At 46.0% G+C, this 57,671-nt stretch carries 52 protein-coding genes and 1 other RNA gene (2 of these 53 running past the window's edge); 40 read left to right on the forward strand and 13 right to left on the reverse strand.

The genetic code is table 11. The features are described from left to right. The 9 genes from Q1B04_RS07610 to Q1B04_RS07650 all read left to right on the forward strand — a co-directional run. Positions 1–1,062 carry the 3' end of a translocation/assembly module TamB domain-containing protein gene (locus Q1B04_RS07610; RefSeq protein WP_299757588.1) on the forward strand. 3,417 nt of this gene lie to the left of the window's left edge, so 1,062 of the gene's 4,479 nt are visible here — the last part of the coding sequence; its start codon lies beyond the left edge, outside the window; the stop codon is at positions 1,060–1,062. 87 nt (positions 1,063–1,149) lie between these two features. Then, positions 1,150–2,046 (forward strand): permease-like cell division protein FtsX, encoded by an 897-nt coding sequence (locus Q1B04_RS07615; protein WP_299757590.1) that lies wholly within the window; start codon positions 1,150–1,152, stop codon positions 2,044–2,046. A 4-nt stretch (positions 2,047–2,050) separates the two neighbouring features. Continuing rightward, a complete protein-coding gene (locus tag Q1B04_RS07620; RefSeq protein ID WP_299757593.1) occupies positions 2,051–2,269 on the forward strand; it encodes a DUF3098 domain-containing protein in 219 nt (72 codons plus the stop codon). Next, on the forward strand, positions 2,270–3,103 hold the full coding sequence (locus Q1B04_RS07625) for an undecaprenyl-diphosphate phosphatase (RefSeq protein ID WP_299757596.1): 834 nt from the start codon (positions 2,270–2,272) through the stop codon (positions 3,101–3,103). It abuts the gene before it with no gap. 2 nt (positions 3,104–3,105) lie between these two features. Continuing rightward, positions 3,106–3,804, forward strand: a complete 699-nt coding sequence (gene truB / locus Q1B04_RS07630; RefSeq protein ID WP_299757598.1) for a tRNA pseudouridine(55) synthase TruB — start codon at positions 3,106–3,108, stop codon at positions 3,802–3,804. Then, a complete protein-coding gene (locus Q1B04_RS07635) occupies positions 3,788–4,720 on the forward strand; it encodes a bifunctional riboflavin kinase/FAD synthetase (RefSeq protein ID WP_299757601.1) in 933 nt (310 codons plus the stop codon). The genes truB and Q1B04_RS07635 overlap by 17 nt, the downstream gene beginning before the upstream one ends. A 269-nt stretch (positions 4,721–4,989) precedes the next feature. Beyond that, positions 4,990–5,688, forward strand: coding sequence for a CoA transferase subunit A (locus Q1B04_RS07640; protein ID WP_299757603.1), 699 nt, complete (start codon positions 4,990–4,992; stop codon positions 5,686–5,688). An 11-nt stretch (positions 5,689–5,699) separates the two neighbouring features. Further along, entirely contained in the window at positions 5,700–6,356 is a 657-nt protein-coding gene (locus tag Q1B04_RS07645; RefSeq protein WP_299757605.1) for a 3-oxoacid CoA-transferase subunit B, read from the forward strand. Positions 6,357–6,517: 161 nt separating this feature from the next. Continuing rightward, positions 6,518–8,068, forward strand: coding sequence for a bifunctional GNAT family N-acetyltransferase/carbon-nitrogen hydrolase family protein (locus Q1B04_RS07650; RefSeq protein WP_299757608.1), 1,551 nt, complete (start codon positions 6,518–6,520; stop codon positions 8,066–8,068). A 78-nt stretch (positions 8,069–8,146) separates the two neighbouring features. Here the strand turns inward: Q1B04_RS07650 and Q1B04_RS07655 are convergent, their stop codons facing one another. Then, positions 8,147–9,046, reverse strand: coding sequence for a chain length determinant protein (locus Q1B04_RS07655; protein ID WP_299757610.1), 900 nt, complete (start codon positions 9,044–9,046; stop codon positions 8,147–8,149). Positions 9,047–9,156: 110 nt separating this feature from the next. Further along, positions 9,157–10,374, reverse strand: coding sequence for a glycosyltransferase (locus Q1B04_RS07660; protein ID WP_299757613.1), 1,218 nt, complete (start codon positions 10,372–10,374; stop codon positions 9,157–9,159). Positions 10,375–10,493: 119 nt separating this feature from the next. Between Q1B04_RS07660 and Q1B04_RS07665 the strand changes: the two genes are divergently transcribed. The 12 genes from Q1B04_RS07665 (at position 10,494) to Q1B04_RS07720 (ending at position 25,467) form a co-directional block, all read left to right on the forward strand. Further along, positions 10,494–11,969 (forward strand): oligosaccharide flippase family protein, encoded by a 1,476-nt coding sequence (locus tag Q1B04_RS07665; protein ID WP_299757615.1) that lies wholly within the window; start codon positions 10,494–10,496, stop codon positions 11,967–11,969. Positions 11,970–12,076: 107 nt separating this feature from the next. Then, on the forward strand, positions 12,077–13,150 hold the full coding sequence (locus tag Q1B04_RS07670; RefSeq protein ID WP_299757753.1) for a glycosyltransferase family 1 protein: 1,074 nt from the start codon (positions 12,077–12,079) through the stop codon (positions 13,148–13,150). A 34-nt stretch (positions 13,151–13,184) separates the two neighbouring features. After that, positions 13,185–14,030 (forward strand): glycosyltransferase family 2 protein, encoded by an 846-nt coding sequence (locus tag Q1B04_RS07675; RefSeq protein ID WP_299757617.1) that lies wholly within the window; start codon positions 13,185–13,187, stop codon positions 14,028–14,030. Positions 14,031–14,112: 82 nt separating this feature from the next. Continuing rightward, complete coding sequence (locus Q1B04_RS07680; RefSeq protein ID WP_299757619.1) at positions 14,113–15,303, forward strand: O-antigen ligase family protein; 1,191 nt, start codon at positions 14,113–14,115, stop codon at positions 15,301–15,303. Then, a complete protein-coding gene (locus Q1B04_RS07685; protein WP_299757622.1) occupies positions 15,293–16,093 on the forward strand; it encodes a glycosyltransferase in 801 nt (266 codons plus the stop codon). Before Q1B04_RS07680 ends, Q1B04_RS07685 begins: the two co-directional genes overlap by 11 nt. Beyond that, the gene (locus Q1B04_RS07690; RefSeq protein WP_299757624.1) at positions 16,090–17,394 is read left to right on the forward strand and encodes an O-antigen ligase family protein; all 1,305 of its coding nucleotides are present in this window, start codon (positions 16,090–16,092) and stop codon (positions 17,392–17,394) included. Before Q1B04_RS07685 ends, Q1B04_RS07690 begins: the two co-directional genes overlap by 4 nt. A 47-nt stretch (positions 17,395–17,441) precedes the next feature. Beyond that, entirely contained in the window at positions 17,442–18,815 is a 1,374-nt protein-coding gene (locus Q1B04_RS07695; protein WP_299757626.1) for an undecaprenyl-phosphate glucose phosphotransferase, read from the forward strand. A 90-nt stretch (positions 18,816–18,905) separates the two neighbouring features. Continuing rightward, positions 18,906–20,303, forward strand: coding sequence for a histidine--tRNA ligase (gene hisS / locus Q1B04_RS07700; protein WP_299757628.1), 1,398 nt, complete (start codon positions 18,906–18,908; stop codon positions 20,301–20,303). 4 nt (positions 20,304–20,307) lie between these two features. Beyond that, positions 20,308–21,798, forward strand: coding sequence for a histidine ammonia-lyase (gene hutH, locus Q1B04_RS07705; RefSeq protein ID WP_299757631.1), 1,491 nt, complete (start codon positions 20,308–20,310; stop codon positions 21,796–21,798). A gap of 125 nt (positions 21,799–21,923) precedes the next feature. Next, positions 21,924–23,849, forward strand: coding sequence for a gliding motility-associated C-terminal domain-containing protein (locus Q1B04_RS07710; RefSeq protein WP_299757634.1), 1,926 nt, complete (start codon positions 21,924–21,926; stop codon positions 23,847–23,849). A gap of 270 nt (positions 23,850–24,119) precedes the next feature. Continuing rightward, positions 24,120–24,455, forward strand: a complete 336-nt coding sequence (locus tag Q1B04_RS07715) for a YbaB/EbfC family nucleoid-associated protein (protein WP_299757636.1) — start codon at positions 24,120–24,122, stop codon at positions 24,453–24,455. Continuing rightward, positions 24,445–25,467 carry a glycosyltransferase family 2 protein gene (locus Q1B04_RS07720; protein ID WP_299757639.1) on the forward strand — a complete coding sequence of 341 codons (1,023 nt, stop codon included), beginning with the start codon at positions 24,445–24,447 and terminating at the stop codon, positions 25,465–25,467. Before Q1B04_RS07715 ends, Q1B04_RS07720 begins: the two co-directional genes overlap by 11 nt. Here the strand turns inward: Q1B04_RS07720 and Q1B04_RS07725 are convergent. Further along, complete coding sequence (locus tag Q1B04_RS07725) at positions 25,462–25,680, reverse strand: PspC domain-containing protein (RefSeq protein ID WP_299757642.1); 219 nt, start codon at positions 25,678–25,680, stop codon at positions 25,462–25,464. The two genes, Q1B04_RS07720 and Q1B04_RS07725, sit on opposite strands and share 6 nt — an antisense overlap. A gap of 139 nt (positions 25,681–25,819) precedes the next feature. Between Q1B04_RS07725 and Q1B04_RS07730 the strand changes: the two genes are divergently transcribed. The 6 genes from Q1B04_RS07730 (at position 25,820) to ligA (ending at position 34,042) form a co-directional block, all read left to right on the forward strand. Further along, complete coding sequence (locus tag Q1B04_RS07730; protein ID WP_299757644.1) at positions 25,820–27,601, forward strand: tetratricopeptide repeat protein; 1,782 nt, start codon at positions 25,820–25,822, stop codon at positions 27,599–27,601. 86 nt (positions 27,602–27,687) lie between these two features. Beyond that, positions 27,688–28,671 (forward strand): pyruvate dehydrogenase complex E1 component subunit beta, encoded by a 984-nt coding sequence (locus tag Q1B04_RS07735; protein ID WP_299757647.1) that lies wholly within the window; start codon positions 27,688–27,690, stop codon positions 28,669–28,671. A 674-nt stretch (positions 28,672–29,345) separates the two neighbouring features. Beyond that, on the forward strand, positions 29,346–30,185 hold the full coding sequence (locus Q1B04_RS07740) for a DUF2279 domain-containing protein (RefSeq protein ID WP_299757649.1): 840 nt from the start codon (positions 29,346–29,348) through the stop codon (positions 30,183–30,185). Between the two features lie 99 nt (positions 30,186–30,284). Then, complete coding sequence (locus Q1B04_RS07745; protein ID WP_299757653.1) at positions 30,285–31,238, forward strand: DUF2027 domain-containing protein; 954 nt, start codon at positions 30,285–30,287, stop codon at positions 31,236–31,238. A gap of 147 nt (positions 31,239–31,385) precedes the next feature. Further along, positions 31,386–31,768, forward strand: an RNA gene (gene rnpB, locus Q1B04_RS07750) — RNase P RNA component class A. 264 nt (positions 31,769–32,032) lie between these two features. Then, positions 32,033–34,042, forward strand: a complete 2,010-nt coding sequence (gene ligA, locus Q1B04_RS07755; protein WP_299757656.1) for an NAD-dependent DNA ligase LigA — start codon at positions 32,033–32,035, stop codon at positions 34,040–34,042. 166 nt (positions 34,043–34,208) lie between these two features. On the opposite strand, the gene Q1B04_RS07760 is transcribed toward ligA, so the two are convergent. Both Q1B04_RS07760 and Q1B04_RS07765 read right to left on the reverse strand, forming a co-directional pair. Next, positions 34,209–34,988, reverse strand: a complete 780-nt coding sequence (locus Q1B04_RS07760; RefSeq protein WP_299757659.1) for an ABC transporter permease — start codon at positions 34,986–34,988, stop codon at positions 34,209–34,211. Beyond that, positions 34,985–35,929, reverse strand: coding sequence for an ABC transporter ATP-binding protein (locus Q1B04_RS07765; protein WP_299757661.1), 945 nt, complete (start codon positions 35,927–35,929; stop codon positions 34,985–34,987). Before Q1B04_RS07765 ends, Q1B04_RS07760 begins: the two co-directional genes overlap by 4 nt. Before the next feature lie 315 nt (positions 35,930–36,244). Between Q1B04_RS07765 and Q1B04_RS07770 the strand changes: the two genes are divergently transcribed. From Q1B04_RS07770 to dapA, 3 genes are all read left to right on the forward strand, one after another. Further along, a complete protein-coding gene (locus Q1B04_RS07770; protein ID WP_299757664.1) occupies positions 36,245–37,417 on the forward strand; it encodes a sensor histidine kinase in 1,173 nt (390 codons plus the stop codon). Between the two features lie 3 nt (positions 37,418–37,420). Next, positions 37,421–38,152 carry a response regulator transcription factor gene (locus Q1B04_RS07775; protein ID WP_299757667.1) on the forward strand — a complete coding sequence of 244 codons (732 nt, stop codon included), beginning with the start codon at positions 37,421–37,423 and terminating at the stop codon, positions 38,150–38,152. 206 nt (positions 38,153–38,358) lie between these two features. Next, positions 38,359–39,228 (forward strand): 4-hydroxy-tetrahydrodipicolinate synthase, encoded by an 870-nt coding sequence (gene dapA / locus Q1B04_RS07780; RefSeq protein WP_299757755.1) that lies wholly within the window; start codon positions 38,359–38,361, stop codon positions 39,226–39,228. A 149-nt stretch (positions 39,229–39,377) separates the two neighbouring features. Here the strand turns inward: dapA and Q1B04_RS07785 are convergent, their stop codons facing one another. Continuing rightward, positions 39,378–40,193, reverse strand: a complete 816-nt coding sequence (locus tag Q1B04_RS07785; protein ID WP_299757670.1) for a hypothetical protein — start codon at positions 40,191–40,193, stop codon at positions 39,378–39,380. A 251-nt stretch (positions 40,194–40,444) separates the two neighbouring features. Between Q1B04_RS07785 and Q1B04_RS07790 the strand changes: the two genes are divergently transcribed. Then, positions 40,445–40,636, forward strand: a complete 192-nt coding sequence (locus Q1B04_RS07790; RefSeq protein ID WP_299757673.1) for a cold-shock protein — start codon at positions 40,445–40,447, stop codon at positions 40,634–40,636. A gap of 74 nt (positions 40,637–40,710) precedes the next feature. Here Q1B04_RS07790 and Q1B04_RS07795 read toward each other — a convergent pair whose 3' ends face one another. After that, positions 40,711–41,475, reverse strand: coding sequence for a creatininase family protein (locus tag Q1B04_RS07795; protein ID WP_299757676.1), 765 nt, complete (start codon positions 41,473–41,475; stop codon positions 40,711–40,713). A gap of 292 nt (positions 41,476–41,767) precedes the next feature. Here Q1B04_RS07795 and Q1B04_RS07800 point away from each other — a divergent pair, with 292 nt between their 5' ends. Further along, on the forward strand, positions 41,768–42,244 hold the full coding sequence (locus Q1B04_RS07800) for a DinB family protein (RefSeq protein WP_299757678.1): 477 nt from the start codon (positions 41,768–41,770) through the stop codon (positions 42,242–42,244). 193 nt (positions 42,245–42,437) lie between these two features. Continuing rightward, entirely contained in the window at positions 42,438–42,668 is a 231-nt protein-coding gene (locus Q1B04_RS07805) for a hypothetical protein (RefSeq protein WP_299757680.1), read from the forward strand. 95 nt (positions 42,669–42,763) lie between these two features. Here Q1B04_RS07805 and Q1B04_RS07810 read toward each other — a convergent pair whose 3' ends face one another. Beyond that, positions 42,764–43,174, reverse strand: a complete 411-nt coding sequence (locus Q1B04_RS07810; RefSeq protein WP_299757682.1) for a hypothetical protein — start codon at positions 43,172–43,174, stop codon at positions 42,764–42,766. 336 nt (positions 43,175–43,510) lie between these two features. Here Q1B04_RS07810 and Q1B04_RS07815 point away from each other — a divergent pair, with 336 nt between their 5' ends. After that, positions 43,511–43,882, forward strand: a complete 372-nt coding sequence (locus Q1B04_RS07815) for a hypothetical protein (RefSeq protein ID WP_299757685.1) — start codon at positions 43,511–43,513, stop codon at positions 43,880–43,882. A 58-nt stretch (positions 43,883–43,940) separates the two neighbouring features. On the opposite strand, the gene Q1B04_RS07820 is transcribed toward Q1B04_RS07815, so the two are convergent. Next, a complete protein-coding gene (locus Q1B04_RS07820) occupies positions 43,941–44,432 on the reverse strand; it encodes a hypothetical protein (protein WP_299757687.1) in 492 nt (163 codons plus the stop codon). Between the two features lie 11 nt (positions 44,433–44,443). Continuing rightward, on the reverse strand, positions 44,444–48,412 hold the full coding sequence (locus tag Q1B04_RS07825) for a TaqI-like C-terminal specificity domain-containing protein (RefSeq protein WP_299757690.1): 3,969 nt from the start codon (positions 48,410–48,412) through the stop codon (positions 44,444–44,446). Between the two features lie 364 nt (positions 48,413–48,776). On the opposite strand from Q1B04_RS07825, the gene Q1B04_RS07830 reads away from it, so the two are divergent. After that, positions 48,777–49,148: an endonuclease domain-containing protein gene (locus Q1B04_RS07830; RefSeq protein ID WP_299757693.1), complete on the forward strand. Its 372-nt coding sequence runs from the start codon at positions 48,777–48,779 to the stop codon at positions 49,146–49,148. Between the two features lie 163 nt (positions 49,149–49,311). On the opposite strand, the gene Q1B04_RS07835 is transcribed toward Q1B04_RS07830, so the two are convergent. Then, a complete protein-coding gene (locus Q1B04_RS07835; RefSeq protein WP_299757694.1) occupies positions 49,312–49,608 on the reverse strand; it encodes a hypothetical protein in 297 nt (98 codons plus the stop codon). Positions 49,609–49,866: 258 nt separating this feature from the next. Here Q1B04_RS07835 and Q1B04_RS07840 point away from each other — a divergent pair, with 258 nt between their 5' ends. Further along, a complete protein-coding gene (locus Q1B04_RS07840) occupies positions 49,867–50,367 on the forward strand; it encodes a metallophosphoesterase family protein (protein WP_299757697.1) in 501 nt (166 codons plus the stop codon). Between the two features lie 115 nt (positions 50,368–50,482). Here Q1B04_RS07840 and Q1B04_RS07845 read toward each other — a convergent pair whose 3' ends face one another. Continuing rightward, complete coding sequence (locus Q1B04_RS07845; protein ID WP_266053742.1) at positions 50,483–50,674, reverse strand: hypothetical protein; 192 nt, start codon at positions 50,672–50,674, stop codon at positions 50,483–50,485. Between the two features lie 78 nt (positions 50,675–50,752). Here Q1B04_RS07845 and Q1B04_RS07850 point away from each other — a divergent pair, with 78 nt between their 5' ends. After that, a complete protein-coding gene (locus Q1B04_RS07850) occupies positions 50,753–51,799 on the forward strand; it encodes a GntG family PLP-dependent aldolase (RefSeq protein ID WP_299757704.1) in 1,047 nt (348 codons plus the stop codon). 635 nt (positions 51,800–52,434) lie between these two features. Continuing rightward, on the forward strand, positions 52,435–53,058 hold the full coding sequence (locus tag Q1B04_RS07855) for a DNA-3-methyladenine glycosylase 2 family protein (RefSeq protein WP_299757706.1): 624 nt from the start codon (positions 52,435–52,437) through the stop codon (positions 53,056–53,058). A gap of 106 nt (positions 53,059–53,164) precedes the next feature. Here the strand turns inward: Q1B04_RS07855 and Q1B04_RS07860 are convergent, their stop codons facing one another. After that, positions 53,165–54,253, reverse strand: a complete 1,089-nt coding sequence (locus Q1B04_RS07860; protein ID WP_299757708.1) for a DNA topoisomerase IB — start codon at positions 54,251–54,253, stop codon at positions 53,165–53,167. 199 nt (positions 54,254–54,452) lie between these two features. Between Q1B04_RS07860 and Q1B04_RS07865 the strand changes: the two genes are divergently transcribed. Together Q1B04_RS07865 and Q1B04_RS07870 are read left to right on the forward strand one after the other, a co-directional pair. Next, on the forward strand, positions 54,453–54,989 hold the full coding sequence (locus Q1B04_RS07865; protein WP_299757710.1) for a hypothetical protein: 537 nt from the start codon (positions 54,453–54,455) through the stop codon (positions 54,987–54,989). A 79-nt stretch (positions 54,990–55,068) separates the two neighbouring features. After that, positions 55,069–57,671: the 5' portion of a pitrilysin family protein gene (locus tag Q1B04_RS07870; protein ID WP_299757713.1), read on the forward strand. It continues 247 nt past the right edge of the window; only the first 2,603 of its 2,850 coding nucleotides appear in the window; its start codon is at positions 55,069–55,071; the stop codon falls past the right edge of the window.

Raw genomic sequence — 57,671 nt, forward strand, 5'->3', positions numbered from 1 at the left:
GACCTCTCGGGCATCAACCTGGATTTTAACCTGGATGTAACAGACGATGCTTATTTCGAAATAATTATTGACCGTACAACGGGCGATGTCATTAGAGGCTCTGGCAACGGTGATATACAGATGACGATTGATACCCGCGGCGACTTCAACATGTACGGTACCTTTGAAATTACGGAAGGTGCTTACAACCTGAACCTTCTGGAAGGCCTGGTAACCCGGGAGTTTAAAGTGGTACCGGGCGGCACCATCACCTGGAACGGAGATCCTACCGCCGGTGTCATGGATATCAGAGCCAACTATACACAGATGGCCTCTTTCACCAATTTTCCTGGCTTTTCAGATTTAACGGGCCGGTATCCTGTTATAGCTGTAATTGACCTTCGCGGCCCTCTCCTTACACCGCAGATACAGCTTGGCCTGAGCTTTGAGCAGCTGCCGCAGGAGGTGCAGACGTCTCTATACTCTGTTATTAACTCTATCAAAAGCGATGAAAGTGAGCTGAACCGCCAGGTCTTCAGCCTGCTGGTATTGCAGCGGCTTTCCCCACAGGGCACCCTTGCCTTCGATAGCAGCGTAGGAGCCGGAGCCGTAGGTGGTAGCTTGGGAAGCCTGCTTTCAAGCCAGCTGAATACCTTCTTCAACAGCATCGACAGTAACCTTGAAGTTGATATTGGCTTGGGCATTATCGGGGAGGATGCGCTTGCTTCGCTGCAGGTGCGCTTGAGCTATACGTTTTTTCAGGGACGCCTGCGTGTTACCAATGAGACTGGCTTTGGCGGCGCCACTGACGATGTGCGCGGCAATGCCTATGTCGGCGATTGGCTGCTCGATTACTACATTTCGCAGACAGGTGAGCTGCGGGCGCGACTGGAGTATAACTCTACCCCAAACATTTATACCGGCCGCATTACCCAAAGCCAAAGTATAAGTTTGCTGCACACCAAGCGTTTTGATAACCTTCGGGAGCTTTTTGGGAGCGAGAAGCGCGCGCGACGGCAGCAGCGCCTTGAAATGGAACGGGACCGCATTATACTTGACTCTGACCCGCGGCTGGAGTTATAAAGTATGGCATGCCTTTTTTCGGGGCTTTGTACCTCACGCCTGCGCTTTTGTGAAATATATTTCTAATTTTGTGAGCAAGGCAAAGCTATGGCGACGAAAGTAAAACACATCAAGAAGAAAAAATTAGGAAATTACCCTCACCTGATGGTAGTGTTTAGCATTACGCTGGCGCTGTTTGTTATTGGCGTATTTGGGCTACTGCTGATCCATGCCGAAAAGCTTTCGGAAAAGGTAAAAGAAAGTATAGAAATGCAAGTTTACCTGGACCGTAACCTAACGGAGGTACAGCTGGTGCGCCTGCAGAAAACCTTTGCGTCCAAAGAATACATCGCTTTCCAGCACGATACAGCCCAGGTACGTTATGTGTCTAAAGAGGAAGGTGCCAAAGCTTTTCTGGATGAGACCGGCGAAGACTTCATGACCTTTCTAGGTGACAACCCGCTACGTGATGCCTATGTGCTCCGTATAGATGCCGACCACTCCAGCTCAGCTATGCTTAAGAGTATAAAACTAGACCTGGAGGACGTAGATGGCGTGTATGAGGTGCAGTATGTGGAGAGCCTGATAGAATCCATCAACGAGAACATCCAGAAAATCAGCATCATCTTATTAGGCTTTGCAGCCATACTTGTGCTGGTTGTCATTATCCTGATCAACAACACCATAAAGCTTGCCTTATACTCGCAGCGCTTCCTGATCAGAAGTATGCAGCTGGTTGGCGCTACCTCATTTTTTATACAGCGCCCATTCCTGAACAGAGCCGCCTGGCAGGGTATTGTGAGCGGCTTACTGGCCTCTACCCTGCTTTTTGGCTTAATGCAATATGCTTATACAGAGATTACGGAGCTACAGCTTTTGCGCAACGATGAGCAGACATACATACTGATGGGCGCCCTGGTGGTGCTCGGTTTGATAATCGGCTTTATGAGCTCTTACCGCTCCGTACGCAAGTACCTGAGCATGTCTTTAGACGAACTATACTAATACTATGGAGGAAAATAAAAACAACCTCGCCTTTGGCAAAAAGAACTATGTTCTGATGCTGGCTGGCATCGCCGTGCTGGCTCTTGGCTTCTTTATCATGACGCTGGACACCGAACCTTACGGTTTAGGTTTCTTAGGCATCACACTAGGTCCGCTGGTTGTGCTGGCAGGCTTCGCTATCGAATTTTTTGCCATAATGGCTAAGGACAAAACGCAGCAATAAATGAGTATTTGGCAGGCTATTATCTTAGCCATTGTTGAAGGATTGACAGAATTCCTACCGGTATCCTCAACCGGGCACATGATTATCGCCTCTAGCCTGATGGGCATTAACGAGTTGCCGATAACAAAGATATTCACGGTTAACATACAGTTCGGAGCCATACTTTCTGTTGTGGTGCTGTACTGGCGCCGATTCGTGCAGGGCTTTGACTTTTACCTAAAGCTGTTCGTTGCCTTTATACCTGCAGCTATACTTGGCTTTGCCTTCAATGATATCATCGACAGCATGCTGGAAAGTGTGCTGATCACCGCTTTAATGCTGGTGTTGGGAGGTGTTGTGCTTCTTTTCGTTGATAAGTGGTTCCGCAATTCAACTAACACCGAGATCAGCTACAAAAACGCATTCCTGATAGGTTTTGCGCAGTGCCTGGCCATGATTCCGGGTGTTTCCAGGTCTGCCGCCTCTATTATCGGCGGTCTGGCGCAAGGCATCGACAGAAAAGCGGCGGCAGAGTTCTCATTCTTCCTGGCTGTGCCTACCATGCTGGCTGCTGCTACTTACAAGCTCCTGACTGATTTGCTTGGCCTTGAGATTTCTGATCTTTTGGAGTTTGACCTCGTTAAAATATCCAACAGCTTTGAAGTAATACAGCCCGGCGATTTGCAGCTGCTACTGGTAGGAAATGTAGTGGCCTTCTTTGTGGCTATGGCAGCAATCAGCTTCTTTATCAGCTTCCTGACAAAGTATGGCTTTAAGGTGTTCGGCTATTACAGAATTGCCGTGGGTGTGGCGTTACTGGCGCTGCTTGCTATGGGTGTTGATTTAAAAGTATAACTATGCAATACGATTTTGCCGCCGGCGAAATACTACTTATAAATAAACCACTAGACTGGACCTCCTTCGACGTGGTGAAGAAAGTGCGCAATACTATCCGCGTAAAGAAAGTCGGCCATGCCGGCACTTTGGATCCCTTGGCCACTGGCCTGCTTATACTTTGCACCGGCAAATTCACCAAACGCATCGATGAGATTCAGGGGCAGGAGAAGGAATATACCGGTGTTATCCGTCTGGGTGAAACCACGCCTTCTTATGACCGTGAAACAGAGGTAACAGAGACCCGTGACATCGGCCACCTGACTGAGGAAAACATAAAGGCAGCTGCCCGGACTTTTGTAGGAACGATAGAGCAGATACCTCCTATTTACTCTGCCGTACAAATAGATGGTAAGCGGGCATATGATCTTGCTCGTAAAGGCAAAGAAGTGGAGCTCAAGTCGCGCACTGTAACCATTCAAGCTTTTGATATTATTAGCATAAATGGACCAGAAGTAGAGTTTAGAGTAGTATGCAGCAAAGGCACCTACATTCGCAGTCTGGCACACGACCTTGGTCAGCAGCTTGGTGTGGGAGCGCATTTATCTAAACTGGAGCGCACCCGCATCGGCGTGTATAAGTTAGAAGACGCGCTCACCATTGACGATATTATTGCCATCAGAAAAAAACAGCTGGAGGAAACGGATGGAAGTAATTCGTGATATAGCTGATTTCCCGCAATTGAGCCACCCAGTGGTAACCAGCGGCACCTTTGATGGCGTGCATGTTGGTCATCAGAAAATACTTCGCCGCGTAATTGAACTCGCACGGCAAAGCAATGGCCAGAGCGTGGTCATCACTTTTTGGCCGCACCCGCGCCTCGTGCTCTTCCCGGAAGATAATGACCTGAAGCTGCTTTCTACTATAGAAGAGCGCATCGAGCAACTCCGCAGCTTTGGCATTGATTACCTGCTGATCATCCCATTTACCAAAGAGTTTTCGCGTACCTCCTCCCGCAGCTTTATTACAGATATTCTTGTGCGGGCTATCAGCACAAAAGTGCTGGTGATCGGTTACGACCATCGTTTCGGGAAAAACAGAGAAGGAAGTTTTGAGCATCTGAAAACCCGTTCAGCGCAATACGGATTTGAGGTAGAGGAAATTCCCCGCCAGGATGTGGATGATGTAGGAGTAAGCTCCACAAAAATCCGCAGAGCCTTGGAAAGTGGTGATCTTGAAACAGCGAACAGCTACTTAGGGCGGCTTTATACCTTAACCTCTGTGGTAGTGGAAGGCGATAAAATTGGCCGCACCATCGGGTATCCTACAGCTAATTTAGCCTTGCCTCCTGCACATAAGCTTATACCTGGTAACGGGGTTTACGCCGTGTGGGCAAGTATAAATGAGGATCGTTACCCGGCTATGATGAACATCGGTTTGCGCCCCACAGTAGAGGGTAAGCAGCTAACCTTGGAGGTTCATCTGCTGGATTTTGATGGAGATCTGTACGGCAAAACAGTAACGGTGCAGTTTGTGGAGCAGCTTCGTAAAGAGCGTAAGTTTGAAACGCTGGATGCTTTAAAACTGCAACTGGAAAAAGATAAGCAAGCATCACAGGAGATCCTGAATCAGCATTAATTCTGATTTCATAATTTAAATAGCAGCAAGCCAGCCCGATCATGATCAGGCTGGCTTGCTGCTTTACAGGCTGCGTTGAAAGTATAAAAATTTTCGAACATTGTTAGAAACCTGGCGCTTTAGATTTCGCCTAACCTTTACGCTATTTCACCCGAAAAAGGGATAGCCATACTTTTATATGCCTATTTTTATATCTAAATTACCTACAAACCCATAACATCTGTTAAGCTACCATGGCTTAATCAAACAACACTACCATATTAACTACTATGATAAATAAAACTGTTAAAAACGCCCAGGAGGCACTTGAGGGAGTGCAGGACGGTATGACCTTTATGCTAGGAGGCTTCGGCCTGTGCGGCATCCCGGAAAATGCCATTCAGGAGCTGCTGCGCCTGAGCGTAAACAACCTGACCTGCATCTCTAATAATGCAGGCGTTGATGACTTCGGTATCGGCCTACTGCTGCAGAAGCACCAGGTAAAGAAAATGATCTCCAGCTACGTAGGCGAAAACGCAGAGTTCGAGCGCCAGCTGCTTAGTGGCGAACTGGAAGTGGAATTGATTCCGCAAGGCACCCTGGCTGAGCGTATACGTGCGGGAGGCGCGGGCATTCCAGCTTTCTTCACCCCAGCCGGCTATGGCACAGAGGTGGGTGAAGGCAAAGAGAGCCGGGAGTTTAACGGTAAAATGTACCTCATGGAAGAATGGCTGAAAGCCGACTTCTCGTTTGTAAAAGCTTGGAAAGGTGATACAGCCGGCAACCTGATCTACAAAGGCACTGCACGCAATTTTAATCCGATGATGGCAGCAGCCGGAAAAATAACGGTAGCCGAGGTAGAGGAACTCGTGCCAGCCGGCGAGCTCGACCCGAATATGATTCACACGCCTGGTATTTATGTGCAGCGCATTTTTCAGGGTGAGAAGTATGAAAAGCGCATCGAACAGCGTACAGTTAGAACTGCTTAAATCAGAACAATATGGCTTTAGATAAACACGGAATAGCGAAAAGGATCGCGAAAGAGGTAAAAAACGGCATGTATGTTAACTTAGGCATCGGTATTCCTACGTTGGTGGCTAATTACATTCCGCATGGTGTGGAGGTGGTGCTGCAGTCGGAGAACGGGTTGCTGGGCATGGGCCCCTTCCCTACCGAAGAGCATGTAGACGCAGACCTCATCAACGCTGGCAAGCAAACCATCACCACCCTGCCGGGCTCCTCCATTTTCAGCTCTTCAGAAAGCTTTGGCATGATCCGGGGAGAGCACGTGGACCTGACCATACTTGGCGCCATGGAGGTATCAGAGAACGGTGATATCGCTAACTGGAAAATTCCGGGCAAAATGGTAAAAGGTATGGGCGGCGCCATGGATTTAGTGGCCTCAGCCAAAAATATAATAGTAGCCATGCAGCACACTGCCCGCGATGGGTCTTCTAAGCTCTTACAATCATGTACTCTTCCCATCACCGGCCTTAACTGTGTGAAAAAGATTGTGACGGATTTAGCGGTAATAGAAGTTGTGGACGGCGGCTTTAAGCTTTTAGAACGGGCTCCAGGCGTATCAGTGGAAGATATTAAGGCTGCTACCGCAGGAAATCTTATAGTAGAGGGTGAAGTACCTGAGATAGAAGTATAAAGCAGGTTTTGATACTATAGAAGACAAAGCGCAGCCTCGAAACTGCGCTTTTTTACTTAATTTGCAGTAAGCATCTTGTATTATCTGGTGCTGCGGATATATTATATCAAAACTATACTATAACTACGTATACACCCTTAAGTATAAAATCCCATTAAGTAATGAGTGAAGAAGAAGAAACAAGTTTTGAGCATAGACTGCTGCTGCGTCAGCTAGAGTTAAAGGATTACAAAGAGGTTAAGGAGATCATGGAGATTGTGTACTCCAGCATTGATGGCGCCTGGACCCGCAAAGAGTTCTCAAACCTGCTGAAGAAGTTTCCGGAAGGGCAGATTTGTATTGAAGACAACGGCAAAGTGGTTGCCGCTGCGCTTAGCTTGGTTATTGATTATGACGAGTATGGCGACAAGCATACGTATGATCAGATCATAGACAAAGGCTCCTTTAAAACGCATGACCCTGACGGAGACACGCTGTACGGCATTGATGTGTTTGTGCACCCTGAGTACCGCAACCTGCGTCTTGGCCGCCGCCTCTACGATGCACGCAAGGAAATATGCGAGAAACTGAACCTGCGTGGCATCATAGCCGGTGGCCGCATACCTGGGTATAAAGATTACTCTAACAAGCTTACGCCTGCCAAGTACATCGAGATGGTGCGTAACAAGGAGCTTTCGGACCCAGTGCTTTCATTTCAGCTGAGTAACGGCTTCCATGTGCGCCGCATCCTGAAAGGTTACCTTCCCGACGATACAGATTCTAAAGCGTATGCAACGCTGCTAGAATGGATAAATGTATACTTTGAGGAGAAGGAAAAGCTTATCGGAGGGCGCAAAACGGTAGTTCGCATTGGTATTGTGCAGTGGCAGATGCGTGCCGTGAAAGACCTGGATGACTTTATGCAGCAGGTAGAATTCTTTGTGGATACGGTAAGTTCCTATAAGTCAGATATAGTGATGTTCCCGGAGTTCTTCAATGCGCCTTTAATGGCCTTGACAAACGAGGAATCCCCTTCGGAAGCGATCAGAAGTATGGCAGAGTATACCGAAGAGATTCGGGAGCGCATGGTACAGCTCGCTTTATCCTACAACATCAATATTATTGCCGGTAGTATGCCGGAGTATTACGATAATAAGCTTTACAATGTCAGCTACTTGTGTCGCAGAGATGGCACCTATGATGCGCAGTACAAGCTACATGTTACGCCAGACGAATCGCACTACTGGGGTATGCGTGGGGGCCATAAACTTAAGATTTTTGATACTGATATTGGTAAAATTGGTATCCTGATTTGTTACGATGTGGAGTTCCCGGAGCTGGCCCGTATGCTGTCGGACATGGACATGAAAATCCTGTTCGTGCCTTTCTGGACGGACACCAAAAATGCTTACCTGCGTGTAAGGCTATGCTCCCAGGCCAGAGCTATCGAGAATGAGTGTTATGTGGCTATTACAGGCAGTGTAGGTAACCTTCCGAGGGTGGAGAACATGGATATCCAGTATTCTCAGTCCGCTGTCTTCTCCCCTTCCGATTTCGCCTTCCCGCACGACGCCGTGATTGCCGAAGCCACCCCTAACACGGAGATGACTTTGATTGCCGACTTGGACCTGGACTTGCTGAAGGACCTGAACACTGCTGGCAGCGTAAGAAACCTAAAAGACCGCCGTAAAGACTTGTATAGTTTAAGTTGGGTTACTCGGAAGGATGAGTAACGTATAAAAGAGAGCGGCTGCTATTTAATATAGCAGCCGCTCTCTTTTATAAAGTATACTAGGAGAGGGAATTATCAGTTAAATTTTCTTGCTTTTTTCAACATTAAATGCAACTATAAGACCAATTAAAAAAGCTGCAATCGTACCGATAGCTAAATACTTTACCATACTTGGTGCTGCAGGACGAGACTGAGGCGAGAAACCAGTTACTACTTCAATATTATCTAACTGCTCTAACTCAGCTTCCAGCTTAATTTGCTGCTGATACATTGTAATGCTTTCTCTGAAGAGAGTAGTCGGGTCAAGAGGCTCACCATAAACAAATCCATTCACAGGTCCTCTAGGTGAAATAGAAGAAGTCTTCATACTATCAATTGATAAAATTTCACTCCGAAGTTTACCAACCATGCTTTCCATTTGCTTTTGCTTAATCCTCTTCTGTTTAGCGAAATAGCGGTTGTTCTCTAGGTAATCCGTAATAGCAGGCTCCATAGAGCTGAACAACTTGTTGTCATATAAAAACAGCTCTACTCTGAAAGGTGAGCCTGTTAATATACTATCCTCCTGAACCTCATCTAAATTCCAGAAATCCAGTTTCTTAATTTGCTCGGCAGATTGTACAGAGATATCTAAGCTTTCAGCTACTGCTTCAAAATTATCATCCTCTACCATAGATGCTAATTTCTTTAACTGATCCTCCACAAAGTCATTTCTTATTTCAGAGAGTACAAGAGTCATGGAAGATGAGTAATAAGGCTTCGTAAGATAAAAAGCGGTCAAACTTAGTATCACACCGGCAATAACAAAAGCAGCAATCAGCCCTTTTTTTCTTATTGTTACCTGAACAAGTGTAGAATAGCCGTTAGCAGTTTTTTTCACAATACTTTTAACCCATCGTAGCATATCTCTTAAGTCGATTTCATCATTTGATTTACTACGTGTTGGGGGTACATCGTAATCACTTCTCTCCTTGTACATTTATATGGGCTTGCTGAATAAGATAAGGTAAAAAATAAATTATAGTAAATGAATCAGACTTAAGTGCATGATTCGGGAAGATTTTAAAAGGAATGTTTTGGTATGTAAGCTTATGAAATTGTAAGCAGCTGTTTTTCTACCAAGGATTCATACAAAGCCTGGTATTTTCTGAAAACTACCTGAACGTCAAAATCCCTTTCGCACCACTCTCTGGAATTTTTAGCCATTGTCTGTAATGATTCTTGGTTATTGATTAGCCACTCGATTCTAGAAACTGCCTCTTCAGCAGAACCATATTTGAATCCATTATAACCATCTTTTACCAAGTCAACGTTACCTACGCAATCTGATAGTAGTAAGCATTTCCCAAGACTGAGAGCTTCTAACACAGAAAAGGGCAATCCTTCCCACAGCGCAGTAGACAAGTATAGATCTGCATTCAGTAATGCCTGCAAAACATTTTCTTTCGATTGCCAGCCCGTCAGCAAAATATTTCCGGAATCTAACTGGTTTATTTGGCTTGCATCTCCTTCTCCGATCCAGATGAACCTGATATTAGGTGAGGCTGCAAAAGCACCAGCAATCTTATTAAACAATGCAGGGTTCTTTTGCTCTGTAACCCTGCCGCAAGTTACGATTGTAAAAGGGTTTGCTTCGTGTTTAAACTTTCCATCTACAAGCGTTTGAATATCAGGAATACTAGTGCCATTGTTAATATAGTTGGCTTTTATACCATTATCATTGAAAATCATAGCCTCTGATGAGGAACAACAAACTACATGCCCTGAAAGCTTATCTGCCACTTTTTCTAAAGCTATGTACAGTTTCTTCTTCTTTTTAGAAATATCTTCTCTAGCAAATGCAGCTCCGTTAGGAGTATAAATAACATTTTTAAAGCCTAAAATAAAACAAGCTAGGCGCCCTAAAAACCCAGCTTTAGAAGAGTGTAGATGTATAACATCGGCATTTACATTCCTTAACAGACGAATAAGAGAATTAAGAGCTTGAAAATCCTTTTTGAGTTTTATTTCACGTTGAGCATCCTCCCAATATATAAACTTAGTCCCTTCAGGAAATCGGGCTTTTACTAACTCTGCTTTCATCTCTTCAATGCGCTCTCCATGTATCACAATATGATCGCAGTTATAAGTATAGCGGGTTAAAAGGTTAATAAAATGTGCTGTACCAGAGGCGAAACACTCTACAACGTGAATTACTCTCATCAAACTCTTACTGTGGATAGGGTGCAAAATTAATAATATAATTTTAGAAATCAGAAGCAGTTTAAGTGAGACATTAGCGCCATTGTATTTTAAATTCTCAATCAATATCACTGCTGGTATAGATCAAATTCACATTTTAACAGTTCCTGCTATTTAGTTATCTTTGTCTCCTTTTATAAAGTACAATAAGCAAAGCATTGATTTGCTTATATTTTCTGTTTACTATGATAAAAATTCTGAGCAAATATGATAAGCAAAGAAGTAAACTTTTAAAGTCACCTAATTTTAAAAACGCCTATTGGAGCGTAGCTGATGTAATAGTATACCCCATCATGTATTTGCTTGCTACTCCTGTATTTCTGAAGTACTTAGGTGCTGAAATGTATGGTTTATGGATGCTTATAAACTCTCTTATTGCAAGTATTGGGGTATTAAATGGTGGCTTAAGTGATGCTACCATTAAGTTTATTTCCAAATACCGGGCGCTTGAAGACCATAGCAGCATCATTAGAATTTTTAGGGCTACCTACAGTATTACGTTAGTTGTATTTGCATTAGCAGTAGGTATTGTATTACTAACCTCTAAGTGGCTAGTAAGCTCAGGAATGTTCGTAATAACTCCTGCCTTGCGTTTAGAGGCGGTATTAGCAATGCAAATAGCTACAATTGCATTCTCTTTGAAATTATTAGAGCAGATATTCTTTGCGTATTTCAAAGCTTATGAAAGATACGATATATATTCTAAGATTTCTATTGTTTCCAAGGCAGTGGCACTCACTACAGGTGTTATACTTGTTTTAAACGGATTTTCACTCTCCGCATTACTTTTAGGTAATGTAATTGTGCTTTTTATATCTATTCTTTTACAAAGCACACTTGTAGGGCAGAAGCTTGGGTACAGTGCTTTTATTCCATATTTTAACAAACAAACAGTAGTTGAGGTCTTTAGCTTTAGCTCCTGGGCGTGGATCCAGACGATCATTAGCGTTTTTTCAGCGCATTTAGACAGGTATATAGTAGCCGCTGCTGTTAGTGTAGAGGCGCTTGCATACTATTCGATAGGCTTACTGGTTGCTACGCAAATCCACAATGTTTTTGCAGCCGGATCTGGATTTATATTTCCTCTAATTACGAAAAGAATAGAACAGAATATTGAGATAAAGCCAATTTACTACCGCATGCAACTGATTGTAATTTCTACAGGCATATTATGCATTGCATGTTTAGTGTTCGTGCAGGATATTGCCTTTACCCTTTGGCTAGGCCCAGAAAGCTACGCTTTGGCTGAAAGCTTTATTACCTGGTTTCTTTGCTTCGAAGTATTACTTATCACATCAATTATACCTTACTATTACCTAATAGCATCAGGGCATATAAAGCTCAATACATTTATTATGGGTATTAATACAGTAGCTACTGCTTTAGCAATGGTTATATTATTTAAATTCTATGGAGAGGAAGGCTTGGTTTGGGGTAAAATTATTATCATCATGGCCACTTCACCCTTTTTATATAATGTATTACACAGGCGAGTTTTACAAGATTTTGATTTGTTTGCAGGTATTAAGTTAATGCTCCCGAGTTTAGCCATGGTAGCGTTTATTTTGGCACCATCCATCCTTTTTAAATTAATGGCACTTGGTATATGCTTCCTCTTGTTATATATTGTTCTAGTAAAAAAGCTAAAAGCTGCTGCTTGATAATATTAGTTAATACGAGCCTTGATAACGATTATGCTTTTATAAGAGCTACTAAATAATTCAATTCTAAGTTTGTGAAAATCCTTTATGATCATCAAATATTTTCCATGCAGTCGTATGGCGGTATATCCAGGTACTTCTTTGAGTTAATGAAACAGTTTAAAGAAAACCGTAAAGTAGAATTTGATATAGGGGTTAAGTTTTCTAACAATGAATATCTACGCAATTTTAAAGCACATTCTATTACACCTTTCTTTCCAAATACAAACTTTACAGGCAAGGGCAGAATAGTATATAAGTATAATCAATTTATTACAGACATACTTTTAAGGAAAAATAGCTACGACTTGGTGCACCCTACTTATTATGATGCGGCCATAGTTCCTAAATTAAGGAAAACTCCTTTTGTACTAACCTGCCACGACCTAATACATGAGTATTACAAAGGTAAATACACAGGCCTTGGCGACGTTGACCTAAACCAGAAAAAAAAGCTAATTGAGCAGGCTGCTGCAATTATTGCCGTTTCTGAAAATACCAAGAAAGACATTATAGCATTCTATAACTTATCTCCTGATAAAATTAAAGTAACACACCTAGCAAGTTCTCTTAACATTGCCGATATCAGAAAACCTCAAGATAACCAATTGCCTGAACAGTATTTACTTTACGTTGGAAACAGATCACTTTACAAAAATTTTGAAAGCTATTTGAAAGCAATATGCCCGTTAATGTCTGCTAGCCCTGATTTAAAATTAATATGTGCAGGAGGCGGTGCTTTTACAAAAGAAGAGCAATCACTTATAAAAAACTACAGATTAGGAGAACAAGTAAAGCAAGTCTCTGTGAATGACAGTTTTCTTGCAGTGCTGTATAAATATGCCTTAGCCTTTGTATTCCCTTCATTATACGAAGGATTTGGAATACCAACTTTAGAAGCATTTTCTTGCGGATGCCCTGTCTTGTTAAGCAATTCCTCTTCGTTACCTGAAGTTGGCTCAGATGCAGCACTTTACTTTGACCCAACATCAGCAGAAAGTATGTTGCAAGCCACCAAAGAAATCATTGACAATAAAACCCTTAGAGATACTTTATCGGTGAAAGGAACAGAGCGAAGCAAACAATTTTCATGGGAAACCACTGCACAGCTAACTTATGAAGTATACAAAGCTATTGCCTGAAGTATAGAATTTATTACTTATCGAACACCTAATTATGGCTCATAGATTGCAAGGCGGCTATCGCTTGAACAAAAAACCAGTTAATGAATGTAATGATATTCTGATATCGGTAATTACCATAGTGTACAATGGTGATAAATACCTAGAGCAAACTATTCAGAGTGTTCTTAATCAAACTTATAATAATGTAGAATACATTATTGTGGATGGCGGCTCTACTGACAATACACTAGAAATTATCAGGAAGTATGATAGCCGGATAGCGTATTGGATAAGTGAGCCTGACAAAGGCATCAGCGATGCCTTTAACAAAGGAATTGCCTTGGCTACAGGCCAACTTATTGGTATTCTGAATGCTGATGATTGGTATGCACCTGAAGCTTTTACAAAAATTGCGGCGCATTACGAACCTGATAGTATTATACATGGAAACAACCAATATTGGAATCAAGATGGTAGTAAAGCTCACCAAGCTGCGCCAAATTTAGAGTTGTTGACATCAGAAATGAGCTTAAACCACCCTACTGTGTTTGTGTCTAAGTCGCTTTACCAAAAGTATAAAACCTTTGACTTGAGATACAAACTAGCAATGGATTATCACCTTTTATTACGCTTGTATGTTTCAGGCTCTAAATTTATTTATGTTGATTCTGTTATAACAAATATGAGGCTTGGTGGCTTATCTGCAAACATTGTTGGGTGTTACTACGAAGTTTACAGAGCTAAAAATGAAGTATTAGGTAAAAAGCTCTCCCATAAAATCTACCTGTACTGGACTCTTCTGAGATATAAGATTTCAAGTAATCTATCAAGAACTCCTCTGTCTTTTATAAACTCATTGTATAGAAACTATATCTCTCCAATAAAGAAGCAATATTAAGCATTGAGTGCATTATTTTATTTAATTTCACGTCAAACCAGCAGCATAAGCCATAAAAGCACCAAGCGATGCTAACTTTAAAATGCGACTAAAAGTTAACTGCTTCAGTATTTACTTATTTGTTTTCTTTCTGCTCCTTAACTTCCAGACACTGGGACTGACAGGTTGGATAAAAGATGAAGAGTCTTCCATAAAGCTATATCACCTGTTTTCTGTTTTTTTTATTCCATGCCTATTGTTGGTAGGGAGCAGAAACGCATTGTTTAAAATGCCGTTTTTTATTCTTGAATATTTTATCGGAATTATTCTTATATCTCTTCTGCTGTTTTTGATTTATCCGTTTAACAGACTGCTGTTAAATCATGTATTCGCTTTCTATGCCTTTTTTATCGGTTACCATCTGGCAAGAATTCTAAGTACGGAGGAGATTTTCTCTAAGCTGCGCCAAGTTGTATTGGTTGTTTCTATAATTATAGTGGGCAAGTTACTCTTCCACATCCCCGAAATCAGAAATTTCATGAAAGCTCCGGATGGCCACCCCGATATTTACACTATATATGGAGGTGGCACTAATCTGGAGGCAACTTGGTTGGGACTTAACTCTGCTATCTTCGTCAACAGAAAAAGACTTTTCTACATACTCCTGATAATAACGTTTCTGGTTAGCATTTTATATGCTTCTAGAGTAGGCGTGGTCATAGCATTTTTGGTTGCAGGCTTTAAATTCATATCTTCTGCCACATCCTACAAAGAAAGAAAGTCTATCATTGCGCTTTCAGTACTTGCCGCTGTGGCCTTTATCATCTTGGTTGATCTGGATAATCTTGCCGAGAAGGTATACGCCTTAAAACGATTCACTGATTTTGGAGACAGTTCCGACAAGGGAATGGCCGGAAGATTTGCCATGTGGCAATACTATGGCACAGCCCTGTGGGAAAGCAAACTCATGGGCTACGGTGCAGGAAACGGCATGTATGCCATTGAGTCAGTTTCTGGCAATGACTACCCAGAAGACAATCTCCACAATCTATACATGCAAATTTTATTGGAGTTTGGGTGTTTAGGATTACTACTATACTTGATAATAGTCTACAATATCAGCTTTAAAGCTTTCAAAGCTCGGTTAGTTAACCCTATAGCAATCGTTTTGCTGATTTATTTCATAGCATCCCTTATTCAATTCAGAGGCACAGATGCATTAATATGGTTTTTTATGGGTATTTTTTTACAAACTGACTCAAACAGAGTAAATTTTGCATCGAATGAAGCGTGATATTGTTGTCCTGATCCCTCATTATAACAATCCGGCAGGTCTTCGAAAGTCTTTGGCTAGTATAGAATATACTATGCCGATCGATGTGTTGATTGTTGACGATGGAAGTTCTAAGAAGCCCGATGAGCAAGGCCTACATGAGCTCTTTAAAGGAAAGCTGAACTTAAACTTCATATATAATAAGGTTAACCAAGGAATAGAAGGCACGCTTAATATAGGCTTAAAGTATATTCAAGAGCAAATGGCTATACAGTATATAGCCCGACTTGATTGCGGAGACACCTGCAACCCACTTAGATTTATAAAGCAAAAGCAGATTTTAGATGATTACCCGGATTTTTACTTAATCGGATCCTGGGTTGATTTTGTAGACGATTCTGGCAGGAAAATATATACCTATAAAGCTCCGAGCAATCATAAAGACATAGTTAACAATATGTTCTTGAAATGCAGCTTTATACACCCCTCCGTAATGTTTCGAGCTGCTGCACTGCATAAGATAGGCTTATATCCTACAAAGTATAAAGCAGCTGAGGATTATGCCTTTTTCTTTAACTTTGTAAAAACATATAAAACCCACATAATTCAGGAGGTTCTGACATATTGTGAGGTTAATTATGGAGGCATTTCGGTTACTAAGCGTAACACGCAGCTTAACAGTAAACTTAAGATATTGTATGATAACAAAGCGGCTTCCCCTTATTTTATACTTGGTTTAGCTCGAAACTTTATGCTTAAATTTATTCCCTATACAATAGTTGCTAAAGCAAAAGCTTTGTTATTAAAATGAGTAAGCTCTTTTCATTACACAACAAAGAATATATCATACAACAGGGGTTCTTTTACAGCCTTCTTTTTGTTGCCATTTCTATATTCTCTCCAAAAATTATAGTCTTTAATATAGCAACCATTGCTCTGTTTATTTTTTGGGTTCTGGACGGCAAGTTTAAGCTTAAGACCAAAAGAATTCTGAATGACCCTGTTGCTATACTATTTATATTGCTTTTCATAGTTTATGTGATAGGTTTTTTTTACACAGAGAATACCGAAGAGGGCTTTAAGAGTATTGAAACAAAGGCGCCATTACTCCTATTCCCGATAGTTATTGGTTCTTATAATTTAAATAAAGACTATATTTATAAAGTGCTACTATACTTTGCGATAGCTTGCACCCTGTTCAGTGCCATCGCATTACTTTATCAAATAAACGTAGTAAGGGAAAAACAGGATTTTAACTATTTTTTTAATGATGGGTTAGTGGCTATAATGGATAAAAAGGCAGTATACTATGCTATCTATGTCTCTTTCTCCATATTAATATTTCTCAACCTCATTTTATATAAGTTCTCCAGCATAAGCAGAATTAGTAAAATATTATCGATTATAGCAGTAGTTTTTCTTTTACTAATACTGTTCCTCTTAGCTGCCAGAACATCTCAAGTAGTTTTATTATCAATACTAGTTACAACTTTAGTAGGTTTAGGTGTTAAATCTGGTAAAATTATACATGCTGCTGTACTTATAACCACTCTTGTTGGTTTCATAGTCGTGTTGTCTGTGTTGTTTCCGCAGACTATCTCACGTTTTAAAAATCTTAGAAACCTGAGCTATGATTTTTCTAACAAGGAAGACATCTATCACTTTTCTGGCGCAGATAATGATGCGCAGTGGAATGGCATAAACTTGCGTTTGGCAAAATGGGTTTGTGCCGTAGATGTTATTAGAGAAAACCCCGTTAGGGGAGTAGGAAGTGGTGATGTAAAAGATGCTATGGTAGCATCATATAAAAAGAGAGGGTTCTTGTATGCAGCAGAAAACAAATTCGATCCACACAATCAGTTTCTTGATACTACAGTAGGTGTAGGCTTAATAGGTCTTATCATTTTGTTATTATGTTATTTTGTCCCTCTCCTACTTGCGATCAAATGGCGCAGTTGGCTTCTAACTACCTTTTTGCTCTTGATAATATTTAGTTCATTCACAGAGTCTATACTTAGTAGAGCACAAGGGATCACCTTTTATTGCTTTTTTATATTTTTGCTACTACAATACTCATTACCTGGAAAGTATCCAAAACGCATCACAAACTAGTCTCAAGCATTTATTTTAGCGTTTTATATTAAATTAAATTACTATAAATGTCTGTCCGCTACTCTAAGTATATCAAACTGATTCATATCTTAGGTGATATAGCCGCTTTTGCACTATCTATTGGCGTGGCTTTCATGCTGGCTCCTTTCTATACAGATCAATCACTGTATTACATTTTCCTGCTTGGCGCAATAGTGAGTTGGTTTGCGTGCACTACGTTGCTGGGCACATATAAAATATACCGCGTCACAACAAGGTTTAGAGTTATCTTGATTGCCTTCAAAGCTTTACTATTATATATATTATTAGTTGAGGCAGGCCTTAATATTTTAGATGTAAAGCTTATTTCAAGACAAATTCTTGTTTCTCACTATTTAGCTTTAATAATCTTAATAGTACTTTTCAGGATAGCTGTTACTACAGCCTTGCGGATTTATAGGCGAAGAGGGTATAATCTTCGGAAGGTCATCATTGCAGGACGTAATGAAATGGCATTAGAGCTAGAGCAATTTTTTAAGAGTCACCCGGAATTCGGTTACGAATTTATCGGATTTTTTCATAATGGAGCTGTTCCTGGCAATAAATTCAAAGGTCAAGTTTCTGATATCGAAAATTTTATAAAACAGCATGAAGTGCATGAGATTTATTGCTGCCCTTTTGAACTCTCAGAACAAGAAACTATAAAACTCTTAAGTATTTCTGACGATAATTTACTGCGTATCAAATTTTTGCCAGAGCCTTTAAGCTACACGCATCAGCAATTAAAAATGGACTTTTATGATGCATTGCCTGTTCTCATGGTGCGTGCTATACCTTTAGATGATGTTGTAAATAAGTTTTTCAAAAGAGTTTTTGACATTGTATTCTCTCTTACCGTAGTTGTTCTGCTCTTGTCATGGCTGCTACCAATCCTGGCTCTACTAATAAAGGTTAATTCTAAAGGACCTGTTTTCTTCAAACAGGTTCGCTCCGGCCTGGATAACAAAACATTCAATTGCTATAAACTAAGGACAATGTATGTAAATTCAGAAGCTAATTCTCAACTTGCTCAAAGAGGGGATTCTAGAATTACACGCATTGGCGCTTTTCTTAGGAAGACAAGTTTAGATGAGCTGCCTCAATTTTTCAATGTGCTTTTTGGGCAAATGTCCATTGTTGGCCCACGCCCCCACATGCTGAAGGCAGACGAAGAATATGCGATGGTAGCAGAAAAATACAAAGTTCGACATTTTGTGAAGCCAGGCATAACGGGGCTGTCGCAGGTGCGGGGATACCGTGGAGATACAACTGAAAATTATCAGATTAGAGGTCGGACTAAACTAGATATTTTCTACCTAGAAAACTGGTCTTTCTTTCTGGATCTAAAGATTATTTTCTACACAATTTATAATGTTGTAAAAGGAGAAGAGAACGCATTTTAGCAAAACACCGCCATCTCACATAACTCATCTCTTTTCATCCTCCCACCTTTGCTTCACTTTTAGTAACTTCGCGGGGAAACCTGCAAAAGCATGAGCAAAGAGAAACCATCTATACCAAAAGGAACAAGAGATTTTGGCCCAGCTGTCGTGGCCAAGCGCAACTATATTTTCGGCGTAATCCGTAGCACATTCCAGAAGTTTGGCTATTTGCCGCTCGAAACGCCTGCCATGGAGCAGCTGTCGGTGCTCACCGGAAAGTATGGCGACGAAGGAGATCAACTGATCTTCAAGATCCTGAACTCCGGCGACTTCCTTAGCAAAACTAAACCCGAAGATATTGACCAAGGTTCTAAACACCTGACGCGCAAAATCTCTGAGAAAGCCTTGCGTTACGACCTGACGGTGCCTTTTGCGCGTTACGTGGTCATGAACCGCAATGAAATTACCTTTCCGTTTAAGCGTTACCAGATACAGCCGGTTTGGCGGGCGGACCGTCCGCAGAAAGGCCGTTACCGTGAGTTTTACCAGTGTGATGCCGATGTGGTTGGCACAAACTCACTCCTGTGTGAGGCTGAGATCGTGCAGATGATAGATGAGGTGCTGACGACACTGGAACTGAAAGACTTTACTATTAAAATTAACCACAGGGGAGTTTTGGCCGGTATAGCCGAAGCAATTGGTGAAAAAGGCAGAGAAGGCGACATTTGTGTAGCTATTGATAAGCTAGATAAAGTCGGTCAGGAGGGTGTACGTAAAGAACTCCTGGAGCGGGGCATTTCTGAGGAAGCAGTGAATAAGCTGGAGCCGCTTTATGACCTTACCGGCGACAATGAGCATAAGCTGGAGCAACTTCAGGCTATACTTGGCGAGACAGCGGAAGGACAGCGAGGGCTAAACGACCTGCGCCAAGTATGGCAATACCTGACACAGTTAGGAAGTTACGCTCTCTCCACGCAAAACCCATCTGGTGAGCCGCGTCTTATGCTGGATGTAACCCTTGCAAGAGGTCTCTCCTACTACACCGGCTGCATTTTTGAGGTGAAAGTCAATAACGTGAGTATGGGCAGTATTAGTGGTGGCGGCCGCTACGATAACCTGACAGGCATGTTCGGCTTACCGGGTGTGTCTGGCGTTGGCTTCTCCTTTGGCGTTGATCGTATATATGATGTACTGGAGGAGTTGGAGCTCTTCCCGAGCAGTAGCCAACTGAGCACAAAAGTGCTTATTGTGCAGTTTGATAAAGAGTCTGAGGTATACTCTCTCCCGCTGCTGCAGAAGCTCCGAGACGCCGGTATTGCCTCTGAGTTGTATCCGGAAGCTGCAAAGCTAAAGAAGCAAATGAGTTACGCCGATCAGAAAAATATTCCTTTTGTGCTTTTAATTGGCTCAGAAGAGATCAAAAGCGGCAAATTAAAACTCCGGGATATGCAAACCGGAGAGCAGGACGAGCTATACATCGACGATATAATCGCTCAACTTAAAGCCTAGCTTTATGGCCAACGAACACCACATCTCCAGCCAGCAACTGACGCTGGATACAATTCAGACTATCCTAAAAGACAATTATACTTTAGCATTGTCCGAGGAGGCGGAGCAGCGCATTATACATTGCCATGAATACCTGCAGCAGAAAATCAGCGAAAACAGCCACAGCATTTATGGCATCAACACCGGTTTCGGGTCGCTTTACGACAAAAAGATTTCCCCTGCCGATCTGGAACAGTTGCAGCGCAACCTGATGATGTCGCATGCCTGCGGAACTGGCGATGAGGTGCCGCAGGAAGTAGTGAAACTGATGCTGCTGCTCAAGATTCAGTCGTTGGCTTACGGGCATAGCGGCGTGCAGCTGAAAACGGTAAAACGCCTGATTGATTTCTATAACCGTGATATTTACCCGATAGTTTACCAATTGGGTTCGTTAGGTGCCAGCGGCGATCTTGCTCCCTTAGCCCACCTCTGCCTCCCTCTTTTGGGTTTAGGCGAAGTATACTTCCAGGGGATGAAACTGGAAAGCCGCCATGTCTTAGAGATGTTCAGCTGGGAACCTATTGCCTTGAAGGCTAAAGAAGGGCTGGCGCTCTTGAACGGCACTCAGTTTATGAGCGCTTACGGCGTATGTACTCTCCTGATGGCCAAACGTATTTCTCAGCAAGCCGATATTATAGGGGCTTTGTCGTTGGATGCTTATGATGGACGGATGGAGCCTTTTAACCGACTTATACATAACGTGCGCCCACACAAAGGGCAACTGCAAACCGCCGAAATTATTCGCCATGTTTTAGCAGATAGTCAGTTAGCTAAGCAGGAGAAGCAGCACGTGCAGGACCCTTACTCCTTCCGTTGCATTCCGCAGGTACACGGTGCCTCTAAAGATGCTATAAACTACGTGGAGCAGGTTTTTCTTACGGAAATAAATGCTGTTACCGATAACCCGAACATCTTTCCAGAGGAGGATGAGATTATTTCGGGAGGTAACTTCCATGGGCAGCCGTTGGCGTTGGCGCTGGACTTCCTGGCAATTGCCGTTGCTGAACTAGGCAGCATAGCCGAGCGCAGAACTTATCAGCTGATTTCGGGGCAACGTGGCTTGCCGGCATTTCTGGTGGCGGAGCCAGGCTTAAACTCCGGTTTTATGATCAGCCAGTACACGGCAGCCTCTATCGTGAGCCAAAGTAAACAGCTCTGTACCCCCGCCTCGGTCGATACCATCCCGTCGTCGCACAACCAGGAAGACCACGTAAGTATGGGAGCAAATGCCGCTACCAAAGCTTACCAGGTGGTGCACAATACGGAGCGGGTGCTGGCCATAGAGCTTTTGAATGCGGCACAGGCAATGGAATTCCGGAGACCACAAAAAACTTCGGCTCAGTTAGAGCAGCTTTTAGCAGCCTACCGCGAGCAGGTTCCGTTTGTCTCAACAGATCGTGTGCTCCATTACGATATCAAGCAGAGCATCTCATTTTTACGCACTTATACTTTATAAATCATACTTTTGAATTGCTAAAAGCCTTTGCCATTGCCGTGGCAGAGGCTTTTCTTTTTAGCTTGTGCCAACTTTTATGGTGTACTTTTATTAATTTGATCGTAAAGGCAATAGAAAAGAACAGAGTGAGATACCTCCTTACCATATGGCTACTACTTTTTGCTGCAGGGGCGCAAGCTCAGAAGTGTATAGCCGCGCTCGATGCAGCCGGCAATGAAATAGAGCAGCTTTGCGTAGGCCAGGAAGTTACGTTTAAAGACTGCTTTGATCAGGCTGACGATGACAAGGAGTACTACATTTTCGACTACAAGGGAGAATCTCCTATACCCACCCCCACAACTACAAATAAAAGACATACTTATACAGCCCCCGGAAGGTATAAAGTGCTCCAGATTGCTAATTATGGCAGTAATACTACTACCGATACGCTATCTAAAGTATATGAAGTGAAAGCTGTTCCGGAGCCTGTTTTCACTACCCAAAGCTGCGCGAGCGGAGCCGTTTCTTTTACAATTACAAATCCCGACTACGACAATTATTCATTTGACTTTGGCGACGGAACTTCTCAGGAAACAGACGGCAGCACACCTGTCACTCATACTTATACTTCACAAGGCAGCTATACCGTAACCCTTACCGGCAATTACATAACCAACACCTGCCAAAATACAAGCACACAAACAGTAGCCACGCTTCCGCTTCTGGACTCTGACAACCCTACACAAATTGTAAAACTAACTATACTGGAGCAGGCCGAAAACGGAAGTATACAACTGGAACTGGCCGGACTTGTACCAGGCTATGCTTATACAATTGAGCAGTATACAGGAGATTTTAGAAATCTTTACAGAGAAATCGATGTCCTTGAAGAGGTTAACAGCAGCACGCTTACCCACACCATTAACAATGTGAATACAACGGAAGGAGTATGGTATCTGGTCCGTCCGCTCGATGCATGTGATGTAATTTTCATAAACTCTAACGTGGTGAGCGGCGTGGCGCTTCAGGTGCAGACCGATGCAGAACAGGTACAGTTGGAGTGGGAAATTCTACCTGATTTCGGCGCTTTTGAAGTATACAGAAATGGGCAACTGCTGCAGTCTCTGCCCGGCACAGCCCGCTCTTATATTGATAATGAGGTAAGCTGCGGACAAGTCTATAGTTATTATATAATCGGGACAGGCACCGATCCGCAAGGCGATGCTTATACTTCTGTTTCAGCAATACTAAACGCAGAGGTCACTTCTTCGGCCATACCAGCTGCTCCTTTCCTGCTTTCAAGCTTTGATTTCAACAACCAGGTAGAGTTAACGCTGCAACTGCCGGACAAGGAACAGATAGCTACCGCCACCATTGCTAAAAGTATAAATGGCTCACTTTTCCAAAATTTGACACAGACGCAGCAAACCATTTTATTTGATGAAAACGCTGCGCTGCAACCAGTTTGCTACCGCGCCACTTTTACGAATGTGTGTAATAATACTTCGCCAGTCAGCAATATTACATGCCCGGTAATTCTGGAGGCCGAAAAGCAGAACGACGGAAGTATAAACCTGAGCTGGTCTGATTTCAGCGGCTTTCCGGACGGGGTTGGCCAGTACACAGTCGAGTTACTGGATCAGTCGGGGAACGTCGTTTTGACCTACCCTACCAGCGGAGGCACCTTCACGGATCAAACATTAAGCAATGAACTGCCCGTGTTGCGCTATCGAATACGCGCCACCTCGCAAAACGGCACAGGTATTTCTTACTCTAACCTTGTAGAGGTGGAGCAGGATGCGCTGGTATACATTCCGAGTGCGTTTACACCAAACGGTGACGGCTTGAATGATCTTTTTGAGATAAAAGGCAAATTCTACAATGGCTACACGATGCGCATTTACAACCGGGCAGGCAATGTGATATATGAAGGCTCCGAGGCAGATGCAGCCTGGGATGGCACCTCCGATGGGCGTGAAATCCCGGCGGGAGCCTATGCTTATCTTATTACCTTCCAAACAACTTTCGGCACCACCAAAAAGAAAACCGGAACCATTACCCTGCTTCGGTAGCTTAAGCTAACTGCCTCTTTCAAAGTATGGCCGCACCTCTTCTATAAAGTACATCAGCAGGAGTTTATACTTATAGCCACTTCTCTTTTTGTAATTCTGCTTATAAGGATGATCAACTTAAGTATGAATACTTTGAGCAAATCTGAAGTTTGAGGAGTTGTTTGTTAATGCCTATACTTGAAGCATCGTAAGCTTAATGATCGTATATTTGCGTATAAGCACACAAGCCGTAAACGGCTATGTCACCAATTACCCTATAAAGCAAAAACTATGTTTGATATGATGGGCATGATGGGCAAGATTAAAGAAGCCCAGGCCAAAATGAAGGAAGCGCAGGAGAAACTGAAAGACATTACTGTAACCGCCGAATCCGGTGCAGGTCTTGTGAAAGCCACTGTAAACGGCCAGCGCCAGCTCCTGAAGATAGAAATTGACGAAACGATCCTGAATGCGGACGACCGCGAAATGGTAAACGATTTAGTAGTTGCAGCTGTGAACAATGCCATGCTAACCGCGGGCGAGCGTGCACAGGAAGAAATGCGCAAGCACACTGAAGGCCTTATCCCGAACATACCCGGCTTAGACCTCGGCAGCTTTGGACTATAAACCGCCGCACACAGCCGTTGTTATACTTAACTGGAACGGCCTGCGACATTTACAAGAGTTTCTGCCATCAGTGGTAGCGAATAGCGGCAATGCAGAGATCATTGTGGCTGATAACGCTTCCACTGATGGCTCTATTCCTTTTCTGCAGGAGCACTTTCCACAGGTGCGCCTGATACAGCTGCCCGAAAACTTCGGCTTTTGCGAAGGGTATAATAAAGCGCTGCAGCAGGTGCAGGCCAAGTACTATGTTTTACTCAACTCTGATGTGGATGTGCCTCCGGGTTGGATAGAGCCTATAGTGCAGCTGATGGAGCAAGACCAAAGTATAGCCGTCTGCCAACCTAAAATTCTGGCGCAGCAGCACCCAGGTTTTTTTGAGTATGCTGGTGCGGGTGGCGGAATGTTGGATGTTTTGGCTTATCCCTATTGCCGTGGCCGCCTCTTCGAAACCTTGGAAGAAGATAAAGGGCAGTTTAACGATGTGCAGGAAGTTTTCTGGGCTACCGGTGCCTGTATGTTTGTCCGAGCAGATGTATACCTAAAGTTAGGAGGCTTAGAACCAGCTTTTTTTGCCCATATGGAGGAAATTGACTTCTGCTGGCGGGCCAAAAATGCAGGCTATAGAGTGATGTATAACGGCCATAGCTGCGTGTATCATGTTGGAGGCGGCACTTTACATAAGTCTAACCCGCGCAAAACCTATTTGAATTTCCGAAATGGTTTGGCGCTGCTGTACAAAAATGTTCCGGCAAAGGAGTTGGTCACTTCCATGTTGCTCCGTCTCCTTCTGGATTGGGTGGCAGCTCTCCGAATGTTTGTGGCAGGTCAGCACAAAGATGCAAAAGCTGTTTTAGATGCACACGCCGACTTGCTAAGGCACCACAAATACTGGCGCCGCCGCAGAAAGGAGCAGCAGCCGAAAGGCAATTTCCCTTACATGAGCGGCGTTTACAAAAGTAGTATTGTGTGGCAGTATTTTATCCGGCAGAAAAGAACGGTTCGGGAGCTATAAATCCCAAACAGTGCTGCGCTCGCGGCGTAAACTTTTCTGAACGTTCATCCAAAAGGCCAGCATCAGGTATAAAAGAACAGGAGAGCCCATGGTTAAGAATGAGACGTAGATGAACGTGAGGCGGATGCTGCTGGAGGCAAAGCCCAGCTTCTCCCCTAGCATCGTGCACACACCAAAAGCTTGTGATTCGATAAAGTATTGAAGCCGTTTCATGATCATCTGAATTAAATTCTAAATTATACTTTGTTCCTCAAACATCAAAATAAAGCAACACCTGAGGCAGTATAACTATAAACGAGAAAATATAGTTTGTGGTGTAACCTACATTTACGGCTATCGAAAAAAACAGGACATGCAACAGTACAAAAAAAACAGAAACTTCTTACTTCTCCTATCTCTCACATTAAGTGTTGGCGGCTCCGGCTGCACGCTTCAGCGCATGGTTAACACTGCCGAAAAGCACCAACAGGTAACCGTGGAGCCTTCTCCGCTAACAACAAACGGGGAAAGCGTAAATTTTGAACTGAAGGCGCAGGTACCCGAAAAACTCATCCGCGATGAAGAAGTATACAAGCTGGATATATACTATGTGTACGACAACGAAAAGCGCGAAAACATCGGCACATATAGTTTTGAGTTCGGTGAGTTTCTGTACGAGGATAAAAAACCGACTATTATTAAACAGCTTTCCTTCCCTTATGCTCCCGAAAAATCTACGGGGCAGCTGATGGTGCAGGGCCGCGCCATCGACAAAAAAGACAATGGCATTGCCTATACCGACCCAAAACAAGTAGCCAAAGGACTGAACACCACGCCTCTGCTGCTGGTGCGCAACAACGACTTTACCTTCGCTGCCAATAAGTATGCACAGCAAACCGATAGCACCGGTAAGCTTATTTTTTACTTTGAGCAGAATCAGGCCAAGCTGGATGACTTGTCGGATGAAAAGTTAAAGGTGTTGGACCAGTATGTCATGGATAATGTGCCCTCGCAGACGATAACAATTGTGGGCATGCGCGCACCCGGAGAGAGAAGTGCAGATCTGGCTCAAAAGCGCGCCCAGACGCTGGAGCAGTATTACCGCCAGAAAATGAAAGTGCTGGACTACAGCGGCAAAAAAGTAACCATCACCGCAGAAGTACAGGACAATACGCTGGAAACGCTGAAGCAGAAAATAGCAGCTACAGCGCTTCCGAAAGCACAGAAGCAGCAGGTGCTGGCTATACTTAATGGTGAGCAAAGCGAGCAGGAAAAACTTCAGGCTCTGCAGCAGACCGAGGCATTTCCATACTTGCAGAAGTATGTGTATCCTAGCCTGCAAGCCGCACAGATAGCATTTAACTACAACCGCAGCCGCAGACCCGACTACGAACTGTACTTGATGGCGCAGCGCATTGCCAACGAAGAAGTAGACGCTGATGAACTGACGGAAGAGGAACTGCAGCATGCCGCTACGCTCACGCCTATACTTTCTGAGAAGCGCAAACTGTACGAAGCTGCTGTAAAAACAACTGACAAATGGCCGGCATACTATAATTTAGGCGTTGTATACAATGAGATGGCTCTCAAAGATTTTCGCCCAGCCGCCAAAAAATCATTCCTGGAAAAAGCAGTCCATAACCTGACTTACGCGGGTTATCGTAACCCAACAGCTCCTATCTTCTACAGCCTCGCCAGTGCCTACCATCAGCTTGGCGAGTATGACAAAGCGCTGGAAAACTACTCTTATGCGGCAACTTTAGGTGGAGACGAGGAAATGCTTCAGTCCATTTTTGCAGATAAAGCGGCCCTGGAAATTGAAACAGGCAGGTATAACGACGCCATCAGCAGCCTGCGCTACGCCGGCGACGGCTACCAGACAAACATGAACCTGGGGTTGAGCTACCTGCTAAAAGAAAACTACGAAGGGGCTGAGGAATTTTACCTGAAGGCTCTGGAGCAAAAGCCAAATGATGCACTGGCTTACTACAGTATGGCCATTATTGGTGCCCGTACCCAAAACGAGCAAATGCTGGAGCAGGGTCTTCGCCGTGCTGTTAGTGCCGACAAAAATTTTATGCAGAAAGCGATTAATGACATGGAATTCGAAGCCTACCGCAACAACCAGGCCTATAAAGACGCACTGATTCGTTAACTAGTAGCCCAAAAACTCAGCAGTATATTGTATTTTGACAGAGTTCTCTTAATTTTACCTGCAGAACCGAGAATTAAACATCATATATGCGAAGTATACAGTTTAGAGAAGCCCTGCGCGAAGCGATGTCTGAAGAGATGCGCCGCGACAAGAGCGTGTTTCTGATGGGTGAAGAAGTTGCCGAGTACAACGGAGCTTACAAAGTTAGCCAAGGCATGCTGGACGAATTTGGTCCTGAGCGTGTAATCGATACCCCTATTGCCGAGCTTGGTTTTGCCGGTATCGGTGTAGGTGCCGCCATGAACGGCCTGCGCCCGATCATCGAGTTTATGACCTTCAACTTCTCGCTGGTCGCCATCGATCAGGTTATTAACTCTGCCGCTAAGCTCATGTCTATGTCTGGTGGTCAGTATGGTGCACCAATGGTATTCCGTGGCCCAACAGGCAGCGCCGGCATGCTGTCTTCGCAGCACTCGCAGAACTTCGAGAACTGGTATGCTAATACGCCAGGTCTTAAAGTAGTAGTTCCTTCTAACCCATACGATGCTAAGGGATTGTTGAAATCTGCCATCCGCGATAATGACCCTGTCATTTTTATGGAGTCTGAGCAGATGTACGGCGATAAAGGCGAAGTACCTGAGGAGGAGTATACTATTCCTATTGGTGTAGCCGACGTTGTGCGTGAAGGTTCTGACGTAACCATCATATCTTTTGGCAAGATGATGAAAGTGGCCCTGGCTGCTGCCGAAGAACTAGCAAAAGACGGCATCAACGCCGAGGTAATTGACCTGCGCACTGTTCGCCCTATCGACTACAAGACACTTGTGGAGTCTGTAAAGAAAACCAACCGCATGGTGGTTGTGGAAGAGGCTTGGCCGTTGGCTTCCATTTCTGCTGAGATTGCCTACCACATCCAAAGCAACGCTTTTGATTACATGGATGCTCCGGTGAAGCGTGTTACCTGCCGCGATGTGCCGCTTCCGTATGCACCAACTCTTATTGAGGCATCGCTGCCAAACGTAGAGCGCACAATCGAGGCTGTAAAATCAGTAATGTATAAAAAAGCATAAGTATAAATTGCTTTACAATATACCCAGCGGCGGAGCAGAAATGTTTCGCCGCTGTTGTTTTATACCTGCCCGAATCAGGATTTGCAGGATTAGTGGATGGACAGGGTTTTCTGCAGCACTGGGTAAGTCCACCGCTGCCACATACTTACGGAGAATTGCGCGGTCACGATTTCATCTCCCCTGCCAAATTTGAAGGGGAACTTTGGACAAGCTCCGTCAGCCTTGGTAATCCAACCACCCCTAACCCCTCAGAGCTACGCTCGCTAGTTCGAACTCCCATTCTCACTAGGCTGAGGCGGGGGACTTTTACCCCGCCCCGGCCCTCCCCTTTAATAGAGGGCTCCTACCCCCAAAACAAGGCGGGGAATTTTGTTGAAGCCCCGTCAGCTGTGGCTTCGAAATGATTCCTAGTCTTTCCGTGGGGGTAGGGATCCAAAGCCAGAGATGAAATAAGCAGCTGGTATAGCCGTGGATGAACAGCGGCTAGAAAAGATGACCTGGCACACGTTAAGAGATACAGGAGCTATGAAAGTATAGCAGAAGCAAGTATGAAGTCCCAAATCATCCTAAGACAGCTAATCTTACTTATACCAAATATCCCCTATCTTTGCCCCATGCGCCTGCGACACATGCTATACCTGCTACTTTTGCTACTCTGCCTGCCGCGGCAAAGTATGGCACAGGCAGCAACGGACACAACAGAAGTAAATAATAAGCGCTTGCTGATGCTGGGCTCCACCTTTGCGGTGGGTTATACTTCGTTGCTGATCTCGCTTAACCAAGCCTGGTACACCGAAGAAGAGCGCACCGATTTTCATTGGTTCAACGATAATAAACAGTGGAAACAGGTAGATAAAGTAGGTCACTTCTGGGGGGCTTTTCATCAAAGCCGTGCCGGAATAGACATGCTGCGCTGGGCTGGAGTTCCTGAAAAAAAAGCCATAATTCTCGGAGGACTCACAGGTATTTTGCTGCAAACTCCTATCGAGGTATTTGATGGTTACCAGGCTGATTATGGCGCATCGGTAGGTGATTTACTGGCCAACACCGTTGGCTCTGCGGCTGTAGTGGCACAGGAACTGGCTTGGCAAGAGGTCCGTATCATGCCGAAATTCTCTTTTCATACTACCCGTTTTGCTGATATGCGCCCTAATGTTCTGGGAAGTAGTTTAGCTGAGCAGGCTCTGAAAGATTATAACGGGCAAACCTATTGGCTTTCAGTAGATGTAGGGGCTTTTCTGAATGAGAAAACTAAATATCCGAAGTGGCTGAACTTAGCCGTCGGCTATGGCGCTCAGGAGATGGTGTTCAACGACCCGGAAACAAATGCTGCAGCCGGCTTAGATGCGCATCGCCAGTTTTACATTAGCCCCGACCTGAACCTGATGCACTTTAAAGGCAAAAGCAAAGTATGGAACACCGCACTCTATGTGTTGAGCATAATTAAAATACCAGCTCCCGCACTGGAATTCAACCGCAAAGACGGGTTGAAACTGCACCCGCTATACTTTTAAAGCCGCCTCCCCTGCCCAAAGATTCGTATCTTTGCTAAAGAAGATCGAAGGACTTTGCTTATTATAAGCCATAGACCGACAAATTAAAACAAACAAAACATGAACGTAGGAGACCGTGTGCGCCTGATGTCCGGCAGAGAAGAAGGCATTATTACGCGCCTTTTAGATAATAACCTGGTGGAGGTAGCCATCGACAATGATTTTACCATACCTGTTGCCCGCCGCGAAGTGGTAGTGATTGCCGCCGAGGAGCAGAAGTACATGCAACAGGATGAAACTATAATACAGCCATCCAAAAGGAAAGAACCTGTTGCCCCTGTTCTAGCTGCACAAGGTGTTTACCTGGCATTGGTGCACCAGTCTGAGGAACTGCTGGCTGTAACGGTAATAAATAACTCTGATTACGATTTGCTATTTACAAGCGGCGAAGAGCGAGAGAAAAACTACCGTGGACTGCAAAACGACAAGTTGGCCCCAAAAGCAACCCGTACTATCACGCATTATCACCTAAAGGAGTTTGAGAAATGGCCAAACCTCTTAATTCAATTCATTCAGCACCGCAACGGCAGCCCCTCCATTTTTGAGCCTGTTGTAAAGCGTGTGCAGTTTAAAGCAAGCTCTTTCTACAAGAGCAAGCGTACGGCTCCTGTTCTTAATAAAGAGGCTTACCTGTTTCAGCTAGACCAGAAGCCTGTGACCGTTAACCCGGATAAGATAAAGGAACAGCTTGCGGAGGCCGTAGAGAAAAGTGAGAACTATAAGCTTACGGCCCCAGAGCACGAAGTAGACCTCCACATCGAGAAGTTGGTGGACGACCACAGCGGCATGAGCAACAATGCGATGCTGAAACTTCAGTTAGAGCGTTTTCAGGATGCACTGGACAGGGCTATGGCAACAAACATGCACGAAATCGTGTTTATACATGGCGCTGGCAATGGCGTACTGCGCAAGGAGCTGCAGAAAATCCTAAGTCGCACCCAAGGCATCAAGTTCTACGAAGATGCCCGCAAAGAAAAATTTGGCTACGGCGCCACACTTGTAAGACTTAAGTAAGTTTATAAGCTAGAGCGTTAAAGAGTTAGGGAGTTGAGGTTTAAGTATTAGAGTTAAATTTTAACCTTCTAACTTCCCAACCTTCTAACTTAAATCCGCACCGTTGGTGCGGATTTATACCTATCTTTGCATTAGAATAAAGTATCAACGGTAAGCCGTCTTATCGCTGCCCTTCGGGGGAGAGGAAAGTCCGGGCAACACAGAGCATCTTACTTCCTAACGGGAAGGGTCCTGCGCGAGCAGGATACAGCCAGTGCCACAGAAAATAACCGCCAGCCTTGTGCTGGTAAGGGTGAAAAGGTGCGGTAAGAGCGCACCAGCGGCTGGGTGACCAGTCCGGCTGGGTAAACCTTAGGAGTTGAAAGACCAAATAGGCTGACAGTGCCCCGCTTCGGTGGGGCTAAGGGCTGCTCGTCCGATGTCAGTGGGTAGGTCGATGGAGCCTGTGCGTGAGTGCAGGCCTAGATAAATGATAAGACGCGCGCCTTTGGGCGGAGCGACAGAACCCGGCTTACAGGCTTATCGTTGATGTTTTATTTTCATACCTTGGCGCAAGCGCCCGCTTGTGTTTTAATATTCCCTTACATTCGGTGTCGTATAGGTTTCCTTCTCAAGGAAGCTAAGTTTATACTTTAAGTTGTACTCCTATCTCAAAACGGATATTGCGCCAGCCAAAAAGTATAATTCTATTTCATCCTGCCTATCTATTCTAATCCTGTAAATCCTGGGGGTAGGGGCCCTTGAGAAGATTCAGACATTTTCCCTATTTTTACAGGAAGTATAAATCACGAACAATGGCAACAGCACAAGACCCGGCCCTGGAGATAGAGGAGCTGATAGCGAAGATAAATCACCTGAATTACCAATATTACCAAAACAGCGTTTCGGAGGTGTCAGACTTAGAATTCGACCAAATGCTGAAGCGCCTGGAAGAACTGGAATCTAAACATCCGGAACTGCGGTTGCCCCACTCTCCTACCCAGCGCGTGGGGGGCACTGTTACAAAGAATTTCGAAACGGTTTTTCATAAATGGCCAATGCTCTCGCTCAGCAACACCTACTCTGAGGAAGACCTAAGAGAATTTGATAAGCGTGTGCGCAAAATTGTAGGCGATGAAGTAGAGTATGTCTGTGAGCAGAAGTTTGACGGCGTAGCCATCAGCCTTACATACGAGAACGGAAAATTTGTGCAAGGTGCAACGCGCGGCGACGGCACAAGAGGCGATAATATTACAGCAAATGTGCGCACCATCCGGGATATACCTTTACAGGCACATGGCAAAAACTATCCGGAACTGTTTGAGGTGCGGGGCGAGGTGTTTATGCCGCTTCAGGTGTTTGAGCAGCTAAATGCCGAACGTGAAGAAACCGGAGAGCAACTACTGGCCAACCCGCGCAACGCCACCTCCGGCACCTTAAAACAGCAAGATTCCTCAGTGGTAGCCAACCGGAAACTTGGTTGCTTTTCTTACAGCTTCCATACGGAAAACAGCCCTTACGAAACTCATTCTGAGAGCCTGCAAGCGATACAGAAGTGGGGATTTAAGGTGTCTGATACCTGGCGTAAGTGCGGCAATATAGATGATGTGATGGCGTATATAAACGAGTGGGAAACCAGACGCACCGAACTTCCAATTGCTACAGATGGTGTGGTTGTAAAGGTAAACAGCTATGCGCTGCAGGAAGAGCTTGGTTTTACAGCCAAAAGCCCTCGCTGGGCTATCGCCTACAAGTACGCAGCGGAAAACGCATCTACCAAACTGCTCGATATAGAATACCAGGTAGGTCGCACGGGAGCTGTTACGCCAGTGGCCATACTTCAGAAAGTGGCTTTAGCCGGAACAGTGGTAAAACGCGCCTCTGTACATAATGCCAACGAGATGCAGCGCCTGGACCTGCGCCTGGGCGATACCGTTTTTGTGGAAAAAGGTGGAGAAATCATTCCCAAAATTACGGGAGTAGATTTTGAAAAGCGCCCAGCCGAGAGCCAGCCCATACTTTATCCAACCCATTGCCCTGCCTGCGGCACCGAATTAGTGCGAACAGAAGGCGAAGCACAGTTTTACTGCCCTAACGAGAAAGGCTGTGAACCCCAGATATTGGCGAAGCTGGAGCACTTTATTGCCCGCAAAGCCATGAACGTGGATGAACTTGGCCCTAAAACGCTGGTGCAGCTTTACCTTGCTGGCTATGTACGCAACGCAGCCGACCTCTACGACCTGACTTTAGAGCAGCTTGTGCCGCTGGAGCGTATGGGTGAGAAATCTGCCAGTAATATTCTTAAAAGCTTGGATAAGTCTAAGGAAACGCCGTTTGAGCGCGTGCTTTTTGCGCTGGGTATTCGGTTTGTGGGCAGTACCGTAGCTAAAAAACTGGCTGAGGAGCTCCCGGATCTGGAGGCGCTGCGAGGGGCTACCTACGAAGAACTCATCGCCATAAACGAGATTGGAGACCGCATTGCCCAGTCGATTATTGCCTACTTCCAGGATCCGGACCATGTGCAGCTGGTGGAGCGCCTTAAAGCAGCCGGACTGAAGTTTAAATCTGAAAGAACCGCACCAGAAATCCAGAGCGACAAACTGGAAAGCCAAACATTTGTCATTTCAGGTGTGTTTGAAAGTGTGAGCCGCGAAGAGCTGCAGCAGCTTATCGTAAGCCATGGCGGTAAGGTAGTAAGCTCAATCTCAAAAAAGCTCTCTTACCTGGTGGCCGGCGATAAAATGGGACCATCCAAACTGGAAAAGGCGGAGAAGCTGGGTGTAAAAATGCTCTCTGAAGATGAGTTTTTAGCGATGATCAAATAATATATTCTTTTTTCATTTGAATAAGGTGTGAGCCATGATGTGCGCGAGAGCAAAGGCCTATTTATAATAAGCACCGTCTGCTGCACACCCTAAACCATACTTATAATAAAAAGCGGCACTGAAGACTCAGCGCCGCTTTTTTAGCAAACAAACAACAAACACGCTATTAGGAAATGCGCTTTCGAGCAATATCAAAGTAGCCAAGTATAAATACAAGCAAGCCGCCTCCCAAACTCAGCACTACCTCCTGGGTAAATACCCTAATGACCTCTTTGCCGGCAGCAAATTGGCGGATACTCACAAACGGATAGGCAAATGGGTAGTAATGAATATGTTCCCAGCGCATAGCCACCATGACAGTTACAATGGCCACAATGCCTACACCCATACTTAAAGCAAAACTACTCCAGCGCATGCTTAGCCAAAACTGGATGGCAATGATCATAAACGTGGCCAACAGCATTTTAACAACAGTGACATAAACGGCCTCCAGTCCGACCATTTGCTCAAAGCCCAACTCAGGCCGCACTACCGACAAAAACAACCCTCCCGCTAAATAAGCGCACACAAAAATGAGATTGCTTAGTAAAACCAAGCCTATAACTGTAGTAGCCTTGGCTGCATAAATAGAGCTTTTGGGTAGCGGCAGGCTGTAGAGATGTTTCCAGCCATTGGATTTATGCTCGATGCCGTTGGTGAGGCTGGTTAGCAAAGCAATAAAAATAGGCATCAGCAGAATGGTATAAATCCCGAAAATCTGCATCGCAAATGCATACCAGGGGTTGGCTCCCTCCCGTAGCAAATGCTCCCCTTTCGACCAGAAAGCAAGAACATACATACTTACCAGGGCACAAGGCGCAAGTATAGCCAGCCATAGCGAAAAGGTGTTTTTTAGTTTAAGCGCCTCAGCGCTCAGGCTGCTGCGGTAGTATATCAGGCTGCTCATAGTTTAGAAGAATGTATATGTTTTTCTGCTTCTCTGTTAGTGATGTTCAAAAACAGCTCTTCCAGGTTTTGGGTGTGGGTGCTGAGCCTGTACACTTCCAGGCCATTTACCACTAAAAAGCGGTTCAATGTGGCTACCTGCTGTTTATCCTGCACCTGCACAGCCAACACATCGTCTGAGTGAGGCAAAAGCTGGTATTGGTGATCAGACAGAAGTTTGTGGGCAATGGCGTTGTTGCTTGTTTCCAGGTGCAGCACATTGCTCTGAAAAGCGCCCTCATAAAGCTGCTGCAAACTACCCTGATACAGCGTTTCTCCTTTGTCGATAATAGCCAGCTCTGTGGCGCACTTCTCAATCTCGGACAGCAAGTGGCTCGACAAGAAAATTGTTTTACCGTAAGCCTGATTTAACCGGATAATCAGTTCCCGCACCTCCCTAATACCACTCGGGTCCAGGCCATTGGTCGGCTCATCTAAAATCAGAAGTTCAGGATCTGCGAGTAATGCCAGTGCTATACCCAAGCGTTGGCTCATCCCGAGGGAGTACTCCTTTGTTTTGCGGTGCGCGTCCGCTGCCAGGCCCACAATCTGCAGCACTTCAGAAATCCTGCTTTTAGGTGCCCGTACCATACGGCGGTGCATCTCCAGGTTATCATGGCCAGAAAGGTGACGGTAGAGCGATGGCATTTCGATAAGTGCGCCAGTACGGTGAAGGATGTCGAGGCGGTTATACTTCAGGTCCTGCCCGTGCACCAGCACCTGCCCTTCAGGCACCGGCAGCAGCCCGAGCAGAATCCGGATGGTGGTTGATTTTCCGGCTCCGTTCGGCCCCAGAAAACCAAATATTGCGCCCTGCGGCACACGCAGCTCCAGGTTTTGCAGCACCTGCCGCTTGCCGAAGCTGTAGCTAAGGCCGTGCGTTTCGATAATACATGGTTTCATAGTGGCGGGTTGGTGAGGTACATGTACAAAGAAGCAATTATTTTAGCCTTCCGAAAATAGAATATACCAACCCACAAAAACTCTAGACTAAGAGCCTGTTTAGAGTTTATTAATACTACACTCTGCATGTTTTCACCAGCAAGATTAACAGCATTTGCATTTTGATTGCTGGTGAAAAAAAACAACAATGGCGGGTGTAGGCCCTATAAAAATCTCTTAACAGCTTCTAAGTATACATATATGCGACTGAAGGCATTAGTCTTTTAAAATATAGATTTAATAGCTACAAGAGGCCGGTTGGTATAGAGAAATACTGTGGCTGCACTAAAATGCTATACTTTGCTTATCTTTAAACTAAAACAAGACTCCGGAAAGTATAAAGTAGAACTGACTCTCCGGTGGTTGCTATTCGGATTTATGAGCCTTAAATCTTTGCCAAAAACAAGTATAGTGCTACCCGAAGTTACGGTTAAAAAAAGGTATACCGTGGCTTTGCACGTAGCGGCCTGGATGCTTTTTGGTGCCTGGGTGTTTTACTTTCTGTATGGCAACAGCACGCTTTCTTTCGGTAAAGTGATGGATGTGTTGGTGGGCATGCTCATCAACATCTTTCTCTTTTACTTTAACTGGTATGTTTTAATATCCAGATACTTAGCCCGTAACCGCATACTGCTGTACATTGCCGCTGTACTAACCACGCTGCTGGCCATTGCTGTGCTGCGCGCGCCGCTGGACTTTTACTTGTTCCGGGATTTTAACCGCGACATGAACCAGCTCTATAGCAGTGAGCGGATTCTGCAGTACATTATGGGTGGGCTTGTGCTGGTGTTTATCTCATCGGCACTTAAAGTAACCGGTAATTATATCCGCAACGAGCGGCGCAACAAAGAACTGGAAACACAGAAGCTTACCGCCGAGCTGGCTTTCCTCAAATCGCAGGTGAACCCGCACTTTTTGTTTAATACCCTCAACAACATTTACTCGCTGGCCTATAAGCAGCACCCCGAAACGCCGGATGCCATCATGAAACTTTCGCTGCTGATGCGCTACATGCTGTATGAGAGCAACGATGCCTTGGTAAGCCTCGAAAAAGAGGTAGACCATATCCATAATTTTATAGCTTTGCAGAAGCTTCGCCTCCGCGAGCAGACAAGTATAAAATTCAATATTCAGGGCGACCTGGAGGGCAAGCAAATAGCGCCTATGCTGCTGATGACCTTAGTAGAGAATGCGTTTAAGCATGGCTTGGTGAGCCGCAATGAAGTGGGTATTATACTGAACCTGGTGGTGCAGGAGGACGCCCTGCTTTTTAGCACGATCAACAACACCAGCCAGCATAAAAAGCGGGAGTTTGGCGGCATTGGCTTAGAAAACCTGAAGCGCCGACTGAACCTGCTTTACAACAAGCGCCACGAACTCATATTTGAGGAGAAAGGAGGTACTTTTTACGCCACCCTGAAACTATACTTTAAGCCTAAAACAAAATAAACTATGACTATCCGCTGCCTTGCCGTTGACGATGAACCGCTGGCCCTCGACATAATTGAGAGCTACACCAGTAAACTGCCTTACCTGAAACTTGTAAAAACCTGCTCCAGCGCCACAGAGGCCATGCAGGTGCTGCAGGAAGAGCAGATTGACCTTATGTTTCTGGACATTGAGATGCCCGAGTTGACCGGAATTCAGTTTCTGAACATTCTCAAGCATCAGCCGCTCATCATTTTCACCACCGCTTACCCAGATTATGCCCTGGAAGGTTTTAACCAGGATGCCGTGGATTACCTGCTCAAGCCCATCCCCTTCGATAGGTTTCTGAAAGCCGTTACCAAGGCGCAGGAAAGGCTGCAGCGCACCGGCAGTAAAGCCACCGAAGCTCCGGTTGCACAGCCCCCAGCAGCAGAGCATGATTTCATGTTTGTAAAGGCCGACTATAAAACCATCCGGGTTGATTTTAAAGATATACTCTGGATCGAGGGGCTGAAGGACTATATCATCATCCAGACAAAAGAGCAGAAGATCATTACACTGCTCTCGATGAACAAGATGATGGAAAAGCTGCCCGACACCAAATTCCTGCGCGTGCACCGCTCCTTTATCGTATCGCTGCAAAAGATAGACAGCATCGAGAAAAGCCGCATCCGCCTCGGAAACAAGGAAATTCCGATTGGGGAAGTATACAAAGAAGCATTTTTGAAGTGGGTGGAGGAGAATAATATTCAGTAAAGAGTTTAGAGGCCGGTAAGTATAAACGTGCGCTTTACTGAGCTGCTGAAAGCAACATTTTATACTTTGGCCGCAGCCGACCTGCCTCATCATCTAAAGTATAGAAGCAATGGCTATACTTCCCGCTGCCTTACAAAGAGATACCTGACACGATATTTGCAGAAACCGTTACATAGTTCGAACTTTGCACTTTATAAGGCAACATGATGATTCAAGATAAACTAAGAGGTACAGGTGTAGCTTTGGTTACACCTTTCACCAAGGATGCTGCAGTAGATTATGAGGCGCTGCGTAAGCTACTGGACTTTGTGCTGGATGGCGGCGTAGATTACCTGGTCATAAACGGTACGACGGCAGAATCTGTAACAACAACAGCAGAAGAAAAAGCAAAGATACTGCAGCTTGTGAAGCAGCAGGTAAACGGACGGGTGCCACTGGTTTACGGCCTTGGCGGCAACAACACGCAGCACGTAATTGATACCATTGCCGCAACAGACCTGGACGGAATTACGGCTATACTTTCGGCGAGCCCATACTATAACAAACCATCGCAGCAGGGCATTTACCAGCACTACGTGCATGTAGCCAACGCCTCTCCGGTGCCTGTATTGCTGTATAATGTACCGGGCAGAACCGGCAGCAATATCGCTCCCGATACTACTGTAAAATTAGCCGGCCACGACAAGATCATCGGTATAAAAGAAGCCTCCGGCAACCTGGAGCAGTGCATGTACATTGCCAAGCATAAGCCAGAGGGTTTCATGCTGATCAGCGGCGACGACCTGCTGACTGTACCTATGACCAGTTTTGGAGCAGTGGGCGTTATTTCTGTGCTGGCCAACGCTTTCCCGGGCAAGTTTAGCAACATGGTGCGTATGGCCCTGGACGGCAACTACAAAGACGCTGCTGCGGTGATGCTTAGTTTTGTTGATATCAACCCGCTAATGTATGAAGAGAGCAACCCAGTAGGCGTAAAAGCTGTGCTGGAACGTTTTGGCGTGTGCTCTGCCCAGGTAAGGCTGCCACTGGTAGAAGCCTCTTCAGGCCTGAAGGACAGATTGAACAAGCTTCTGTAAGCTGAAATATGATATAAAAGCAAGGGCAGCTCCTAACCAAGAGCTGCCCTTGCTTTTTAAGCCCGGCCTGGCCGCATAACTATACTTCCTTCTGGAGTTTTGATGCATCTCCCACCGCTTTAATTGTGCCTTCACTTTAAGCAGCTAAATCAGGGGCAGCTATACGTATAAGTGGTTTTCTCTTCAGCCGTATTGTTAAAGATTTTAGTGGCAGATACAGGGTATCCCTGCTCGTTGCGCTCATAGGTTACAGTATAACTTATATCTGCCACTGCCTCACCATCGGAGGTTGCGTTAAAGGCGGTGATATTGTTGATGCTTGGATAAGCAATGCCCGGCCTGCGGTGTAAATACTGCTGAACTGCTGAAAGAGGCGCGCGGCTGGAGTCTTGCACAAAAGTAGCAGTGTAAGTGCTTGCGTCTGCTGTAACCACAGTAGCTGAAACAGGTTTATTGGTTTTATAAGTCTGTTTAAGGGAGCCGTTAGACTGCTCTTTGTTATTCAGGTATAAATAGTCGGTGGCGGAGGTAAGGCGGTTCTGCATATCGTAAACCGCTTTGAAGGCAGCTAAACGATGCACTGCTTCTAAACCGGGCACCTGCTGCTTTACCTCATACTTAGACAGCAGGCCCTCTTGGTTGTAGCTGTACTCAGTAAAAGATACTTCCTCCTGCCCGTCTGGCTTCAGTAGCCGCTCTTCTGCCAATTTACCAGCTGCAGTGTAAGTGTAAGTACGTATCGCCACCAGCACCTCCTGCTCATACTGCTCCGTCCGGATTACCTGGTTTAGCTCATTATAAGTATAGCGCAGGGTGCTAACACCATTTTGGGATGTAGTTGTTTGCTCCTGTAGGTAACAAAGGTTTTCAGGTTCTGGGGTAGGTTCCACCACATTAGTTTCATCTTCTGCGCAGCCGGCAAGCAGCAGCAGGGCGAAAAGTGGCGCCAGTAGTTTTATTTTCATGAGCATAATCAAATAAGTATACGAAGATACAGCTTAACGCTCTTTTATACTATCTAATATTCTGGAACTACTGTAGCTCTGTACTTTGCAACGCGATAGAGCTGCCACCTGTAGCAATACACTCCTGCCACCCGAATGAAATGAAGGATAAAACAGCTAATTTTTAATATTTTTTGAAAAAATTTATTTTTTTAAAATTTTTTGAACACTTTTACAGATGTAAACGTCTTAGTTCTACAATAAAAAAAATTATGAATAGAGGAAAAGTAAAATTCTTTAATGGAGAAAAAGGTTTTGGCTTCATTAAGGACGAGAGTTCAGATCAGGAGTACTTTGTGCATGTTACTGGCTTAATCGACGAAATCAGAGAGAATGACGATGTAACATTCGAATTGAAAGAAGGAAAAAGAGGACTAAACGCCGTTAACGTTAAACGCGCATAGTTTAAAGATACAAAGTTATCAAGCTAGAAAGCCTTACACCGTGGTGTAAGGCTTTTTGTTTTTAGCGCTGTACTCTAAGCAGTATACCGCTCCTGTACGTTTATGTCAGCTATATCAGAGAGCAAGCCGGCTATCTGCTCGGCAGCGGCTTCCAGAAAGGCTTTGCCTTTTGCTGCTGTGGCTGCCTTCGGGTTTCCGATGCCTGTGTCGGCAGTTACCATAGACCATTGCCTTTCTGACCAGGCCCAGCCCTCGCGTATGCCTTTGATCTTGGACTTGCGCTCTTTGCCCTCCCCTGCCTCCTGCAGCGGCAGCACCAGGTCAGGGCGCAGGTGCAGCAGCAGGCTGGTTTCCATTTCATCGGCATGGTCGCCGGGCGTGTCGAAAAACTGCTTGCGGTCCACGGCATTAAACCAGAAGCAACTAACCAGAAACATGTCGGGGTAGCGAAGGCCAAGCTCGCGCAGCATCGGTTTAAAATCGTTGCCGCCGTGGCTGTTCAGCACCAGCAGTTTTTTAATGCCCTGGCGGCTCAAAACGGCTATAATATCATCTAAAATAGCCAACTGCGTACTTGGGTTCAGGTTGATATCGAGCTTAATATCGGCCTGGCCGGTGTTTACGCCAAACGGAATGGTTGGCAGCACCATTACCTTGGTGCCTTTTTCCCAGGCAACTTTAGCAGCCGCAGCCGCAATGGCATCGGCCTCTATGTTATCGGTGGCGTAAGGCAGGTGGTAATTGTGGGCTTCGGTGGCACCCCAGGGCAGCACCGCCAGCTCCACCTCCTGCTCTTTCAGGGCTTTCCAGTTGGTTTCTGCAAGTATGTATGGTCGCATAAAGGTTGTATTATAAATAAGTCTAAGTTTAGAAGGAGCGGCTTTATACTTAATTTTCAGCGGCTTTATACTTTACGGCAGTACTTATTGCCATAGGCACAAGATGGTATGGGTGATGATCATGCCCTCACAGATAAAAGTACTGAACTCTAAAATTAAGTAAAAGCCAGAATTCTTACGTGGTTTTTAAACTACCCGATCATCAAAACAGAAATACCTGCTTACAGCTGCCCCTGCCACACAACCCGATTTGCCTGCGGCAAGTATGATTTACTTTGTAAGCCACATCCCCATGAAGCACGATGAAGAACTGAGGCAGCAGCTGGTAAAGCTCATGCGCAGCGGACAAGCCTTCCGGACAAGAGAGGAGCTGTTGGAGGGACTGACCCTGCAGGAGGCCGGGCAGAAAATAGAGAACCAGCCCTACACCATCTGGCAACTGCTCGACCACCTGAGATTTGCACAGCACGACATCCTGGATTTCTGCCGCAACCCGAACTACCAGGAACCTGACTGGCCTGATGATTACTGGCCTGCGCACGCCGCACCACCCAGCCAGGAGGTGCTAAACCATACTTTATCAGCCCTGCAAAAAGACCTGGAAGCACTGGTGCAACTGGTGCAGGACACAAACAACGACCTTTTTGCGCCTATACCGCACGGCCAGGGGCAAAACTTGCTGCGAGAGGCCATGCTGGTTGCTGAGCATAACGCTTACCACCTGGGGCAAATAGTTGTACTGCGTAAGCTGCAGGGGCACCTGGAGTAGAAAAAGCAGGCGGTAAAAAGAAATGATAAAGTGAAGTGTAACAGCGGCATCAGATACAACTTTTATGCTCCTCCCCCCTGAAAATGGGGCGGCTTATACCTTTTATATCTCTTTTTCCGTATGTAGGGGTAGCTGATGCAAACAGCTATGCGGCTGTTTTGTTTCAAACTATGTTTTACTAAAGAATATAACTATGAAAAAGATATTTTTTGCTGGTGTTGTTGCTGTCGCTGCTTTGGGCATGACGGCTTGTGAAAGTACAGACAATACAAGCACCCTGGAAGCCGAGGAGGACAACAGGGTTGTTGTAGACCGCGACTCCGTGGCAACGGAATACGAAGTAACTGAAACGGTGGTAGAGTACGACACCACTACCAGAACCAAAACCGTGGACGCTGAAGCAGAGCTGGAAAAAGATAACTAAAGCACTAAACCAGCAGCTATACATTTAAAGAGCCTGTTTTTACAAACAGGCTCTTTTTTATACTTCGGGATGTTGCAGAGGGCAAAGGTGCAGCGCTACGGCGAGAACAGCCATTCCAGCGCATCTTCTTCCGTCACAAAATCTCTGGACTCGCAGGGCAGCGGTATTTCTGAGGCCATATCGTAAATGGCTTGCACCGCGATTTGCTGAAAAAGATCCTGCGCCATTAAATTGGCCACGCGCTTTAGGTTGCTGTGCTGCAGCAGAGCTGCGGTGTGGTTGGCTATCCATACCTGGTCTTCCAGCGTGGGGGCGCACATCAAGGTAAAATCCGCCAGAATCAGCTCTACCTTGTTTGCCAGTATAAACTCGCAGGAGTAGATCATGGCTGCCCGTAACTCCACACTGGGTATTACTCCCCTCCACTCATTCCGGATTAGCTTTTGTTCTGCGCTATAGCGAATCGTGACGAAGTCTTTGTCCAGCACCGCTTTTAACTCCAGCATCTACATAGCCTTTTGTAAATTGATAAGTAAGTATCTTATACGGTTTTACGGAAATCACTCTAATAAGTCTTTATTAAATCATATACTATAGTATACTTTAAATTGGCCGATGCAGTAAATTTATACTTCGTAATTCTTACAGAATTGTTAAATGAACAAGATGCTGAGGCTGATCTGGTGTCGGGTTGCTGCCGGACAGGTAATATAGGCTAAAGGTTTCAGAAATAATCTGCTATCAATGCATCCAACAAAGCCCCACCACTTGCAATATATTAATATACAGACACTTACAGGCTCATATACTCGTATACATAAGTATACCAAGCACCTACCATCATGAAAAATTTAATGATACTTCTGGTTATGCTTGCCTTTCTGTTTGTAATGGCGGGAGGCGGCACTGTGGCGCAAGCGCAAGACAGCCCCGCTGATAAAGTGGCGCTGCGCAAGGCCCAGGACATAAAGCGCATGCACAAAGCTGACTCGGTTTATGAAAACCGCTCGTCGAGGGAGAAAATTACGAAGGCCAGACTTAAGGAGCATGAGCGAGCCCTGAAAATAGCGCAAGACGATTACGACAGATCGAAAAGAGAATACAAGGAGGCACGCAAGGCGGCTAAAGAGGCCAAGAAAAGTATAAGCCTGGAGAAAAAAGCCGTTAAAGCCCGCGACAAAGCCGAACAGCAGTCCTACAAATCGTTAGAATAGGCCTGCTGCTCGATTTTGGGTTGCTTTATAAGTTGCTGCTGCTATAGGTAAAGGCAGTTTATGCGCTTTCTTCCATAAATTCCCTTACATCGCGGTTTAACTCATATACCATGATGTAATAGTATAGCACCGCTTGCTGCTGCTGCGTGGGCAGTTGGGCACCGGCCATTATCTTGCTTAACGCTTCCCGTTCTATGCCTGTCTGCTTGATGAGGTCGTTACGAGACAGCTTGAACTCGGCCATTTTTTGGTTGAGCCAGTCTGCGGTAACGGCCCCGAAATCTGGTTTAAAGGTTAAGATGACATAGTGAACTTTGTGTTGGCCGCTCATGAGAGGCATTAACAGTTGTACTGCCCTTCTTCGCAACTGCCGCTGGTTTAGCAGATAGCCGTTCTTCAGCTCCTGCTGCACTACACGCACTTTAATAACCTCGGGGTTTATTTCCAGAATATCCACTTTTACGCCGGTTACGGCCAGCAGTTTGTCGCGGTGCAGCCTGATCTGTTGCTTTGCCTCCTCCTGCAGGGGCAGCTTTTCTAAGTTTATCATAGCTAATAGTTTTATGCTTCGGTTATGGCGGCCGGGGCGTAGGCCTCGCGGGCAAGGCTGAAGTTGGGGTCTACCAGCAGTACTTCGTCGTAGGTGAGGTGGTAGAGGCGGTACACCAGCACATCTATCTCCGCCTCCAGCCCCGACGTATCGGCAGCGGCATCGGCTTGTTTTATTCGTAGTATCTGCTCCACCAGCTGCGTTATACTTGCTTTCGTTTCTTCGTCTGGTGTGGCGATAGGGAGTTGAGAAACATAAACTGGTTTGTACTCAAAGTAGCCATTCTGTTTTGTTGATGAGATTGATTTAAGAAAATAATCTACCGCCTTAGAATTTAGTAATCCTAATAAATATAATTCATCCCAAACTATAATTGAAGTCTTATCATTAGAATAAAAGCCTTCTGTATCATAAGTATAAGAACCCTCCTTTACAATTGAAGGAAGTATTATTTTAGGTTTTGAATACTCCTCAAAATACGAAGCTGCACATCTTTGAAGGGCATACCATTCATATCTTATACCGGTTTCTGACTTATTACGATTACTGAGTTGTTCTTTAAAACTTAGTAGATAAGTATACACAGCAGGAAACTCTTCTCTAAAAGCGACCTCAGCAACTTCTGAAGCTCCAGAAATTAAATTGTCTTTATGCAGCGGGAAATGCCAAGGTATAAATAATATGTACTTTCCATGTTTCGGCGGCTGATACCGCTTCACATCACGGCCAGCCAGAAACGGTTTGATGATTTCTGCACTTCGCGGGTCTTCGGCAATGAGGCGATCTTTGGTGGCTTCATCAATCACAAAAGCCTCGTTTAAACCAGTTTTGATGCCGTAATAAATTTTCCCTTCTACATACTCGCCCAGCGGCGTGCCGGTGTTTTTGAGTTTCTCCAGCAGTTGCTGTGCGGTGCTGTCGGAGAGCGTCCAGCCGGAGTTTGGCAATAGTTCGGCCTGCACTTCATACTTGTGTTGCTGCACGTATGCCTCCAGCCCCTGCTCGAACTTCAGCGTATTTATACCTGCGGCCTCAAAAGTATAGCCAGCCTCGGGTATATACTTTGCCACGGCAAGTATGAGCGGGTAAGTGGTGGCTTCTTCAAACACAGGCAGATCGCCGAAGTCCAGCAGCTCCATTAAGGTGTACTGCTGCAGCCATGCTCTCAGCGCCTGCCCGTAACCGGCACGCATCCACTTGTTAGGTAGTATGTAGCTAAACTGCCCGCCCTCGCGCAGCAGCTCCAGTCCTTGCTCCACAAAGTATACATATAAGTCGGCAGTGCCCGCGTAGGTGCTAAAGGCTTTCTGCAAGTATAGTTTAAAGCTGCCCAGCTCCTCCTGGCGTATGTAGGGCGGGTTACCCAGCACCACATCAAAGCCTTTATACTTTCCTTCCTCGTCCAGCACCTCCGGAAACTCGAATCGCCACTCAAAGGCACCCTCGTATACTTTGTTTGCCTCGATCTGCTCGCGCTCGTCCTCCAGCTTCTGCAGTTGCTTCTGTTTTTGCTGCAGCTGCTTTTTGTCTACCTTTTTAGCCCCGAACAGGTCCGGGTTCTGCATGACTGAGATCTGGCCGCGCAGGTCGGCCATTTTCTTACGGAGCGGGTCGTTGTTGGCCAGCGTGGTTTTAAAGCCTTGCTTTATCTCCTCCAAAAAAACCTCCAGCTGCTTTTTGTCCGCTTTGGAGTTGGTGTGCTTATACTTGTAAACGGCCTCGCGGTACGCCTGCAAACTGTGGCCCTTCTTGCCGAAAGCCTCTTTCAGGTCGGCGGAGAGCAGGTAGCGGCTCAGCAGCGAGTTGCCTTGCTTTATGTTGATGTCGATGTTGGGCAGCGTCTGCAGCTGGGTATACTTGCCAGTGCTTACCTCCGCCTCAAAGCCCTCGCGCAAGCCGCTGGCGCCGGTATAACACACGGTGCTTGCCAGTTCGCTGCTTATACTTTCAGGGGCGGTGTAATAAGCGTTTTTGAGCAGTTCTATCCAGAGGCGCAGGCGGCAAATCTTAACGGAGTTCGGATTAATATCCACCCCGAAAAGGCAGTTCTCGATAATGGTCTGCTTCTCGTGGAAAAGGGCCTCCTGCAACTCCTGCACCTGCGGGTTTATACTTCGGTGGCCGTCGGGGTGCTCCGTTACCGTATAGCTGAAAGGCTCGCCGTGGTTGTCGGTTACAATCAGCTCATCGTTCTGCACTTCTATACTTCCGTAGTGCAGCGGCCTGTCCTGGCGGTTGGTTAAAAGGCGCAGGTCATGCTTTACCACGATCAGCTCGTTCAGGGCGCTCACCAGGTAATGCCCCGAGCCCACGGCCGGGTCGCAGATGCGCAGGCTGTTGATAAGTTGGTTGTACTCCCGCACCCGCTCCGGCGTGTACTGCAGCTTAAACTGCAGCTCCTCAAAGCTTTGGGCGCTCCAGCTGTACGTTTGGTTAAAGAGCTCCACCACCGCGCGGCGTATGGCTTCGCGGCTCATGTACATGGTAATAAAGCCGGGCGTGTAGAAGGAGCCGTCGCGGTAGCCGTTTATTTTCTCGAAGATCAGCCCCAGCACCGAGGCCGTGATCAGGGTTTTGTTCTCCTCCTGTATCTCCTCCTTGCCCTCTGCCCCGAAGTCGTAGCTGCCCAGAAAGCGCAGCAGGTACTCCAGCGTGTGCAGCTCCGGGTGCTTAGAGGTAAACTCTTTGCCAAGCGTGCGCCGGAACACGGTTTGCGGGTACAGCGGCAGCAGGTTGCGGTCTTTCAGGTTGGATATGCGCAGCGTGCGTTTCTCCAGCGCCGTTGTCTCAAACAGCGAGGAGTTGAGGTACGGGATGTGGTTATACTTGCTTTTAACGCTGGCGCTGCGGTTTTCGGGCCGTTCGGCCAGCACATCAAAAAACAGCTCGTTCAGGTCGTCGAACTCGCGCAGGTTGGCTGTGTCCATAAAGCCATACTTCTTGTCGCCGTGGTGGTAGCTGATAAGCTGCGCCTCCAGCAGCTTCAGGAACAGCACGCGGTTCATCCAGGTAATGCACAGCTCCAGCGCCACGTTAAACAGCTGCTCCTCGCGGTTGCTGCCAAAGCTGTAGGGGTTGTCCAGGCCCGAGAGTAGGTCTTCGGAGCGCAGTTTCTGGTAAGCCGCCTCCAGCAGCGAGCCGTGGTTTGCCTTCTCTTTTCTGCGGATAAGCTTGCGGCCACCCTCCTTCACTTCCTCCAACCCGATAATGTGCAGCAGCTCCAGGTAAAAATCGCGGTCCAGGGAGTTGGCATCGTTGGCAAACGGCTCTTTGAGCAGATGCGCCGGCGAGAGCAGCTTGTACAGGGCCACCAGCTTCACATCGTCTTTGGGGTCTTTGTTGCGCAGCGGCTTCTCGTAGTCCTTCAGGTTAAAGTAAGTATAAGCTATGGTTTCGGAGAGGTTGGCTATGTAAGGCGCGGCTATCTCTTTGTAGAAGAAATCGGTGCTGCCGCTGGCCTTGCGCCCGGCGCTCCAGTCGGTAAAGTCTTTCTTCAGCTGGGCGTTTCTGAAAAACAGCCTGTCAAACTCCAGGGCATCAAACACAAACCACTCGTGCACGCTGGTAACAATCAGGTGGCGCATGTCGTGGTTCTTATGCTCCAGCCGCTCGCGCAGGTAGTAGAGCAGCAGCTCGTGGGTGGCTTTGTAGTTGAGGTTGCCGGTGGTGGGCATGTCGGCTTTGTTGGTTGGCCGCTTCACCTCCAGCAGCACGCCGGCGTTGGTTTTGGTGCTGCTGCCGGTGTGTATTACCAGGTCGGTTTTGCCTTTTGTGTTTACGCCATACTTATCATAAAACGTCAACCGCAGAAAATCGCGCAAGTGGTTTTTGGCATGCTCCTCGGTTTCCTGCAGGTTTATACTATCCAGCAATGCTGTGAGCGCCTGCTTAAACTTTTCAATTTCAGTGCGTGATGTTTTAAGCCTGAGGTAAGCTTTGTTCAGCGCCTGTTTCGGGCGCAGGGTGTGGTGCTGCAGCATGTAGTGTGTCGCATTTGTTTTCTACAGCAAGATAGTGAAAAAGAGATAAAGTTTTGTGCGTTGGATGGGGGGGGTGGGAGTTAGATAAATAACTAAACCCACCCCTGCCCCTCCGAGGAGGGGAGTTTCTTTTTGATTAGAACAAAAAGTGTAAGCAGTTCTTATTTAACATCAGAACTAAAATTTCTCGGAACAATACCCGCCCCTGCCCCTCCAAGGAGGGGAGTTTCTTTTTGGTTGAAAAAAGAAGCATATGCACTTCTCATTTAACATTAGAACTAAACCAAAAAAAACTAAAACTGTCCGGAACAATTCCCCTCCTCGGAGGGGTTAGGGGTGGGTCCATATTTCCCACAAAGATTGCATGAAGCGTAAGATATTGCCCTACAAACCATATTTAAAGGAGCTGGCAAGGCAGCTACGGCAAAACAGCACCCTCTCAGAAGTGCTTCTCTGGAATGAGCTTAAAAACAAGAAACTGCATAACCTTGATTTCGACAGGCAGAAGCCTTTGGGAAGTTTCATTGTCGATTTTTACTGCAAAGAGCTGATGCTGGCTATTGAAGTAGATGGTGACAGCCACGACTACAACTTCGAACCTGATGTTATCCGGCAGCAGGAACTGGAAACACTTGGGATAAGATTTTTAAGGTTTGATGATGCCGAAGTAAAGCGTGATTTACTAAATGTACTTCGTGCAATTGAGGCATGGGTAGTAGAGCATCGGCAGATATAAAACCCACCCCTGCCCCTCCGAGGAGGGGAATCATACTTATTTGTTTAGAACACAGCTTTTTGGATGATTATGCAGCGCGACAGCACCGATAATTAAGCCATGTCAATTTCTGCCTAAACAAAAAAGACGATCACTGCTGGATCGTCTTTTTCTATTTTATAGCCTACTGATACTCACTTCTTCTTTTGGCTTGTTCCTGAAGCGCTTTAAGTTCGTGCTCTGCGGCTTTCAGCCTGTTTTTGGCGGCTTTCTCCCGCTGGTCGGCTTCTTCGGAATAGCGTTCCGCCTCTTTCACCTCCCGCTCCAGGCGCTCTACCTCTCGTTGCTGGTGTGCCACTTCCGGGTCATTAGAGACACTGTTGCCGCCTGAAAAGACAGAGCAACCCACTAGCAACGGAAACAGCATAATAAACATACTGTTCAGTAAAAGCTTATATAATTTTGGGGTAGTAATTTTCATGTTTAAGTTATATTAGTTCTCCTATTATCTACGGAGCAGTTAAACAGGTTGTTTTATAAACTAATTTAAAAGGCACCGTGTCAAGGCTTTAGAAAAGGCGCTTGTCATTTATTGTTCCTTTTGAGGAGTAAGATAACCTGCCACGATAATTGGATGATTTTTTAAAGTGAAAGCCCAAAACATCATTTATCTATTTGCAGTACGTATGGGCTAAACTGTTAAAATCACTAACTTCACCTCCACCTAAAGTATAAACCCATGCTTAAAATCGGCCTTCTCTCCGACACCCACTCCTACCTCGATGATCAGATTATGCGCCATCTCTCAGACCGCGACGAGATCTGGCATGCCGGCGACTTCGGAAGTATGGCAGTATCGGACAGGCTGCAGGAGCTGGCGCCGCTACGGGGCGTGTATGGCAATATTGATGATGCAGCTATCCGGCAGGTGCACCCCAAAGTGAACCGTTTTGTGGTGGAAGGGCTGGATGTACTGATGACCCACATTGGCGGCTACCCCGGCAAATACCACCCCGACGTGCGCGAAAGTATAAAGCAGAACCCGCCGCAGCTCTACATAACCGGGCACTCGCACATCCTTAAAATTATGACAGACAAAAGCCTGAACAACCTGCTGCACATAAATCCGGGCGCTGCAGGCAAGCATGGCTTCCATAAAATCCGGACAATGGTAAAGTTCAGCGTAAGCGAAGGCAGGGTGCAGGACCTGCAGGTAGTGGAGCTTGGCAAGCGGGCATAAAAAAAGTGTGCCTGCTATCGCAAACACACTTGAAATCTTGGTTAGTAAGCCGCCGCCATTCGCTTACAACAGCAGCGGCAGCAGATGGACTTACCTGATACTCAAAATATTAAGACTACTCAGCAGCAGCTTCTTCTTTCTGCTCAGCTGGTTTGTTTTTTGGAGCTTCGCCGAACTGAGCTCTCAGCTCGTCCATGTCAACGTTCTTGATAACCGGTGTAAGCAACAGTTGCTTAATTCTGGCTACTTTGTTGTTAGCTCTTGCCTTATTTCTGCGATCTTTTCTTTTTAGTCTAGTAACTCCCATCGTTGCAATGATTTTAATTTGAAGGGCAAAAGTAAGTTATTATTTTTACAAAGTAAAGTTTTTTCCCAAAGCAAATTCATGATACACACGATAGACCTTCGCTCCGATACCGTAACCAAACCAACCCCAGAAATGCTGCAAGCCATGTTTGCCGCCCCTGTAGGGGACGATGTGTACGGTGAGGACCCCACTGTAAACGCGCTCGAAGAGAAGACTGCCGCCATGTTCGGGATGGAAGCCGGCCTCTTCTGCCCTTCCGGCACCATGACCAACCAGATCGCCATTAAGGTGCATACGCAGCCGCTCACAGAGATTATCTGCGACGTGACGGCCCACATCCATCAATATGAAGGCGGCGGCATTGCGTTCAATTCGGCTGCCTCTACAGCACTGGTACACGGAGAGCGTGGCAAAATGACGCCGCAGCAGGTAGAGGAAAACATCCGCCCGCTGGATAACATCCACTTCCCCGAGACCCGCCTGGTAGCACTAGAGAATAGCTGCAACAAAGGCGGCGGCTCATTTTATACTTTACAGGAGATTGCGGCCATCTCAGAAGTATGCAAGCGCCATCACCTGTCCCTGCACCTGGACGGGGCACGTGTGTTCAATGCCTTGGCTGCCTCCGGCGATGCCGCTAAAGACTATGGTTTATACTTCGACAGCATATCAGTTTGCCTTTCTAAAGGATTGGGTGCTCCGGTAGGTTCTGTGCTCCTCGGTGGAAAAGACTTCATTAAAAGAGCCAGAAAAATAAGGAAAGTTATGGGCGGCGGCATGCGACAGGCCGGTTACCTGGCAGCGGCATGCCTATATGCCTTAGATCACCATGTAGACAGGCTGCAGGAGGACCACCGTAAGGCAAAGGAGCTGGAGCAGGCGCTGCAGCAGGCTAGTTACGTGGATTATGTGATGCCGGTAGAAACAAACATCGTTATCTTTAAACTAAACGATAGCTTCCGGGATGATAGCTTTGTGCAGGCACTGGCAAAGCAAAACATAGTTGCCGCCAGCTTCGGCCCGCAAATGATACGGTTCGTAACCCACCTCGATATCACCGAAGATATGCACCAGCACCTGCTGCAGGTACTGGCAGCAATGAACAAGGAACAGGTAGAAGTATAAACTACTGAATTCTTTTGCAATAGCCTTGTCCTAAGTTGGGTAAGTTTGTTGCATTCTTCTTGTTACCTTGAAAAGGTTTTGCGGGCCGGTAGTAATGCATTAGACTCTCTTTCTGCCATTGGTGGTTTTTCACGAAGCTATTTTCACGGCCTAGTGACTGTTGGTGAAAGTATAAGTTCCTCTCCGAGAAGCAGAGACGTTTCAATCTATCGTTTCTGGCGCGAATCTTTAGATTCGTGACGTAGTATAAATTCGAATCTGTGATTTGATGGGCTCACAAAGCCCCACAAAAGCCTATGTCGTAGCTACTGCTGCTCAAGTCGAGTTATAAACCCGACGCTGTTACATAGAATGAAATGACCCTGCTCCTCGGAGGGGCTGGGGTCAATGCCATCAACTTAAGCGTTTAAATTTGCCGTTGTTGCGTGTTCTCACCAATAACTTGCTGGTCAGAAGACACAGCAAGGGCGACTGCTCTACCGGAGGCAACGCGAGATATTTCTTAAGTTGACGGCATTGGTGGCTGAGGTGGATTACTCATCTAAAGAAAATTGCTAAAAAACTCACTATTTATACTTGCTTCACCATCAGCACAAGAAACGACTTTCCTAAGCTTAAAAACTCAAACTGAAACAATGAACTCCTCCTACCCTTCTCCTGAGATTATGGCTGCCTTTGCTGCTGATCCTATTATTTGCGGTATCATTCAAAATGGGCAACCGTTGCCGTCTTCACGTTCTGAGGATGTATACTTTAAGCTGCTGAGTTCCATTGTGTCGCAGCAGCTGAGCACTAAAGTAGCAGCCGTTATTTTCAAAAGATTTAAAGAACTGTTTCCAGAAGAATATCCGCACCCGGAACTGGTGTTAGCAGCGCCGGATGAGCTGCTGCGTAGCGCAGGATTATCGTTTCAGAAAATAGGCTATGTGCGCAACGTGGCGGTGTTTGCTTCCGAAGGCAACCTACAGCACGCCACCATCAATGCCATGGAAGATGAGGTATTGATTGAGCATCTGACGCAGATAAAAGGTGTTGGCCGCTGGACCGTAGAAATGCTGCTGATGTTTGCCCTGGAGCGGCCAGATATCTTTCCGGTTGATGATTTAGGGATACAAAATGCCATGAAACGCCATTATGGCATAGATGCAGCTGGTAAAGCTCTGCGGCTGCAGATGCAGCAAATAGCTGAAAATTGGCGGCCTTACCGCACCATTGCCAGCAAATATCTCTGGCAGTCGCTGGATAACATGCCGAAGTAATTAATTTATACTTAAGATACCTGCGTTAGAAATAGCCTTAAATGCAAGTAGACCGCTGCAGCAAGTATGCAGCGGTCTACAATAAACAATGTATCTGTTAACCCGGTCAGGCGGCAGCCGCTTTCTGTTTTTCCTTCGCTACGCGCTCCAGCATTTTCAGCACAAGCTCCTCAGTGCCTGACAGGTAATTTGATTTAGGTTTAGAGGCATCGTGTCGCTTCAGGTAATTCACCAGTTTGTCTTCCCGAAACAAGTTGATCACCTCCGGGTGGATGTAGTATTTGCTACAAACGGTCGGCGTGTTGCCTAGCCCTTTGGCTACATCTTTTACAGCAGCCTTAATTGCCTTTTCCTTGTCCAGGTCCGGGTCATCTTCCAGTACATTTTCCAGGCACTTAACCATACGCACAGTACCGCCCCAGGTCCGGAAATCCTTGGCCGAGAAGTCATGTTCTGTGGCTTCGCGCAGGTACTCGTTCACGTCACCCGACTCCAGCGTCTGTCGCTCACCATCCTCATCGAAGTACTGAAACAAGTCATACCCCGGAATGTCTTTGCACTTTTTAACCAGTCGAGCCAAACGGCGGTCTTTCAGGTCTATCTCCTGCGCAACGCCTTTTTTACCTACAAAAGAGAATGTTATACTACTGCCGTTTATTTTAACATGCTTATCGCGCAGCGTAGTAAGGCCGTAAGACGAATTGGACTTAGCATAGGCACGGTTCCCGATCCTGATCAAGGCATTATCCAGCAGCGTGAGCACCAGCGCCGTAACCTTTCGGCGATCCAGGTTGCGGGAGGTAATGTCCTGCTGCAATTGCTCGCGCAGTTTCGGCAGCGCATGGCCAAACTCAATCATGCGGCCAAACTTTGTAAGGTTGCGAGCCTGCTGCCACTGCGGATGGTAAATATACTGTTTCCTACCTTTAGCATCGCGGCCTGTAGCCTGTAAATGCCCTTTAGCAGATTTGCAGATCCATACTTCTTCCCAGGCGGGAGGTATAACCAGCGCCTTCAACCTGGCCAATACTTTCTCATCTGTCACTTTCTCTCCTTTGCCATCCAGATAGTAAAAACCTTTCCCGGCTTTCTTGCGGGTATAACCGGGCTTTTCATCAGAGGCATATCGCAAGCCGGCCCAGGCAGCAGATTTTTCCGGGTCAGCATATAATTCGTGTATTTCCTTCTTTGTCATTTTCCAAGGCTTCTTCAGTTTCCTGCCTCAGCAATTAATACTTTAGTTTAAGGTAAAAGTTGTACTATTTTCGTGATACACCTTTACCTACCCTGCGAGTAAAATAACTGCTTGGAAACGATTTTATCCCACTGACATGCCTACCAAGGTCGACTTAGTATAAGCTCTGTCAGTCACGGCTATTAAAAACTTATAATATTTGAGTTGTGCGACTTTGGAGTTCGCCGGCCCCGCAGAAAATGAAAGTATAAGTATACCACCAAACCATTCTCCCATTTCATACTTTCATTTTCTGCTTTATCTTTACATCATACTTATACCGGAGCGCAACATGCACAAGAACATATCTTACCTCTATGCTTTTTTTGGATTCTTTCTGCTTGGATGTGGCGTGGTGGCCGTTGATTTAGCTGGCGAACAGGCAAATACGGCTTTATTAACCGGAGCCGCAGGAGGCTTGATCGGCCTGACAGCCGGACATTTTCTGAACAGGGGCAAACGCTGGGGTTTTATGCTAGGCACTGTGGAGGCTGGTTTACTTACACTGCTGCTGGGCTGGCGCGCCGGTACTTATTTTCTCCGGCTGCTAGGCATGGTGCAACAGCCGCAGGGCACTGACACAACTGAAACGGCAGGCATGGCTTTTCTGCTTACCACCGCTATGCTCGTCATCTCGCTGCTGACGCTGACTGTTTCGGTTATGTTTGCAAAACAGGTGTTGAGCGAGACAAAATAGGCATTCGTCTATATTATTTTACATTTCTGCCATCTCTTTACTATATTGTTTGTGAAAATCATACCATACAATATAGCACATGATGAACAAAACCGTGCTGAGTGTACTGCTTACTGCAAGTGTTGTAAGCGTAGCCGAGGCTCAGACTAAACTCGTGGAAAAGGTTACCAAACAAGGCGATGAGCTGGTAATTCCTTATACTAAGTATAAGCTTCCGAACGGCCTTACTTTAATTGTACACGAAGATAACTCAGATCCGGTAGTGCACGTGGATGTAACCTATCATGTAGGTTCTGCCCGTGAGGAGGTCGGCAAATCTGGCTTCGCGCACTTTTTTGAGCACATGATGTTCCAGGGGTCCGACAACGTTGCTGATGAAGAGCACTTCAAGATTGTTTCTGAATCTGGCGGCACCCTGAACGGAACAACCAACCGCGACCGCACCAACTATTTCGAGACCGTACCTAGTAACCAACTGGAGACAGCGCTATGGCTGGAGGCTGACCGCATGGGCTTTTTGCTGGATGCCGTTACGCAGCCTAAGTTTGAGGTGCAGCGCGAGACTGTAAAGAACGAGCGCGGCCAGAACTACGATAACCGCCCTTACGGCCTGGTGTACGAGATGACCTCGAAAAACCTGTATCCATACGGCCACCCTTACTCCTGGACCACCATTGGCTACATTGAGGACCTGAACCGGGTGAATGTAAATGACCTGAAGAACTTCTTCCTGCGCTGGTACGGCCCGAACAACGCGACCCTGACTGTTGGCGGCGACGTAAAACCAGAGGAAGTAGTGAAGCTGGTGGAGAAATATTTCGGTTCTATACCTGCCGGGCCAGCCGTTAAGGATATGCAGCCGCAGCTTGCCAAGCTGGAAAAAGACCGCTATATAAGCTACGAAGACAATATCCGTTTCCCGATGCTGCGCATGACCTACCCTACTCCTGAGTCTGGGCACAAGGATGAGCCGGCATTAGACGTGTTGGCCGAGATACTGGGCCAGGGCAAAAACTCTATCTTCTACAAGAACTTTGTAAAGGAGCAGAAAGCCATGCAGGCCTCTGTGTATAATTCTGCCTCTGAATTGGCCGGTGAGTTCAGCATTACAGTAATGGCTTACCCGAATACTCCGTTGGCACAAAGCGAGGAGCTGGCACGCCAGTCTATCGCAGAGTTTGAGAAACGCGGAATTACAGACGAAGACCTGCAGCGCTTTAAGGCACAAGCGGAGTCTGGGCTGATCAACCGTATGGCTAGCGTGAGCGGTAAAGTATCGCAGCTGGCTTACTACGAAACATTTCGCAACAACCCGAACTACCTGCAAGAGGAAATTAAGCGCATACAGTCTGTAACCAAAGAAGATGTGCAGCGCGTGTACAACCAGTACATTAAGGGCAAGCCCGCTGTACTGCTTAGCGTGGTACCTAAAGGAAATGTCGCCTTACTGGCTAAAGCCGACAATTATACCGTGGCACAAGATGGCTATACTGCCGGCGCTGATGAGTATAGCGGCCTGAAGTATACAAAGGCAGTAGACACATTTGACAGAAGCAAGCGCCCTGGCGCAGGCGAGAACCCGGTAGTAGCCGTACCAAGTTACTATACCAGCAAGTTTAAAAACGGGCTGAAAATGATCGGAACAAACACCAATGAGATTCCGACCGTTACGATGCAGCTTACAATTGAGGGAGGCCACCGTTTGGCAGCGAAAGATCTTAGCAAAGCCGGTATTGCTGTTCTTACAGCCGACATGCTGAACGAAGACACGCAGAATTATACTTCCGAGCAGTTCAGCAACGAACTGGATAAGCTTGGCAGCTCTATTCGCATCAACTCCGGCAGCAACGATACTTATATCACGGTACAGTCGCTGAAGAAGAACCTCGACAAAACATTAGCCCTGCTGGAGGAGCGCTTATTCAGGCCGAAGTTTAACCAGGAGGATTTTGATCGCCTCAAGAAGCAGCAGCTGGAGGCCATTGCCAACCAGGCGACACAGCCAACCGCTATTGCCAACAATGTATACAGCAAACTGCTCTACGGTTCAGGTAATATCATGGCCTTGCCAACTTCTGGTACCGCCGAAACCGTTGCCAACATCACGCTGGAGGATGTAAAGAAATTTTACACCGACAACTACTCTCCTTCCGTTTCGCAGTTGGTAGTGGTGGGCGATATCTCTGAAAAAGAGCTGATGGGCAAAATGGCTTTCCTGAAGAACTGGAAAAAGAAGAATGTGCAGCTTCCGGCTGACATCAAAGCCCCTGCCATTGAGAAGACACGCATTTATTTGGTAGACAAGCCAGATGCAGCGCAGTCCGAGATCCGCATTGGGTATGTCGGCATGCCGTTTGACGCTACTGGCGATTACTACAAAGCCAATTTGATGAACTACAACCTGGGCGGAGCCTTTAACAGCCGTATCAACCTGAACCTGCGCGAAGACAAAGGCTATACCTATGGTGCCCGCTCCTACTTCAGTGGCAGCAAGTATGCCGGTCCGTTCACGGCCTCTGCCGGTGTGCGTGCCGATGCTACAGCCGAGTCGGTAACAGAGTTTATGAAAGAGCTGACGGAATTCAGCAAGAACGGCATCAGCGAAGACGAGCTTAAGTTCATGAAAAGCTCTATCGGGCAGGCTGACGCACGCCAGTATGAAACACCATACCAGAAAGCCGG

It is taken from the genome of uncultured Pontibacter sp., from assembly GCF_947495565.1.
Lineage (GTDB): Bacteria > Bacteroidota > Bacteroidia > Cytophagales > Hymenobacteraceae > Pontibacter.

Bases quoted from the DNA above. Each gene is read 5' to 3' on its own strand.
- Q1B04_RS07615 (WP_299757590.1), top strand. From the start codon at position 1,150: ATGGCGACGAAAGTAAAACACATCAAGAAGAAAAAATTAGGAAATTAC.
- Q1B04_RS07620 (WP_299757593.1), top strand. From the start codon at position 2,051: ATGGAGGAAAATAAAAACAACCTCGCCTTTGGCAAAAAGAACTATGTT.
- Q1B04_RS07625 (WP_299757596.1), top strand. From the start codon at position 2,270: ATGAGTATTTGGCAGGCTATTATCTTAGCCATTGTTGAAGGATTGACA.
- truB (WP_299757598.1), top strand. From the start codon at position 3,106: ATGCAATACGATTTTGCCGCCGGCGAAATACTACTTATAAATAAACCA.
- Q1B04_RS07635 (WP_299757601.1), top strand. From the start codon at position 3,788: ATGGAAGTAATTCGTGATATAGCTGATTTCCCGCAATTGAGCCACCCA.
- Q1B04_RS07640 (WP_299757603.1), top strand. From the start codon at position 4,990: ATGATAAATAAAACTGTTAAAAACGCCCAGGAGGCACTTGAGGGAGTG.
- Q1B04_RS07645 (WP_299757605.1), top strand. From the start codon at position 5,700: ATGGCTTTAGATAAACACGGAATAGCGAAAAGGATCGCGAAAGAGGTA.
- Q1B04_RS07650 (WP_299757608.1), top strand. From the start codon at position 6,518: ATGAGTGAAGAAGAAGAAACAAGTTTTGAGCATAGACTGCTGCTGCGT.
- Q1B04_RS07655 (WP_299757610.1), bottom strand. From the start codon at position 9,046: ATGTACAAGGAGAGAAGTGATTACGATGTACCCCCAACACGTAGTAAA.
- Q1B04_RS07665 (WP_299757615.1), top strand. From the start codon at position 10,494: ATGATAAAAATTCTGAGCAAATATGATAAGCAAAGAAGTAAACTTTTA.
- Q1B04_RS07670 (WP_299757753.1), top strand. From the start codon at position 12,077: ATGCAGTCGTATGGCGGTATATCCAGGTACTTCTTTGAGTTAATGAAA.
- Q1B04_RS07675 (WP_299757617.1), top strand. From the start codon at position 13,185: ATGGCTCATAGATTGCAAGGCGGCTATCGCTTGAACAAAAAACCAGTT.
- Q1B04_RS07680 (WP_299757619.1), top strand. From the start codon at position 14,113: ATGCGACTAAAAGTTAACTGCTTCAGTATTTACTTATTTGTTTTCTTT.
- Q1B04_RS07685 (WP_299757622.1), top strand. From the start codon at position 15,293: ATGAAGCGTGATATTGTTGTCCTGATCCCTCATTATAACAATCCGGCA.
- Q1B04_RS07690 (WP_299757624.1), top strand. From the start codon at position 16,090: ATGAGTAAGCTCTTTTCATTACACAACAAAGAATATATCATACAACAG.
- Q1B04_RS07695 (WP_299757626.1), top strand. From the start codon at position 17,442: ATGTCTGTCCGCTACTCTAAGTATATCAAACTGATTCATATCTTAGGT.
- hisS (WP_299757628.1), top strand. From the start codon at position 18,906: ATGAGCAAAGAGAAACCATCTATACCAAAAGGAACAAGAGATTTTGGC.
- hutH (WP_299757631.1), top strand. From the start codon at position 20,308: ATGGCCAACGAACACCACATCTCCAGCCAGCAACTGACGCTGGATACA.
- Q1B04_RS07715 (WP_299757636.1), top strand. From the start codon at position 24,120: ATGTTTGATATGATGGGCATGATGGGCAAGATTAAAGAAGCCCAGGCC.
- Q1B04_RS07725 (WP_299757642.1), bottom strand. From the start codon at position 25,680: ATGAAACGGCTTCAATACTTTATCGAATCACAAGCTTTTGGTGTGTGC.
- Q1B04_RS07730 (WP_299757644.1), top strand. From the start codon at position 25,820: ATGCAACAGTACAAAAAAAACAGAAACTTCTTACTTCTCCTATCTCTC.
- Q1B04_RS07735 (WP_299757647.1), top strand. From the start codon at position 27,688: ATGCGAAGTATACAGTTTAGAGAAGCCCTGCGCGAAGCGATGTCTGAA.
- Q1B04_RS07740 (WP_299757649.1), top strand. From the start codon at position 29,346: ATGGCACAGGCAGCAACGGACACAACAGAAGTAAATAATAAGCGCTTG.
- Q1B04_RS07745 (WP_299757653.1), top strand. From the start codon at position 30,285: ATGAACGTAGGAGACCGTGTGCGCCTGATGTCCGGCAGAGAAGAAGGC.
- ligA (WP_299757656.1), top strand. From the start codon at position 32,033: ATGGCAACAGCACAAGACCCGGCCCTGGAGATAGAGGAGCTGATAGCG.
- Q1B04_RS07760 (WP_299757659.1), bottom strand. From the start codon at position 34,988: ATGAGCAGCCTGATATACTACCGCAGCAGCCTGAGCGCTGAGGCGCTT.
- Q1B04_RS07765 (WP_299757661.1), bottom strand. From the start codon at position 35,929: ATGAAACCATGTATTATCGAAACGCACGGCCTTAGCTACAGCTTCGGC.
- Q1B04_RS07775 (WP_299757667.1), top strand. From the start codon at position 37,421: ATGACTATCCGCTGCCTTGCCGTTGACGATGAACCGCTGGCCCTCGAC.
- dapA (WP_299757755.1), top strand. From the start codon at position 38,359: ATGATTCAAGATAAACTAAGAGGTACAGGTGTAGCTTTGGTTACACCT.
- Q1B04_RS07785 (WP_299757670.1), bottom strand. From the start codon at position 40,193: ATGAAAATAAAACTACTGGCGCCACTTTTCGCCCTGCTGCTGCTTGCC.
- Q1B04_RS07790 (WP_299757673.1), top strand. From the start codon at position 40,445: ATGAATAGAGGAAAAGTAAAATTCTTTAATGGAGAAAAAGGTTTTGGC.
- Q1B04_RS07795 (WP_299757676.1), bottom strand. From the start codon at position 41,475: ATGCGACCATACATACTTGCAGAAACCAACTGGAAAGCCCTGAAAGAG.
- Q1B04_RS07800 (WP_299757678.1), top strand. From the start codon at position 41,768: ATGAAGCACGATGAAGAACTGAGGCAGCAGCTGGTAAAGCTCATGCGC.
- Q1B04_RS07805 (WP_299757680.1), top strand. From the start codon at position 42,438: ATGAAAAAGATATTTTTTGCTGGTGTTGTTGCTGTCGCTGCTTTGGGC.
- Q1B04_RS07810 (WP_299757682.1), bottom strand. From the start codon at position 43,174: ATGCTGGAGTTAAAAGCGGTGCTGGACAAAGACTTCGTCACGATTCGC.
- Q1B04_RS07815 (WP_299757685.1), top strand. From the start codon at position 43,511: ATGAAAAATTTAATGATACTTCTGGTTATGCTTGCCTTTCTGTTTGTA.
- Q1B04_RS07820 (WP_299757687.1), bottom strand. From the start codon at position 44,432: ATGATAAACTTAGAAAAGCTGCCCCTGCAGGAGGAGGCAAAGCAACAG.
- Q1B04_RS07825 (WP_299757690.1), bottom strand. From the start codon at position 48,412: ATGCTGCAGCACCACACCCTGCGCCCGAAACAGGCGCTGAACAAAGCT.
- Q1B04_RS07830 (WP_299757693.1), top strand. From the start codon at position 48,777: ATGAAGCGTAAGATATTGCCCTACAAACCATATTTAAAGGAGCTGGCA.
- Q1B04_RS07835 (WP_299757694.1), bottom strand. From the start codon at position 49,608: ATGAAAATTACTACCCCAAAATTATATAAGCTTTTACTGAACAGTATG.
- Q1B04_RS07840 (WP_299757697.1), top strand. From the start codon at position 49,867: ATGCTTAAAATCGGCCTTCTCTCCGACACCCACTCCTACCTCGATGAT.
- Q1B04_RS07845 (WP_266053742.1), bottom strand. From the start codon at position 50,674: ATGGGAGTTACTAGACTAAAAAGAAAAGATCGCAGAAATAAGGCAAGA.
- Q1B04_RS07850 (WP_299757704.1), top strand. From the start codon at position 50,753: ATGATACACACGATAGACCTTCGCTCCGATACCGTAACCAAACCAACC.
- Q1B04_RS07855 (WP_299757706.1), top strand. From the start codon at position 52,435: ATGAACTCCTCCTACCCTTCTCCTGAGATTATGGCTGCCTTTGCTGCT.
- Q1B04_RS07860 (WP_299757708.1), bottom strand. From the start codon at position 54,253: ATGACAAAGAAGGAAATACACGAATTATATGCTGACCCGGAAAAATCT.